This window comes from Tellurirhabdus bombi, from assembly GCF_021484805.1.
In the GTDB taxonomy this organism is placed as follows: Bacteria; Bacteroidota; Bacteroidia; order Cytophagales; family Spirosomataceae; genus Tellurirhabdus; species Tellurirhabdus bombi.
Genome location: NZ_CP090557.1, coordinates 1,402,917 through 1,460,587, shown reverse-complemented (window position 1 = coordinate 1,460,587; position 57,671 = coordinate 1,402,917). Strand labels below are relative to the sequence as shown.

Sequence of the window (57,671 nt, the reverse complement as noted above, 5' to 3'; positions counted from 1 at the left end):
AAACGTAAATAGGTCTCGTCAAAGCGTTTGTATGGCCCAGCGTACGGAATGCTGGCGTGATTCAGCCGATCCATCCAGAAGCTAAGCGACGCCGACGGAATCGAAAAAGCGGTATATGTCAACTGGCCAACTCCTTTACGACCCCGGTGAATACCTTCGTATGGGAAAAACGTCATGATTGTTCCCGGCGAACCAGTTGCATCCCCGTAGTACAGGTGATAGACATCCGGCGCGTCGAAATTGATTGTTTTCTTCACCAACCGTAAGCCAAGGACCCCGGTATAGAAGTCGACGTTGCGTTGAGCGGTACCGGCAAGAGCCGTAATATGATGAAGACCAGTGATGAGCGTTTCCATAGTATTGTGAATAGTTTAAAGGGTGAAAATGTTTACTACAAATTAAATGTAATTACATTTAATGTTTATACATTATTTGAAAAAAAATAGTTCATAGCGTTCAAAAGATCTTTATTCAGCTTACCTTTGTCCATCTAATCTTCTAAGGGGTGCCTTATAACAACGGGCTGAGATTATACCCATTGAACCTGATCCGGGTAATGCTGGCGAAGGGAAGAAGTCTGATTCACAGACACTTGTGAATCGGCGTATTCAACTCAATATACCTTATTCAACCAAACGGTAGGTTTGGCCCCTTTGCCTATGCGTCTCTTTTCATAATCATGAAAAAAGTTACGATGAAACGGCATTCTGTTTATCGTTTATGCATGACGGCTCTAACGGGCTTGTTGTATCTGCCCGCCTGGGCACAGTTTACGCTATCAGGCACCATAAAAGATGCCGAAGGAGGCGTTTTGCCCGGCACTGCCGTGCTGATTGAAGGAACGTACAAAGGCACATCGGCTGATACCCGGGGCTCCTATCGCCTTACCAATCTCCAGGCTGGGACGTATCGCATTCGGGTTTCGCTATTAGGATTTGAACCAGTGGTAAAAGAAGTTACCGTAAACAGGAACGAAACCGAATCGTTTGAACTGCAAAAAAGTGTAATTGTCGTTGACGAAGTAATTGTAAGTGCCACGCGGGTAGACCAGAAATCAGGCGTCGCTTACACGAACGTAACGCGAAAGGAACTGGAAAAACAAAACCTGGGACAGGATATACCACTTCTGCTCAACTTTACGCCCTCGCTGGTAACCACGTCGGATGCGGGTGCAGGCGTTGGCTACACAGGTTTCCGGATTCGTGGCTCCGATGCCACGCGGGTGAACGTAACCGTAAATGGTATTCCGTATAATGATGCGGAGTCGCAAGGGACTTTCTGGGTTAACATGCCCGATATTGCTTCGTCGGTCAGCAGCATCCAGATTCAGCGGGGCGTCGGTACATCAACCAACGGTGCGGGCGCTTTTGGAGCGTCGGTCAACGTGCAGACCAACAGCTTTGAAAAAGATGCCTACGGCGAAGTAGACGCGTCGGCGGGTTCATTCAACACGCTGAAAACGACCGTAAAGGCGGGTTCAGGTTTGCTCAATAATCATTTTGTGGTTGATGCGCGGCTGTCCCGAATCGTTTCAGACGGGTATATTGATCGCGCTTCTTCCAACCTAAAATCGTTTTACGTGTCGGGAGGCTGGTACGGTAAAAAGAGCTTTGTCCGGCTCAATGTGTTTTCGGGTGCCGAACGAACCTACCAGGCATGGGATGGCGTACCAGAGAAGCTATTGAAAACGAACCGCACTTATAACGCGTATACCTACGAAAATGAGGTTGATAACTACCAGCAGGACCACTACCAACTTATTTCTTCGCACGAACTAAGTCGGAACTGGCGATTAAATGCGTCCCTGCATTACACCAAAGGGCGGGGTTATTACGAGCAATTCCGGGAAGGCGAAGATTTTGAAACCTATAATCTGAAGCCTATTGTTATTGGCGATTCGGTGATCAACACAACGGATTTAATCCGGCGGCGCTGGCTGGACAATGACTTTTACGGCGGTGTTTTCTCGCTGGATTATAACAGTTTCGGCAAGCTAACGGCAAACATTGGCGGCGGCTGGAACCGGTACGAAGGCAAGCACTTTGGGGAGATTATCTGGTCGCGTTTTGCCAGTACGAGCAACATTCGGGATCGCTACTACGATAACGACGCGGCTAAAACGGATTTCAACCTCTACGGAAAAGCTTTTTATCAGTTTACGCCCAAGTTCAACGCTTACGTTGATTTACAGATTCGTACTGTTGGTTACTCATTCTTGGGTCGAGCAGTGGGGCTAAATGGCCAAATTCGCGATGTGCAGCAAGATGCTTCGCTCTCGTTTTTTAACCCGAAAGCGGGACTGACCTATACCTTGAACGACCAAAGCTCAGTTTACGCTTCCTACGGCGTTGGTAACCGGGAGCCGAATCGGGACGATTACACGCAATCGTCGGCAAATAGTCGTCCTAAAGCTGAAACACTGCACGATTGGGAAGCTGGTTACCGCTTGCAAACGCAGAAACTGGCCTTCAACGCCAATTTATACTACATGAAATACCGGAACCAACTGGTATTAACAGGCCAAATCAACGACGTTGGTGCGCAAAACCGCGTGAACGTGCCTAATAGCTACCGCTTGGGAATCGAGTTGGAAGCGGGTGCTTTACTGGTTAAAAATCTCCGCTGGCTGGTCAATACGACTCTGAGTCAGAACAAGATTATGAATTTCACCGAGTACGTTGATAACTACGATACGGGTGAGCAGCAGGTGACGAACTTCAGCAAAACGGATATCAGCTTCTCCCCCAACGTCATTGTGGGTTCACAACTGCTTTACACGCCTGTGAAAGGTCTTGAATTGGGCTTTCTGTCAAAATTTGTAGGCAAGCAATACCTGGATAATACCTCGAATGAAAATCGGACAATAGATCCTTACTTCGTAAACGACATTCGGATTATTTACACGCTAAAGCCCAAATTCATGAATGAAGTGGCGTTCACGTTGTTAGTAAACAACGTTTTCGGTGAGCTTTATGAGTCCAATGGCTATACCTACAGTTTTATTTCGGAGAGCCAGCGAACGACGGAAAACGTCTATTACCCGCAGGCAACCGCGAATTTCCTGGCAGGAATCCGAATAAAATTCTAAAATGATAAAGAATAAAAAGCGCTCTGGAATTCATAGGTTGAGTTCCAGAGCGCTTTTTTGTGCATTAATCTAGGCTTCGATGGCCTGCCGCAAGTCTTCAATCAAGTCGTCAACGTCTTCGATGCCAACGCTCAGGCGAATCAGCGTGTCTTTCAGGCCATTTTTTTCGCGATCTTCTTTCGGAATGCTGGCGTGCGTCATGGAAGCCGGGTGCGTGCAGAGCGATTCAACGCCGCCCAGCGATTCGCCTAGCGAAAAGACGTTGAAGTTCTCCATCACTTTTATGGCTTCGGGCAGCGAGTCGCCGAGTAATTCAAAGGAAACCATCCCCCCGAAGTCGCGCATCTGGCGTTTGGCTAACTCGTGCTGCGGGTGGGTTTCCAATCCTGGATAGTTGACCTGGCTCACTTTAGGGTGATCGGCTAGAAAACGGGCCACTTTCAGGGCATTTTCGCAGTGGCGCTGCATCCGGATGTGCAGGGTTTTGACGCCCCGGAGAACCAGAAAACAATCCTGCGGACCCGGTACCGCCCCGCAGGCATTCTGAATAAACGTCAATCGTTTAGCCGTATCTTCGTCATTGGTGATAATGGCTCCCATTACCGTATCGGAGTGGCCGCCGAGGTATTTGGTTACGGAATGCAACACCACGTCAGCGCCCAGATCCAGTGGGTTTTGCAAGTAGGGCGAGGCAAACGTATTGTCGACAACCAGCATAATCTGCTTCTGCTGCGTGATGGCTGCAATAGCCGTGATATCAACAAGGCGCAGGAGTGGGTTGGTCGGCGTTTCGATCCAGACCATTTTGGTATTTGCCGTAATGGCTGCTTCCAACGCTGCCGGATCGTCCAGGCTAACAAACTTGAATTTCAGTCCAAATTCCTGAAACACGCGAACCATAATCCGGTAGGTTCCACCGTAGAGATCACTGCTGGCAATGATTTCATCCCCGGGTTTAAACAGCTTCAGGATGGCATCGGTCGCACCCAGACCGGAAGCGTAGCAAATGCCAAACCGACCGTTTTCGAGGGCGGCCAGATTCGCTTGCAGGGCGTCACGGGTGGGGTTTTGGGTGCGGGCATATTCATACCCTTTGTGCTTGCCCGGCGACTCCTGAACGTAGGTAGAAGTCTGGTATATTGGCGTCATAATAGCGCCCGTCGTTGGGTCCGGATGTACCCCGGCGTGGATGGCTTTTGTTCCGAATTTCATGGTATTTGTGCTGTTGGATTTTACGTGTCTAAACTTGATTCTTACAAAAGAACTAACTTGCCGGGAATTGTTAAGTAGTATTTGTGAAAAGTTCGATACTCCAAAGATTATCTGGCCCGGCTCTGGCAGGCGTACTCATGACCGTAGCGCCGCTGCTTTTCAGTTCCGCGTTGACGTATTATACCGTAGTTAACGAAACACGCATAAGTGGTTTCAACGTATGGGAATGGGTGGCCATAACGGTTTGCTGCTGCCTAACCTCAGCGATTGCGTTAACACCGCCAACTTTCCTTGCTTTGGTTTTTGGTTACTTCCTGAGCTGGAATGCTTTGGCCCCTCTTTTTGCGCTTAATATGGGGGCTATATTATTAGTTAATTTGTTGATAATCAAGATCGATGGGCGACGGGTGTTGGATGTTATTACAACCAATAAGTCGGTAACAACAGTGTTAGAAAATATCAGACAACGGGAGCTGGCGGTTATCTTTTTTACGAAGCTTTCGCCGGTTTTACCCTTTGCCGTGACCAACCTGGTTTTTGCCCTTTCTGGAGCCAAATTGAGGAATATTTTACTAGGCGGAACCTTGGGAATGATTCCCCGAACAGTGTTAGCCGTCTGGACAGGCAGTCAGGCGCGCGAAATCAAGACCTTATTGGAGAACCCCAACGAAGGAAGCTGGGCGCAGATTACCATTATTGGCTTGATTCTGGTGTCGGTGGTGGGGCTATGGCTGGTGCTGAAACGGGCGCTCAGCCGTTAAAGGAGTTTGGCCACTTTTTCGATCAATCGGTTATGACCAGTTTTCAGAACGGTAAGTTCATAGGCATGTAAATGCCGGGTCAATGGAAAGAGAAAAGAGACCGGTAGAATTTGGTCGAAGTAACCCGCATAAAACCGTAAGCGCATTGAACGCTGGTTGAAGGTCGTGCTTAATTTTCGATGATTAAATTGCATCTCCCGGAAATACACCCAGGAATTATAAACCAGTTCGCGCTGCTCGGTAGTGGCCAACGTATTTTCTGCAAATTTTAGAGCACTGCGATTAATCACTCCAAGGGATAAAAAAAATTGTCCGACCCGGTGCAGCAGCGGCATATGATTCAGAAAATAACGAAAAACCCGTCTGCCCGAAAGAGTACTTGTCGCCAGCGTGTACCACGGACTGATGGTAATGCCATCGGGTGCCAGTAAAATCAGCTCATTCGTTTGGTCGGGAAACGCTTCGGCAGTGGCCAGAGCAAACCGCCCCCCCATACTAAAGCCAATTACCGAAAACTGCTCAATCTGATAGTCTTGTAAAAAAGACTGGATAATCTGGCGATAGGCTTGCTTTGTCAGTACGCCATCGGCAATTTTAGACGTTTGGGCACCGTGAAAAAATAGGTCGAAAGCATAGATAGCGTATCGTCCTGCCAATTCCTGAGCTAGCGGTTTAAAAGCACGATGATCCTGACCAATGCCGTGAAAGGCTAACAAAGGAACGGGACCATCTGACAATTTGAAAACCGGAAGCATAGTGAATCGTTATTTTCCCAAGATAGGCCATCTAAAAAAACAACGGACTTAAAGCAGGCTATTAAAGTCCGCTTCAAGTCCGTTGTTAACGCAAAAATCAATCCTGCATGAGCAGGTAAGATTTGATAAAAGCATCCAGGTCGCCGTTCAACACAGCTTCCGTGTTGGAAGTTTGATACCCCGTGCGGTGATCTTTTACCCGGCGGTCGTCGAGGACGTAGCTCCGTATTTGAGAACCCCACTCGATTTTTTTCTTTCCGGCTTCGATTTCGGCCCGGGCGGCGTTGCGCTTCTCCACCTCAATCTGGTAGAGTTTTGATTTTAACAGGCGCATGGCTACCTCTTTGTTTTGCAACTGGCTCCGCTCCTGCTGACACTCGATAATGAGGCCAGAAGGTCGGTGCCGCAGCCGTACAGCCGTTTCTACCTTGTTTACGTTCTGTCCACCTGCTCCGCCTGATCGAAACGTATCCCAATCAATATCCGCCGGATTGACTTCAATCTCAATGGAATCATCAATTAACGGATAGGCATAAACTGACGAAAACGAAGTATGCCGACGGGCATTAGCGTCAAACGGCGAAACCCGCACCAGCCGGTGAACCCCATTTTCTGATTTCAGGTAGCCGTAGGCCAATGGACCTTCCACTTCCAGCGTTGCCGATTTAATTCCGGCACCGTCACCCGGTTGGTAATCCACCTGTTTGACTTTGTAGCCGTGTTTTTCGCTCCACATCAAATACATGCGGTAGAGCATTTCGGCCCAGTCCTGGCTTTCGGTACCACCCGCACCGGAGTTGATTTCGAGAATGGCGCTAAGCTGGTCTTCTTCGTTGCTGAGCATTTTTTTCAACTCAACTTCTTCCAGCGTGGCCAGCATATTTTGGTATTCGGCTTCGATCTCGCCTTCAGACCCTTCGCCCATTTCCAGAAATTCCTGGAGTGTTTCCAGGTCTTCCAGTTGCTTTTCCGTGCGCTCAAAATCACCCGTCCAGCCTTTGAGTGAGCGAATTTGCTTCATGGTTTTTTCGGCTCCTTCGGCATCGCCCCAAAATTCGGGTTGGGCTGTACGTTGTTCCAGATCAGCTAGCTGTTCTTTCTTGTTATCGTAGTCAAAGATACCCCCTCAAGGCCTCTACTCTGGCCCTCACGTCCTTTAATTGGTCGGTCGTCATAATGGTGAATGAGTGAATTGTGAATGAGCGAATAACTCATTAGAACTGCAAAGATAGTGAACTTATAGCTCACGGTATGATAATCAACTTTTCAGTCTAACTTTGTGTTTTCTGAATGAGTCCTGTTTGGTATGCAAACGATTCATTTTCATTTTTCATTCTTCACTACTAAACAATGGCATCACAATACGATGTAATCGTTATCGGTAGCGGGCCGGGAGGCTACGTAGCCGCTATTCGTGCGTCGCAACTCGGTCTGAAAACGGCCGTGGTAGAACGCGAAAGTGTCGGAGGTATTTGCCTGAACTGGGGATGTATCCCGACGAAAGCTCTTTTAAAAAGTGCACAGGTTTTTGAATATATCAAACATTCGAAAGATTACGGCATAGAAATATCGGGTGAAGCAAAGCCTGATTTTACAGCCGTTATCAAGCGGAGTCGGGGTGTTGCCGATAGCATGAGCAAAGGCGTAAACTTCCTGATGCGGAAAAATAAAATCGATGTTTTGGCGGGTAACGGAAAAGTGAAACCCGGTAAGAAAGTTGAAGTAACCGATAAAGACGGTAAAGCAACTACTTACGAAGCCAAGCACATCATTATTGCCACTGGTGGCCGTGCCCGCGAACTGCCAGCCGTCCCCATCGATGGCGAAAAAGTGATTGAGTACCGCAAAGCCATGTCGTTGGCTACCCAGCCAAAAACAATGCTGGTAATTGGTTCAGGCGCTATCGGCGTTGAATTCGCGTACGTTTACGCCAGCATGGGTACGAAAGTAACCATCGTTGAATTCCTGCCGAATGTGGTGCCGGTTGAAGACGAGGAAATCTCGAAAGAACTGGCGAAGCAATACAAAAAAATCGGCATTGATATCTTCACAAAATCCGAAGTAACGAAAGTAGATACCAGCGGCACAGGCTGCAAGGTTTTCGTGAAAACGCCGGATGGAGAAAAGACGTTTGATGTAGATGTAGTATTGTCGGCGGCGGGTGTTGTCGCTAACATCGAAAACGTCGGTCTGGAAGAAGTTGGTATCAAACTTGACCGAGGCAAAGTTGTAACTGACGATTATTACCGCACAAACGTAGAGGGTTACTACGCCATTGGTGACGTAACCAAAGGACAGGCATTGGCGCACGTGGCGTCGGCAGAGGCTATTATCTGCGTGGAAAAAATTGCCGGTCAGCCGCACGTTGAGCCGCTTAATTACAACAACATTCCGGGTTGTACCTACTGTCAGCCAGAAATTGCATCGGTAGGCTTTACCGAAAAAGCAGCCCGCGAAGCAGGCTACGATATTTTGGTGGGTAAATTTCCGTTCTCAGCTTCGGGTAAAGCCAAAGCGGCTGGTGCACCGGAAGGTTTTGTCAAAGTTATTTTTGATAAAAAATACGGCGAATGGTTAGGCGCTCACTTCATCGGTACAAACGTGACCGAAATGATTGCCGAGGTTGTTGCGGCTCGCCGCCTGGAAACAACAGGACACGAAATCCTGACAACCGTTCACCCCCACCCAACCATGTCAGAAGCCATTAAGGATGCTACTGAAGTGGCCTACGGTGAAGCAATTCACTTGTAATCAGGCTTGAAGTATATAGAAAACCCGCAAGGTCGAAAGGCTTTGCGGGTTTTCTATGTTATATCGGTTGATTTTGCCGTTGTGCATGGGCCAGGCTATAGAAAAAAACCAGACCGAATCCGACCGTCAGCAGGATATGGAAAAACAACATTCCATACTGACCAAAATAAAGACCCATGGCAATGCCAGTTAGAAAATAAAGAACCATAAGACCTTCCGTAATTGTCAGCCAGTTTAAAGAAGGGCTGAGGTCAAGCGTCAGGTATTTATTTCCCTGCCACAGATCTCCAACGGCTTTTACGTTAAACTTCGGCGTACGAACAAACGGCGTCTTCCGCCCCATAAAGCCTTCCAGAACGGCAATGGTGTTGTGCAAGGACAGACCCATCATCAGGGCCGAATACATGGGGAAATAAAAACCAAGCTTACTCATTTTCTGGCGGTGCTCGAGCCAGAAAGGAATACCGTAAAATAAGAAGAGAATCAGCAAGTTAATTTGAAAAAAGCTCATCCACTGGAACACGGATTTATATTCCGGGTGCATGATTTGCAGGTATAATATCGGAACACTCAGAACAGCCATGGCGAACACCAGAATAAACGTGGAGCTACTCAGCAAGTGAAAAAAGGCGTGTAGTTTAATGCGAAAAGGCACATGGGCAGCGGTCATTACGCGACCAATCAATTTTCTGGCGCATTCGGCGGCACCTTTCATCCAGCGGTATTGCTGCGATTTCAGGGCGTTCATGGCGACTGGCAACTCAGCGGGTGAGCCAATGTCTTCGCGGTAAACAAACTGCCAGCCTTTCAACTGGGCGCGGTAACTCAGGTCCAAATCTTCCGTCAACGTATCGCTGCTCCAGCCGCCTGCGTCTTGGATGGTGCTTTTGCGCCAGACGCCCGCCGTTCCGTTAAAATTCATGAAATAACCTTCCGAATTACGCCCGCCCTGCTCAATAAAGAAATGCGCGTTTAAGCCAAAAGCCTGAAGCTGCGTCAGGATGGAATAGTTTTCATTTAGGTGGGTCCAGCGCGTTTGAACGATACCAACTTTGGTATCTTCAAAATGAGGAATAGTTTTTAGCAAAAAGTCTGGATCCGGCATAAAATCGGCATCAAAAATAGCCATGAACTGCCCTTTGGCGCGTTCCATTCCGTATGCCAGTGCACCGGCTTTAAACCCTTTTCGGTCTGGTCGGCGAATGTGCGCAATGTCAATGCCACGCGCTTTATATTCAGCTACTTTTCGCGTAATGATTTCTACCGTCTCGTCAGTTGAGTCATCCAGAACCTGAATTTCCAGCTTCTGATGCGGATAACTTAGGGCGCAAACCGCATCGATCAGTCGCTCGGCTACGTAAAGCTCGTTGTAAATAGGGAGTTGGACCGTTACTACCGGAAGCTGCTCGGCTGACTTAGCCATAAATCCTTTAAAATGCGATTCACGGCGCTTTTTGTGGAGTATGTAGCTAACAATCAGACTTAATTGGCCAAGCGTATAAATAAATAACAAAGTCAGCGCTAAACTGTAAGCGACCAAAATAATGATTTCCATAGCCTTTATTTTACCGACAACTCTTGCTTAACATGAACAGGTCCTAAACAAGTGGGCATCGGAAGAACAACAACATCGGGCTTTTGTTGAACTTTATGAGCATAAGGTTTATGTAAAGTCGTTGAGCGCGAACAGGAACAGGGCTAAACTTTTTCGCTAAAAACTGGGAGGGTACAGGTAATTTATGGTTTATAGGCAATAATAAGCCTGTTTTATCAGACTGATTATAAATTGCTTACCTTGGGCGTAAATAGAACAATTTATTTTTGGCGTACTAATTGGTCATTTTGAATTCAAGCTTACCTACATAGTATGAAGATAGCCTTTATCGGAGCTGGGAATGTTGCCTTGCATATGGCAGTCGCGGTCGAAACTGCCGGACATCACGTTGCAGAAGTATACAGTCGTGATCCGCAGCACGCGCGTCGGCTGGTGTCAATGCTTTATGATGCCCGTCTGAATCCTGATCTGAATTTTGACGAAAGCGTAGCGGATTTATTTGTTCTGGCCGTTCCTGATGACGCCATCGAGGAGGTTGTCAAACAGCTTGTACTCCCCGAAAGTGCCATTCTGGTGCATACGTCTGGGGGTATAAGTCTGGATAGTCTGCAAAAATGGGCTGAAATTTATAGTGATGTGACCCTACGGACGGGTGTTTTTTACCCCTTGCAAACCTTCAGTAAAAGTACCGATCCGATCAGTTTTGAGGAGTTGCCCCTCTGCCTTGAAGCCAGCGACAAAGAGACGGAAGAAATCCTGGTAGCCTTAGGGCAAACAATGAGCAAAATTGTCTATCTAGTTAATTCACAGGAGCGTAGGGTGTTGCACGTAGCCGCCGTTTTTGCCTGTAATTTTACCAATTACCTGCTGGGCGTTGCCAAGGACATTACGGATACCGAGACTCTTGATTTTGACCTGCTGAAACCACTTATTCGCGAAACTGTCCGTAAAGCCTTATCGGTGCAGCATCCCGCCCTGGTGCAGACAGGTCCGGCGCGGCGCGGCGATTTAAGTGTGCTGGATATGCATCTGGAGTATTTGGCCAACAAACCGGAATGGCTGGAATTATACGAAGTGATGACCGACAGCATTCAGAAACGGTACGCAATTGAATTACTAAGAAGTTAGCTTTTCCTTCTCCAAACGATATAAATCGTATTTTTGAGTAAACGATTATTGGGCTAAGAAAAACTCGGCATGACAGCAATTCAGGAGCGATTTAAACAGATTACAACCTTTATTTTTGATGTTGATGGCGTAATGACCGACGGATCTGTCAACGCGCTGGAATCGGGTGAGCAATACCGGACTTTCAACATTAAAGATGGGTATGCCATCGAGCGGGCCATTTTTTCGGGTTATCGGGTGGCCATTCTTTCGGCTGGCAGTCAGGTGGGTGTTCGGAAGCGGCTGGAGTTCCTGAAAATCAAGGATGTGATGATGGGAGGCCCAACCGACCAGAAAATTCATGCTTATCTGGGTTATCTGAACCAGCACAAAATCAGTGAGGAAGAAGTGCTGTACATGGGCGACGATATTCCAGATTTCCCTGTATTGAGACGCCCCAATCTACTAAGCACCTGCCCTGCTGATGCCGTTGATGAAATTCAGGCGGTTTGTAATTACATCTCACCAAAAGGGGGCGGCCAGGGTGCCGTGCGCGATGTCATCGAACAAGTCATGAAAGCGCAGAACAAGTGGCTATCCTGGGTATCCAACGACCAGCCATTTGCGCTGCATAATGAAAAATAGGGCTGTTTTTGCCTGTTATTCCCTATTCATCAACAAACAATCCATGAAGAAATTGGTCTTAATTCTGGTGGGTCTTAGCTTATCATTTATGCTCAACGCTCAGGATTACAAGAACAAAATTACCCTCGTCATTCACGGCGGAGCGGGGACTATTACCCGCAAAAACATGACGCCTGAAAAAGAAAAAGGCTATCGAGCAGCTCTAACGCAGGCACTTGAGGCAGGGTATGCCGTGCTAAAAAAAGGCGGTACCAGTCTGGATGCCGTCGAAGCAGCGATTCACGTTATGGAAGACTCGCCTTTGTTCAATGCAGGAAAGGGCGCCGTTTTTACACACGAAGGTAAAAATGAGTTGGATGCCTCGATCATGGACGGAAAAACAGGCATGGCCGGAGCAATTGCGGGGGTAACAAACATCAAAAACCCGATTACGGCGGCTCGTAAAGTGATGGAGAAATCCGAACACGTCATGCTGATCGGAAAAGGAGCTGAGGAATTTGCGCAGAAACAAGGCGTAGAGCTAGTAGAACCGGCTTATTTTTATACCGAAGCTCGCTGGAACGCCTTGCAGGAAGCCATCAAGGAAGAACGGGTGGAGCTGGATCATTCAGCCAGGGATACAACCGGCGCAGTGGTAGATGATGAAATTTTTGTAGAAGGGAAAAAATACGGGACGGTGGGTTGCGTGGCGCTAGATCAATATGGCAACCTGGCAGCGGGAACCTCAACGGGCGGCATGACCAACAAGCGGTATGGTCGTGTGGGCGATGCACCCATCATTGGCGCTGGCACCTACGCCAGCAATGAAACCTGTGCAGTTTCGGCAACGGGTCACGGGGAGTATTTTATCCGCTCGGTGGTGGGCTACGATATCTCCGCTTTAATGGAGTATAAAGGGTATAACGTGCAGAAGGCCGCCAACGAAGTTGTGATGAAAAAACTCGTTGATCGGAAAGGCGAAGGCGGCGTGATTGCACTCGACCGAAAAGGAAACGTGGCCATGCCCTTCAACTCGGAAGGCATGTACCGGGGTTTTATTAAGGCAGACGGCGTATCAGAAGTGAAGATATACAAAGACTAAAGCCAGCACAGGAAACAAGCTTTATAACCTGTTTCCTGTTGCTTTTCGCTTCACCAATTATTAACGAGTTCTTCAAACTGCTCCAACAAGTATTTAGTCCGTTCGCCGGGTTTACCATCTGCAATGGTGAAATCGCCAATTTGGGTGATGGGCAACACTTTCTTGGTTGTGCTGGTCGTAAAAGCCTCATCGGCATCGTAAAGCTCCGAGAGTAAAACTGGGCGCTCTTCAACCTCAAAATCAGCTTCGGCCAAGTGCAAGACCGTCCGGCGGGTGATGCCGTGGAGGATATTGCGATTAGGCGTAATAAGTCGGTTTCCTTTTAAGATAAAAAAGTTACTTCGGCTTAATTCACTGATTTCACCATCTTTATGGTACAGAATATCCACGGCCCGGGCCGCCCGAATGGCTTGAGCTAGTAAGATAACCCGCTTGTAATCCGTAGTTTTTACCTCCGCCATCTCCCGTACATATTCATCCAGAATAACTTTAATGCCGGTTTCGTACTGATTCGGGTTATGAGGGGGAAGCTCTTCAGCCATAAAAAGCAGGTTCGGCTGGCTTACTGTGATACTGTCCAGGCTGTAGCCACCCGTCAGAATAAACCGGAAACTCATGTCTATACCACCGCTTTTCTCGAGCAGTTCCATGACAACCTGATAGGCTTCATCCTTTTCGATGGGTAAAGACATGTGGAGTTTTGCCGCCGAGTTGGTAAAGCGTTCCCAATACCAATCCCACTGAAAAGGGCGGCCGTTGTAGGTCCGGAAATAGTCGAACAAACCGTAACCGCGTAACAAACTAAGGTCTGTGACACCCACTGCCATTTGCTCGACAGGGAGAATGGTACCGTTGAAGTAGCCGTACATACGTTTATGTTAAGGTTGCGGTTTAAGAAGAATCATGGCCTTAAACCACAACCGTTTCCGTTAAACCAGTTTTTTATATTTGATCCGCTTCGGAGTAGCATCACTTCCCAGGCGTTTCTTCCGGTTCTCTTCGTATTCGGAGAAGTTACCTTCAAACCAGTAGACCTGTGAATCTCCTTCAAAAGCCAGAATGTGCGTAGCCACACGATCTAGGAACCAACGGTCGTGAGAGATAACAACCGCGCATCCGGCAAAGTTTTCCAAACCTTCTTCCAGCGCCCGGAGCGTGTTGACATCCAGGTCGTTGGTTGGTTCATCAAGCAGCAGCAGGTTTGCCCCTTCTTTCAGGGTCATGGCCAGGTGTACGCGGTTGCGTTCACCACCCGAAAGAGTGCCGATTTTCTTCTCCTGATCCGAGCCCGTAAAGTTAAAGCGGCTCACGTAGGCACGGGCATTGGCTTGTTTACCTCCTAAGATCACCCATTCGCTACCACCGGAAATGGTTTCAAAAACCGTTTTATTCGGATCGAGGTTGTCGTGGCCCTGATCGACGTAAGCCCACTTAACGGTTTCTCCCACCTCAAAAGTACCCGCATCAGGTTGTTCGTTACCCGTAATGAGTTTAAATAAGGTTGTTTTACCCGCTCCGTTTGGCCCGATAATACCGACAATCCCCGCTTGAGGCAACTGAAATTCCAGATTTTCGAAAAGTAGCCGATCGCCGAACGCCTTGGAAACACCGTGGCCCTCGATTACCTTGGCCCCCAGACGGGGTCCTGCCGGAATGAAGATTTCCAGTTTGTCTTCCTTCTGCTTCATGTCTTCGCTCAGCAGTTTCTCGTAGGCACCCAAACGGGCTTTGGACTTGGCCTGCCGGGCTTTCGGAGCCATTTTTACCCATTCCAACTCGCGCTGTAGGGTTTTCTGCCGCTTCGATTCCTGCTTTTCTTCTTTGGCCAAACGATTTTGTTTCTGCTCTAGCCAGGATGAATAATTGCCTTTCCAGGGGATACCTTCACCGCGATCCAGTTCCAGAATCCAGCCAGCAACATTATCTAAGAAATACCGGTCGTGCGTAACAGCGATGACCGTTCCCGTGTACTGGCGCAGGTGTTCTTCCAGCCATAATACAGATTCAGCATCCAGGTGGTTGGTTGGTTCATCAAGCAGCAAGACATCGGGTTGTTGCAAGAGCAGGCGGCACAGGGCCACGCGGCGTTTTTCACCTCCGGAGAGGTTGGCAACCAGCGCATCGGAGGGCGGGCAACGCAAGGCATCCATAGCCTTTTCGAGGCGGTTGTCCAGCTCCCAGGCGTTTAGGTTGTCGAGTTTTTCCTGCACCTCTCCTTGTCTGGCAATTAGTTTGTCGAAGTCGGCGTCGGGATCACCAAAGGCTTCGTTGATCTGGTCAAATTCCTTCAGCAGATCGACAATTTCCTGAACGCCCTCTTCAACGACTTCCTTTACCGTCTTGTTCGGATCAAGTTGTGGCTCCTGTTCCAGCATACCCACGGAGTATCCAGGCGAGAAAACAACCTCTCCCTGGTAACTCTTATCGATGCCCGCAATGATGCGCAACAGGGTAGATTTACCGGAACCGTTCAAGCCTAAAACGCCGATTTTGGCACCGTAAAAGAAGGAAAGGTAAATATTCTTTAGGATTTGTCGATTCGGCGGGATAATTTTACTGACACCCGCCATGGAGAATATAATCGTTTCTTGGCTCATTATTTTGCATACATTTGTATGGGACAAATATCACAATTTTAACCCATAGCTTAGCCTTAACGCAGAGTAAAAAATGGAACAGGCTCAATTGGTAGACGAATACGGTTACGTCAAAGACGGAAAGGTATTCTTATCGGGCTACCTCGGCTATCCGGATCGGCAAATCGGAGAAGTAAAACGTACGGAGCAGGAAGCACTGGATTATTTCAAAAACAGGTTCGCTATTGCAGAGAATAAAGCGCACCAGCTAGAGCAGGAAATAGAAGAAGCCCAGAACAAAGGCTCCTACCTGACCAAGCTGGTACAGCTGCGGAAAAAACTGCTTAGTTTCGACGCGATTGGCAATTTCGTGCCCCTGCTAGAACGTCTTGACGCACTCGAAAAGGTTCTTGTCGAGCTGATTCATAACAATCAGTTAAAGAATCTGGAGATAAAACGCGCGCTGCTGGCCGAAGCAGAAGCGATAGCTGATAGCACGGAATGGAAAGAGACCGCCGATTTGCTTCAGGAGGTTAAAACCAAATGGATAAAGACCGGCCCGGTTGATCGTGAGCAGGACGCAACCATTGAAGAGCGCTTTCAGGCTACTCTCGATGGTTTTTTTCAGCGCCGTCGTGATTTCTTCAATGAACAAAATAAGATCATTCAGGAGCGTATTGATAAGTACGATAAGATCATCGAACAGGTTGAAAAAGCGGTTCGAACTATTATCTACGCCGAACGTAGCCGTCCGATTAATGTGGCTAATGGAACTTCTGAACGGTCTGCTTATAACCGGGAAGGTGGCTATACGCCGCGCCCGCATCCTGTTAGCCCGGAAGAGCGTTACACAAGAGCGCTTAACGAAGGCTATCAGCTGGTTCGCACCTTAAATAACGAATGGCGTGAAGTTGGCGAGATTCCGCTCAAACGTTCCGGCAAGTTGCTGAAGCGTTTCCGGAAGGCAACTAAAACCATTTTCGATAAATACAATCTGGCCCGCGGCATTGAACCGAAAGTTCGGATCGATCCGCGCGTTGAGCAGCAGATGAAAATGGCTGACGAAGCCGAAAAGCTCGCAAAAGCAGAGGACATTACAGTAGCTGCTGAACGAGCCAAAACACTGCTGAATCAGTGGAAAGAAATCAAGATTCCGTTCAAACTGGTCGATAAAGCAGTCTCCGAGCGTTTCCGGTCGGCCTGTGATAAGATTTTTGAGTTGAACTATCTGGCCCGCGTAATTTCACGCAAGTATCCCGCCTTTGAACTGAAAAGCAAAAGTGAGCAACTGCGGACAAAGATTCGGGAGATGGAATACCTTGTTCGGCGTGAGAAAAGCGACCTATCGCTGGCCATGAGTAATATGGAACCAACGGGTTATAACGAAGAGGCTGATAAAATGGCAATGAACAAAATCAACACGCAAAAGCGGAAGATTGCCATGAAAGAAGTCATCTTAACGGAATTCCAGAAAGAACTATCAACGCTTGATTGACAAAATTTATACTGTTAAAAGGTCCACCAAGTACGCTTGGTGGACCTTTTTGTTTTTATGGAATCAAAAGGCAGTCTATTGTCGTTTTATGAGTGAATATAACCGACGAAAGCCATGAATCAGTCTGCTCCCTCCTACCAGCCTATAGATCGCGTTTTTTTTGATTACATCAGCGCGGTAGCGCAGCAAAAGAAATTCGTACGCATTGAGTTTCTGACAGACCTGCAAGAATACTATAAGAAGGATGCCGTTATTCGTGAAGTAACCACCGAAGACGGCGAAGAGTACATAAGTCTGGCAAGCGGAGAAAAGCTTCGACTGGATCGGGTCATTAGCGTGGGCGGCACCACATCGCCTGGGTTTCCTGGCTATGAAAGCACCTATGCTTGTAGCTTGTAAACCAAAACCAAAAGGCGATGAATGCGTGTCTGATAAGAGGAGCATTCATCGCCTTTTGGCTGGTATTTTAAGGTTTCTTCCGTTTTAGAGCCAGGTCGTGCGCGGTGTCGTAGTAAGAGCGCAGGTTGGTCCAGTCGAAAACGTCAGATATATTTTCAACGCGGTTGCGCTGGGCAATCCGATCCCGTTGGGAAAGACGCACAAAGCGGAACAGAATATTCGCTAGTTGATCAGCAGCCTCGTTGAAACTTTGCGATTTACGGTTAACCACATAAATTCCCCGGTTCTCATAATCACGCATGATCTGCATGATAAAGTCACCAAAGCCGGAAAGGTCGCTGGTTACCGTCGGGATTCCGCGTACTACACATTCCAGCGGTGTGTAACCCCAAGGCTCGTAGTAGCTAGGGAAAATGCCCAGGTGACAGCCGCGAACAAACTGGCCGTAGTCGAGTCCGAAAAGTGGATTGGTTGACGAAATGAAATCCGGGTGGTAAACGATTTTTACCCGGTCATCGGCATTATTAACCAGGTTAAGCTCCCGAATATACCGTACCATGTCGTCTTCCTGCACTAAATCATGCGTGACAAACGGGGGTAGTTTGTGTGTCTTCCAGCTTTGAACCGTCCGGCGGAGGCGCAATCGCCAGTATTCATCCACAAAATCGTTAAGGTCGGGCAACTTGATATCGTCGTTCGATGCGGCTTCGTGAAAGAGTCGGTTGCCAACCTGCTGCTCAATGGCCTTGCAGGTTTCCTGAATCTCATCCAGCAAAGCGCGACTGTGCAAAACCTCCGGATCAATGGAATGAAAGGGCTGTTTCGTCACCATGAACATAATAACCGTCATGTCCATGTTTGCTTCCTGCATCTTGGCGTTCAGCAGGGATAAGGCTTTAAGCGTTAGATCATAGCCCTTGTTACTGAACTCATACCGACCCGACGTAAAGAAGTAGAGCGTTTTCTCCAGATCAAAAGAATGACTCTGGAAGAAGTGGCCCATCACGAACTCATGAATCCGGGCTTTGTGCTTGACGTGCAGGTTCTGGAACTCGTGAACCGCTGTAAAGCGCATGACGTTAAGGCCATTCGGAAGAATAAGATCGGGAACGCGACCTAGAAAAACTTCGCATTCCTGCGCCGTAACATCGCTGACCGTTGTAAAAACGTGGGACTGCTGGGCAGCCAACCGCTCGATAGTAGCCTGCGCCTCGACATTAAAATGTTTTGCTTCGCGCTCCCAGTCAAAAAAGGGAAGCTTTCCGTAAAACCCGCCGACATTCATGGCCAGATAGCGACCAAGCATGGTGGCGTGCGTTGTGAAAATTGTAGCGACCTTTACATTGTCCCGTCGAAGCTCTGGTAGGCCACTGCTGGCCATCCATTCGTGGAAATGCGCGGCAATATCCAGCTTCCGGGCGTATTCGTTGGCCAGGTCTGTCAGGAAGATGCGGATCATTTCACCAAATGTTACCACCTGGTTAACCAGATCTTCAACGTTCAGTGTTGAAATGCGATGATGTTCCCAAAGCAGGTATTTAACCCGATTAAGCTGCTCCTGACTAATACTTTGTAAATCAAACAGTACAACGCGTGGTTTACCGGTAACTAGCCAATATCCGTATTGTACCTCAAAGCCTTTACTACGCATCAACTGAACGATGTGGCCAATTTCGGTACCGTCATCGTGCGTGATAGGATCTAGCTCAATCGTTGCTTTTTGCGGAAAATAAGGCCCTAACAACACGTAATCGTCGCCCCATTTCTCGACCATCGAAGGTACTTTGGACCGAATAACGGTATAAATACCCCCTACCTGGTTACAAACTTCCCAAGCAATTTCAATTAATAATTTTGGTTTGGCTCTAGTGAGAATAGGTTCCAAAGCTGTACAATTGATTCAAGAGTGACTAAACTTAAGTACTTTTCATTTATTCAACCATTAGTAAAGCATAATTTCCTGACAAATGATTAAAATTCTTTTCTGGCGGCTGAATTGACTGCCAGTTAAGCAGACAGTCTGAAGCATGGTTTTACTACATTTACCGCTAGTTTTTAAATAAACCTTTTACATGGTAACCGCGACCCGGCATATTTTGCTTATGGATGGCCCCGATAGTACGGGTCTGATTCACCTTGTTACTGGCATTCTTTACAAACATAATCTGAATATCATCCGAAACGATGAATATGTTAGTAATGACCAACAATTCTTCATGCGAACTGAATTTGAAGGCGAGTTAAACGCCATTGGTTTGCTGCAAGAATTACAGGAAACACTGCCTGCGGGCATTAACCTACGGATAAATCCAAAAAAGAAAAAGAATATTGTAGTTTTTGCAACGAAAGAGCACCATTGCCTGGCTGAATTGCTCATTCGCTACGCTTTCGACGAGCTGGATGCAGATATTTTAGCGGTAGTAAGCAACTATAACACCCTGCAACCGTTGGTTAGCAAATTTGGCATTCCGTTCCACTACATTTCGCATGAGCACAAAAGCCGCGAAGAGCACGAAGAGGCCATTTTGCGTACACTCGCCATCTACCAGCCGGAATACCTCGTACTGGCCAAATACATGCGGGTACTTACACCGGATTTTGTAGGCCATTACCTGAATCGCATCATCAATATTCACCACTCGTTCCTGCCGGCCTTTATTGGAGCCAATCCGTACCGGCAGGCGTATGAGCGAGGCGTAAAGATTATCGGCGCTACGGCACACTTTGTGAACAACAGCCTTGATGAAGGACCGATCATTGCGCAGGACGTCAAAGAAGTACACCACCGCCAAACAGCCGGCGATATGGCTACTGAAGGCCGTGACGTCGAAAAGCTGGTTTTATCAAAAGCGCTGAAACTCGTGCTGAATGATAGAGTCTTTATTCATCACAACCGCACTATTATTTTGTAAGCCTGCATTTATACCTCATTAATCTATCTGTAAATTGTTATCTTTCGGGTCAAAATAATACTGCTACACTTACTCACCGCTGTTGAGGTCATGCAAAAACTACAAACCCTGGATTACGTTGTTTTCTTTATTTATTTCATCATTGTAGCCTCGTATGGTTACTGGATTTACCGACAAAAAAAGACAAAAGAAACATCCTCTACTGACTTTTTCCTGGCAGAAGGCTCTTTAACGTGGTGGGCCATCGGCGCTTCGCTAATTGCATCCAATATCTCGGCTGAACAATTTATTGGAGCATCCGGAAACGGATTTTCAATGGGCTTGGCAATTGCTACGTATGAATGGATGGCTGCGGCCACGCTGATTGTTGTGGCTGTTTTCTTCATGCCGATTTATCTAAAGAATCACATCTTCACGATGCCTCAGTTTCTGATGCAGCGTTACAACAGCACCGTTAGTATGATCATGGCTATTTTCTGGCTGTTTTTGTACATCGTCGTCAACCTGACGTCCATTTTGTACCTCGGGGCGCTGGCGGTTAGTACTATCTCGGATCTGGACTTTACGTTTTGCATGATCGCACTGGCTGTATTTGCCGTTATCATTACGCTGGGCGGTATGAAGGTAATCGGTTACACAGACGTTATTCAGGTATTCTTCCTGGTTTTGGGCGGTCTGGCGACTACGTATCTGGCCTTAGGCATGGTTTCGGAGCAGTTCAACTCAGAAGGAGTTGGTAAAGGCTTTGAGCTGATGCTGAAAAATGTACCGGACCACTTTCACATGATTTTCCCGAAAGACCATCCGCACTATGCCTCGCTGCCTGGATTATCCGTGCTTATTGGCGGGATGTGGATTGTGAACCTGAACTACTGGGGCTGTAACCAGTACATTACCCAACGTGCCCTTGGTGCCGATTTGAAGACTGCGCGTGAAGGCTTGCTGTTCGCCGCTTTCCTGAAACTGCTGATGCCGGTAATCGTTATTTTGCCGGGGATTGCTGCTTATACGTTATACCAACAAGGCTTGTTCCAGACGGAAATGATGAAGGGTGGCGAACTGAATCCTGATAACGCCTATCCCGTACTGCTGAACCTGCTACCAGCGGGCTTAAAAGGGCTGTCGTTTGCCGCTCTGACAGCAGCCGTAGTCGCTTCACTCGCCGGAAAAGCCAACAGTATCTCGACCATCTTTACGCTGGATATCTACAAAAAATACATCAATGCAAATGCGGACGAAAAAACGCAAGTTCGCATCGGACGGTACGTAGTAATTGTATCCATGATTCTGGCCATTGTTATTTCTCCGTTCCTGGGAATTGATAAAAAAGGTGGTTTCCAGTTTATTCAGGAAATGACTGGTCTGGTATCACCGGGTATTTTTGCTGCTTTCGCACTGGGTTTCTTCTGGAAGAAAACAAACTCAACGGCAGCCATGATTGCCATTGTTGGCGGCTTCCTGCTGGCGGTTACGCTGCATTTTACGGTGCCGGGTATTCCGTTCCTGGATCGGATGGGAATTGTTTTTCTGGTGTGTGTAGCCGCTATGATCGTGGTGAGCCTGATGCAACCAAGCTCGAAAGGCCTTGCCATTGACGGAAGCATGTTCCGCACATCGTCCAGCTTTGCAGTTGGCTCTGTCGTGATTGTACTTATTCTTATATTCCTCTACGCTTATTTCTGGTAAGCGAGCAAATGTTATTTGCAGCCCCGTCCGCCAGGACGGGGCTTTTTTATGCTACTACTTGCATAACAGCTTTAATTACGTCCTCACTAGCCTCAACGAGTTCATATTCGTTAACGGCAACAGATGCCATTGTAACGGCTGGTTGGCGGTAAGTCATCCGGCTAGGACGTACGGCTTTCCCGGTCAGGTGTAAGGCATCTACGCCCGTGGCGGCGAGCTGGGCCGCATTTCCGGCGCTAACGCCCGCTCCGGCCATGATTTCAATCCGGCTAGCTGCCTGTTTGACCAAAGCGGCCAGTAAATCGACACCTTTATCGGCTGACGGTTGCTGCCCAGATGTAAGAATGCGTTTGGCTCCTGTACGAATGATAGCTTCCAGTGCTTCAAATGGGTCGCGTGTTACATCAAAGGCCCGGTGAAACGTAACGGCCAGTGGACTTGCCAGGCGTATAAGCTCACTGGTGCGCGTTTCATCAACCGTCCCATCGGGATTTAGAATACCCAAAACCACCCCATTTGCACCTAGCTTTTTAGCGTTTTCGATATCCTGCTTCATCACCTCAAATTCGGTATCTGAATACAGAAAATCGCCACCGCGTGGACGAATCATAACATACAGATCGATTTGCGTTCGATTCCGGGCTAATTCGATAAGGCCAGAGCTGGGCGTTGTACCCCCTTCTGCTGCGCCACCACAAAGCTCAATTCGTTTTGCCCCGCTGGTCTGCGCTGTCAGGCAAGATTCCAACGAAAAGGCACATATTTCAATAGTCATTGATCGATTTTAGAAAGATTAAGCCTCCTTAAAAGCCCATTTTTGACGGATATTTTTTTTCATAGATAGTTTTGCAAGTAAACTAAACACAAAAACGCAAAATAGGGTTAATAAGAGCGTCTAAGGACTTTTGTAAAGAATTTTCACGAAAACTTCTTGGATATTTATATTTTTTTACTTTTGCACTCCTAACGACAATAAGTTGTCATACGTAAAGAAGAACGCCTATGTATTGGACACTCGAATTGGCATCGTATCTCGAAGATGCCCCCTGGCCGGCTACCAAGGATGAGTTAATTGATTATTCCATTCGTTCGGGAGCGCCTCTCGAAGTGGTAGAAAATCTTCAAGAATTGGAAGATGATGGTCAGCCCTACGAAAGTATTGAAGAAATTTGGCCCGATTATCCGACCAAAGATGATTTCTTCTTTAACGAAGACGAATATTAAGTCAATTAACCCCAGAGCAAAGCTATTTTGAAGGCGTATTCCACGAAGGATGCGCCTTTTCTTTTTGAAGAATGGAATTGCCTGCTCTGTACTTTTTGTCCGCGTAGAGAAAGCCAAAGGCTTCGGCACCGCTTTTTTCGTGAACCTTATGATGAACGTGGTGCGCCCGAATGATGCGTTTCAGGTAAGGATGCTGCGCCTTGAAGCCTACCTTAATCCGTCGGTGAACAATGACATCGTGAAAGATAAAGTAAAAGACCCCGTAGAGCGTTACACCAATACCGATGGGCGCTAAGAACCAGAGCGAGGCTACTTCCATACCTATAACCACGGTAGCAGTTGCAAGCAGACTAAACAAGACGCTAAACAAATCGTTTTTCTCCAACACACCGTGGTGATGATTGTGGTGTGAGTGGTGCCAGCGCCACATAAAACCGTGCATAATGTATTTATGTGTGAACCACGCAATACCCTCCATCAAACCAAAAGTGATGAGCACAATGACAACGTTTATGAGCATTTTTGTGTTATTAGTATAGAGATCGGAGAAGCAAAAAGACAACCGCTTGACTAAGCAACTGGTTATGAATATAGCCTAAAATTCAGGAAAAATCAGACGGGTCCGCTTCTACTAGTAAAAAAATTGTACATTTAATCGATGCTCACCCGTAGTGGGCAAGAGACTTATATACCCGCAAGACGGATGGAGTACAGGGCACTCAAAGAACTGGTGAAACAGGGGGAGGGGACCTATCTGGAGTTCAAATTGAAGTCCAATCATCCCGAACGAATTATCCGCGAGATCGTTGCGTTTGCAAATACCGAAGGCGGCAAGCTGCTGATCGGCATTGGGGACGACAAAAGCATCCAGGGCCTGAAACACATTGATGAAGATGAGTTTCTGATTGTTCGGGCTATCGAAAAATATTGCACACCCGCCATCGAATACCGCCTCGAACGGATTCCCATTCCAGGCGAGCGGGATGTCTTGCTGATTGATGTGCCGGAAAGTCCATTAAAGCCTCATTACGTGGTCGTTGACCCGGTCAATGACATAAAACGAGCCTACGTGCGTGTATTGGATAAATCGCTTCAAGCCAGCAAAGAAGTTCGCGAAATTCTGAAAGGCGAGCGAATTTCACGTAACATTCGGTTTAGCTACGGCGACAAAGAACGCACGCTGATGCACCATTTGGATCAGCATGAACGAATAACGGTGGATGGCTTTGCGTCCATTGCTGGCATACCCCGCAAAATGGCTTCCCGCACCCTGGTGCTGCTCGTATTAGCAAACGTATTAGAAATTCACCCCAACGAAATGGTTGATCATTTCACTGCCCGACCAGTGGTGTAATAATACTTTTAGTAATCAGCTATTTTCAGCTATTTTTGTCTAATTGAAAATACAACTAGGAATAAGACAAATGTTGCAATAGACTCACCAGCAACGACGTTTGAAAATAGACGCCCATTGGAACGTAAGCAAAATTGATGAGAGGCAGTAAGCTATATGGCAGCATGAAATCCCCGGTGAAATATCTACAATACGGCTGGTTATTGATGGCAATTTATTGCCTTTTAGGTTGGGGAAGTTCGCCTCTACAGGCTCAGTCGCGAAAAGCGAAAAGTAAGGTGGAGAAAGATACGCTGACTCGCGGCGTTGAAGAGTCTGTTTTCACGGAAGGCATGAAGTTCATGATGATGGACGAGCCGTCCAAAGCAATACCACAATTCGAAAAAGTCATTCAGCTACACCCCGAAAATTCGGCGGCTCAGTTCGCGCTGGCAACGGCGTACATGAAGCAGGGCAAAGCCGACAAAGCCCTCCCCTATGCTACCAAAGCGGTTCAAATGGACGGTGGCTCCAATAAATACTACGTGTTGCAGCTGGCAGAGCTGTACGTTAAGCAAAAACGCTATACGGATGCTGAAAAACTATACGAAGAGCTGATCCGAAAAAGCCCCGACAATATTGAATATGGCGTTGAACTAGCGGCAATCTACCTCTTTAACGATAAGCCCGACAAAGCGCTGGAAGCGTATGATCAGGTGGAAAAGTCGCTGGGTCGAAATGACGAGATTGTGCGGCAAAAGCAGCGCATCTACCTGAAACAAAACAAGGTAGAAAAAGCCATCGAAGAAGCCGAAAAACTGGTTGCTTCGGAACCCGGCGAAACGGATTACCTACTAGAAGGCGCCGAGTTGCTTCTTGCGAATGAACGCACAGATCAGGCAATTAACTGGCTGCAAAGGGCGCTGAAAATTAACGCGGAGCTGCCCCAGGCGCACGTTATGCTGGCTGATATTTATCGTCGGAAAGGCGATTTACAAAAGAGTAAGCAGGAACTTGATATCGTTCTCTCGAACCCTAACCTGGAATCGGATCTGAAAGCACGCATTCTTTCCAGCTACATCAGAATGACGGAGGGTAAGGAAGGGGATAAACAAAGCGGTCTGAAAATGGCGCAGGATCTGGTGAAGGCCAATCCTAAAGACGCCAAATCCCAGATTATTTACGCCGATCTGCTCATGCAGCAGGGCGATAAAGCCGGGGCTAGGAACCACTATGTGCAGGCTGCTAAGCTTGATAAGTCGGTTTATGAGGTTTGGGGGGCAATTTTGCAACTGGACGGGGAACTGAATCAGTTCGATAGTTTGCTGGTCCATTCTGAGCAGGCGCTGGAAGTATTTCCCAATCAGGGCTTATTCTGGCTGTCAAATGGCTTTGCTCACTACGCGAAAAAGAACTTTCAGGAATCCGTTTCGTCCCTGGAAGAAGCCAAACGTCTGCTCTCATCCGCTTCAAATCCAGACATGGCAAAATACCTCAACGGGATCAATGCACAACTGGGCGATGCTTATAACGGCCTGGGTGATCACAAAAAATCAGACGAGGCGTATGAGCTGGCGCTGAAAGAAGATCCCAACAATGAGCATGTGCTAAATAACTACAGTTACTTTCTCTCTTTACGGAAAGAAAAATTACCGTTGGCACTCCAGATGTCTGAACGACTGGTGGAACGAAATCAGAGCAATGCCACTTATCTGGATACGCACGCCTGGGTTTTGTACATCATGAAAGATTATACCAAAGCCCGGCAATTCCTCGAAAAGGCACTTCAGGACGAGAAAAACGCCAGCGGCACGGTAATTGAACATTATGGCGACGTGTTGTTTCAGTTGGGAGAACGCGAGAAGGCCGTCGAACAGTGGAAAAAAGCAAAACAGAAAGGCGAAACCAGTGACCGGCTGGACAAGAAGATTGCAACCGGACGAATCTATGAATAACTATTGGCTAGGGCTATTATGCAGTATCGTATTATTAACCTCAGAAGGTTGCCGGAAACAGAAAATGTTCCGCAATGCCCCGCCCCCGCCCCAGCAGGATACGGTAGCAATTCAGCCACCGCTCAAAAAAGATAGCCTGGCTGTTCCGCTGCCAGCCAGTTCAGTAGATCCTAAATTGAATGTCGATCAGATTGATTTTACGTATCTGGTTGCCAAATCGAAAGTATCGTTCAAGAGCAAGGACCAGGACATCAACAACGCCAACGTTAATCTGCGGATCAATAAGGACAGCTTGATTTGGCTTTCTGTATCGGGTGTTGGAATTGAAGTGGCCCGGGCCATCATCACGCGTGATTCAATCGTAGTGCTGGATAAAATTCACCGGGAATATTCGGTATATAGCTACCCCCAACTAAGCCAACGTTTCAATTTTGCGCTGAATTACGACCTGGTTCAGTCACTCGTCATCGGAAATTTACCATTGCCTCAGAATCCCGCGCAGAAAATTAAAAATGAACGCGATTATTTGTTGCTTCGCCAACGGGAAGGAAAGGTAATGGTCGAGAATTACATTGGTGAGGAAAACAGAAAGCTAAAAAAATTGCTCGTAGTAGAACAGCCAACTAAAAATACCTTAAAGCTGGATTACGAGGACTTTACGACGCTCAATAACTTCCTGTTTCCATACACTAGTCTAATCACCTTGGATTATCAATCGGGCAGTGATGGCCATTATTACCAGACTTTATTGCAAATTCGCCATAACAAAGTAGAACTTACGGAGAAAAATCCGGGCTTCCCATTTAATGTTCCGGCAAAATATCGAAGGAGATAGGGCGGTTGAATCGTGTTTTTGAGTAGTGAAAAGCGTAATATTCTCGTGCAGGTAGCTTGTATACAGTCAGGTAGTCAGAACGTAAACTTACTTCGTGTTACACTCAGTAGCCTGCTTGCGCTGTTGGTCTGGCTATGCATGGCATCGGAAGTACAGGCCCAACAGCGAAATCGCCAGCAACTCGAAAAAGAAAAAAAGCAGAACCTGCAAAAGATGTCGCAAATTCGGAATATCCTACAGCAGACATCCAAGCAGAAGCAGGCAACGCTCGGCCAGTTAAAAGCACTTAATCAGGAAATTACGACCCAAACCAAGCAAATCAATCTCTTGTCGGAAGACGTGAAGCTCATGAATTCGGAGCTTCGGGAGCTTCGGCAGGCAAGCGAAAAACTTCAGAGTGATTTGCAGAAGCTGAAGAAAGAATACGCCGGAATGGTCTATAACGCCGATAAACGTCGGCGGCAAATAAATCCACTGGGTTTTCTGTTTTCATCAGATAATTTTAATCAGCTGGTTGCGCGGTACAAATACCTGCAACAATATTCAGAAGCCCGGCATGGGCAAGTCCGGCAAATTGAGAAAGTGCAGGGCGATCTTCTAGGAAAAAAACAAGCAACAGAGCGTAAGAAGCGGCAGCAGCAAACCACGTTGGAAACCAGCATTGACGAGTCGAAGCGGCTGGAAACCCTCAAAGAAGAAAAGAACCGGGTTGCGCAGGAGCTGGTCGCAAAAGAGTCGGACTTGCGGACTGAGCTAGCCGAAGGACGGCGGGCGGTGAACCAGTTGGAATCGGCCATTACGGACATGATTCGGCGGGAAATCCGTGAGCGTGCCGAGCGGGAACGTTTGGCAAGGTTAGCGCGTGAGCGTGCCGAACGAGAGCGTATCGCCCGCGAAAAAGCCGCTGCGGCAGCGGCGGCGGCCAAAGCCCGCGAAGAAGGAAAAGCAGAAGACATTGCTGAAAACAAGCCTGCGGAAACCAAACCCGCAGAGGCCGTCCCCGATGCTCCTGCCCCAACCCGCAAGCCAGACACCCGAAGCAGCACCCTACTGAATGACGAAGAGGTTGCCTTGGCTACTTCGTTTGCCGCCTCGAAAAGTCGGTTGCCCTGGCCGGTATCGCGCGGATTTATCTCCGACCGCTTCGGGCGTAAACCACACCCCGTCCTGAAAGGCGTTATGCTGGAAAATCAGGGCGTGGATATCCAGACCAGCGCGGGCGAGGCTGTACGTACCGTTTATGACGGCACGGTGCAGTACACAACTTATGTAACCGGGATGGGAAATATTGTTGCCATCCAGCACGGCGATTATTATACGGTTTACGCCAAGCTTAAAAGTGTCTCCGTGGGCGTCGGACAACGCGTTAAAGCGCGCGAATCAATTGGCGTCGTCGCAACCGATAAAGATGGTGTTTCGGAGGTTCAGTTTCAGGTCTGGAAAAATACCAGCCGCATGAATCCCGAAAGCTGGTTAATTGCCCGGTAAAAACAAATCAAAAACAACAGGGAGTAAGTTGGCCATAAGCAGAATCTTTTTGCTTAGGTTATAGTTGTTTATTGCATAGTATTATTTGTAACTGCACACGAGTAAATGTCCGTTCATAACCCAGACATCAAGCGCATTACGACGCACGTCATTCAGGAACTGAAGAATAAAGGCGAGAAAATTTCGGCATTAACAGCTTACGATTATTCCATGGCTCGGATTGTTGATGGAGCCGGAGTAGAAATTATTCTGGTGGGCGATTCGGCCTCCAACGTTATGGCGGGGCACGAAACAACCCTGCCCATTACGCTGGACCAGATGATCTATCACGCTGCTTCGGTAGTGAGAGCTGTAAAACGAGCGTTGGTGGTGGTTGATTTGCCGTTTGGATCTTACCAGGGGAATTCCTCCGAAGCCCTGCGTTCGGCCATCCGGATTATGAAAGAAGCTGGAGCACACGCAGTAAAAATGGAAGGTGGACTGGAGATTCGGGAATCGATTATTCGGGTTTTGAGCGCTGGGGTTCCCGTTATGGGCCACCTTGGTTTAACGCCGCAATCCATTTATAAATTTGGTACCTACGCCGTTCGGGCCAAAGAAGAATCGGAAGCCCAGAAGCTAATCGATGATGCTAAAATGCTCGAAGAAATTGGCTGTTTTAGCGTCGTACTGGAAAAAATTCCGGCTGCGTTGACCAAAAAAGTATCCGAAAGCATCACCATTCCGACCATTGGGATCGGGGCGGGCCCTGACGCCGACGGGCAAATTCTGGTATTACATGATTTACTGGGCATAACAAAAGAGTTTAAGCCTCGTTTTTTACGCAGATACGCTGATTTACACGATATTATGTCGGATGCTATAGGGAATTACGTGAACGATGTAAAGGCACAGGAATTTCCGAACGAGAATGAAGCTTACTAAAAAGCTACAGCAAACTTGAGCGGTACGAAGACAGAATAAAAGATTGCCTAATAGTCATGAAGAAGAAAAAGAAAGGATTTGTCCCGGTATATGAGGACAATCACCTGATCATTGTCAATAAAGACCCGGGCCTGTTGGTTCAGGGCGACCGGACTGGCGACGAAACGTTGCTGGAGAAGGTAAAAACCTACGTGAAAAGAGAATACAACAAGCCTGGAGATGTGTTTCTAGGCACGGTGCATCGGTTGGATCGGCCCGTTAGTGGCTTGGTAGTTTTTGCGCGTACGTCGAAGGCGCTGGAGCGTATGAATGAGGTATTTCGGAAACGCCAGGTGCAGAAGACTTATTGGGCTGTCACGAATAGAAAACCGGAAAAAGAGCGCGGAAAGCTGATTCACTGGCTACTCAAAGATGAGGCAACCAACAAAGTGAAAGAATATGAGTACGAAGTTCCCGGTTCGCAGCGCGCTGAGCTGAATTACCGGCTGTTAGGCAAAATCAACGACCATTATCTACTGGAAGTAGAGCCTGTGACCGGAAGACCGCATCAGATTCGGGTGCAGTTGGCGAGCATGGGTTGTCCGATTCGGGGGGATGTCAAATACGGTTATCCTCGTCCAAACCAGGATGGCAATATCAATTTGCATGCCCGGCGGCTTTATTTTATTCACCCCGTGAAGAAAGAACCGCTGGTTTGTAAAGCCGGCGTTCCAAATGATGCGTTCTGGGAAGAGTTTTTAGAGCTGGACGACGAAGAATACAAAGACAAAAACCTGGATTTTATCCATTAAGTAAGTTCCTGGAAGCCCCTTGCCGAGTAGATTGTTTTTCTGAAGTTAGAGGTCGTTATGGGCGGAAGAGAGTGAATTGTGCGGCGGATGGATGTCCGTCAGAAATTGGTTCATAACTCGTTCTGCCATTTTAACCGCGCCCTGTAGTGCTCCGAAGACCATACAGAGGGGTAGAATAACAGGGAGAAAGAAAATCCATTGCAAGACCATGTAGAGTTTTACCTTTCTCATCGCAATTACCAAGTGAAGTTAAGGTTAGTAAGAAACTTATAGATAGCTAGGTATAATTTCTGAAGTGGCTAGCACACATGGAGCCAGGCCGCTATATGTTAAAGATACATATAGAATAGTAACAGAACAAAAACCGGGTAAAAATGATTGCAAAATTTTGCATATCGGCCCGAATAGGTGGATGAAAAAGGGATTAAAAATGTTACTTTGTTAAAACCAGAATAGCGCGACTCGTATACAGGCAAGGTAACTATGTTAAATATCATTCAACTACTTCCGGATTCAATTGCCAATCAGATCGCTGCGGGAGAGGTGGTGCAACGTCCGGCTTCGGTAGTGAAGGAATTGCTGGAAAATTCAGTAGATGCGCAGGCCCGTTCGGTTCAGGTAATTATTCGGGAAGCCGGAAAAACACTGGTCCAGATTATTGATGATGGTGTAGGGATGTCCGAGACCGACGCGCGGATGAGCTTCGAGCGGCACGCTACGTCGAAAATTCGCACTTCAGACGACTTGTTCCGTATTCGTACTATGGGCTTTCGAGGCGAAGCGATGGCCTCTATTGCGGCGGTTGCTCAAGTGGAGATGCGTACGCGTCGGTCGGGTGATGAGTTGGGGACACTGGTACGGATTGAAGGCTCAGAGCTTAAAACGCAGGAATCCATCTCGTGTCTGCCCGGAACTAATATTCTGGTTAAAAACCTGTTTTTTAACGTTCCTGCCCGACGCAACTTTCTAAAGTCTACGTCCGTGGAAATGCGGCATATTCTGGACGAATTTCAGCGAATCGCGCTGGCCCATCCTGAAGTGGCTTTTTCCATTTATCACAACGATGCCGAAGTCTATAACTTGCCAGCGGGTAAGTTGAGCCGCCGGATCGTTGACCTGTTTGGTAAATCCTACCGGGAGCAGCTTGCTTATTGCGAAGAAGAAACGCCGTACGTAAAAGTGCGTGGTTATATCGGAAAGCCCGAAGCCGCCCGAAAAACGCGTGGTGAGCAGTTCTTTTTTGTTAATTCACGCTTTATCAAGCACAATTACCTGCATCATGCCGTAACGGGTGCCTACGAAGGCACCATTGCCGAAGGGACGCATCCGTTTTATGTCTTGTTCATTGACATTGATCCGTCGCATATTGACATCAATATTCATCCAACAAAAACGGAAATAAAGTTTGATGATGAGCGGTCGGTTTATGCCATTGTAATGGCGGCGGTTCGCAAGGCAGTAGGGGTGTATAATTTGGCTCCTCCGCTAGATTTTGAATCCAACGTTAATTTTCTATCGGGTTTTCCCGGTTCTGATGTACCGCAACGCCCCACTGAAGCGCGTCCGTTAACTACCTCCTGGACCCAATCGGAGCAACCTACAGAACGTCATTCCGAGCGAAAAGAGGAGTATCGGTCCGAGGCTATGCCTCGTCGCCAAAGTACGCAGAACTGGCAGGCTTTGTTTGAGGGAATGGCCCGGCACGAAGATGCGGAGCCTAACCAGGAAGCGTTGAGTTTCGAGCAACCTTCAGAGGCGGAACATCTACCGGTACCGTCGGCTTCGGTTACGGTGGGAAGCCGAGCCAATAAACTGGTCGCTGCGCCCGTTGCTACTGAGGAGCCTGGGCAGGCTATGCTGCAGTTGCACAATCGCTATCTATTGTCGCCCGTCAAATCCGGCCTTATGGTAATTGATCAGCGGGGAGCTTACGAGCGAATCTTGTACGATCAGTTTCATAGCTCGCTTACCCGTCGCGAAGGGGTTTCGCAGCAATTGCTGTTTCCCAAAACCGTAACGGTTTCACCCGCTGATTTTCAGATGGCGCTGGAAATGCAGGAGGAACTGGTTAGTCTGGGCTTTGTCTTTGAAGAGTTTGGGCAAAATGCGTTTATTATCCGGGGTGTACCATCCGTGACGGTTGACGAGAATGAAGAAGAGCTATTTTCCAGTCTGTTGGCGCAGCTTCGGGAAGACACAGGACGTCTCAAGCTGGAAAAGGCTGAGGTAGTTGCCCGCTCCCTAGCCAGACGCTCGGCTGCCCGGCATCTGACTCGTTTGAGCGAGCTGGAAATGAAGGCGCTGGTTGATCAATTATTTGCCTCGTCTAATCCAGGATATACACCTGGAGGCGAATCCATTACCAATGTTTTGACGTTGGATAAGATTGCTGGGCTGTTTTCAGCCTAAACTTAGTTTTTTACGTATAAACGTTACAATTTTATGATGCTTACGCCGGTCGTCAGGACAATGTTGTTGGTCAATGTTGCACTGTTTCTGATAACAGCCTTCGGAATTAATCTGACGTATAACTTTGCTTTATACTCGTTTTTGTCACCGGCGTTTCAACCGTATCAGTTAGTGTCGTATATGTTTTTACACGCTAACTTCAACCACGTTTTTAGTAACATGTTGGGGCTGTTTTTTTTCGGTCCGTTACTTGAGCAGGTATGGGGCAGTAAAAAGTTTACCTTTTTTTACTTTTTTACCGGGATCGGGGCTGGGGCTTTGTTCGCAGCCATTAACTATTATGAGATTTCTCATTTTCGTGATGCAATTGCTGCTTATACCGCCGCTCCTACTCCAGATGGTTTCCTTTACCTGGTAAAAGATCATGCACCCGGTTTGTACGAACAGTTGTTTGATTTCATTAACCAATTTGAAGATAATTCATCAAATCCTACTTATATTCAGAATAGTATTAAAATTGTAAACAGCTATTACCTGCAGCAGGTTAATATACCGATGGTAGGCGCGTCGGGGGCGGTCTTCGGAATTTTGATGGCGTTTGGTTTATTATTTCCCAACACCGAATTATTTTTATTATTTCTGCCCATTCCGATTAAGGCAAAATATCTGGTAGCTTTTTATGGAGCCTATGAGATATATTCTGGCGTTTACAGAGCACAAACTGATGGTGTAGCGCACTTCGCCCACATTGGCGGAATGCTCTTTGCCTATATACTAGTCAGATATTGGGGGACGCAACGTAAAAATTTCTACTAAGTGATGAGTGGCCTGTTCGATGACTTCCGAAGCGAATTCAATAAGCCCAACAATACGTTGGTGCAGTTGATTTTGATCAACACCGTTATTTTTTTACTGCTACTAATTTTAAAAGTAGTTTTTGTCTTTGGGTCTAATTCTGGGGTATACGGAGTAATTGTAGACCAATTTCAACTGCCCGCCTCGATCCACGTGTTTTTAACCAAGCCCTGGACGCTAATCACGTACTTTTTTACCCATGAGGAAGTCTTCCACATCCTTTTCAACATGCTGTTCCTCTATTGGTTTGGTCGGTTGGTTGATGAGTATCTTGGAAGCCGTCGGTTAGTGGCTTTATACATGCTAGGTGGATTAGCGGGTGCAGTGGCTTACATGGCCATTTACAACCTGCTGCCTTATTTCCAGAAAGACCTTGCCGATTCGCGGATGCTGGGTGCTTCGGCAGCGGCCTTTTCGGTTGCGGTTGGTGCTTCTACGCTATTGCCGAATTACACCTTTCATTTGCTATTCTTTGGCCCCGTCCGGATTAAGTACATTGCCTTTTTCTACATTGTCTTGTCGCTGGCACAATCAATAGGGCCAAATGCGGGAGGGAATCTAGCGCATTTGGGCGGCGCCCTGATTGGGTTTGTTTTTATTAAACTACTGCAAAACGGCACGGATATCGGTCAGCCTTTTTACTGGGTTATTGAAGGGTGGCAGAACCTTTTTCGCAAGAAACCACCGGTCAAGGTATCGTATCGCCAGCGAAGTAGCGCCAGTGCTCACGCAACAACGTATTCAAGCTCGGCAGCATCCTCTTCAGTAGCAATGCCTGATCAGGATGAAATTGATGCGATTCTGGATAAGATTTCTCGTTCTGGGTACGAAAGCCTAACGCGGGAAGAAAAACAGAAATTATTCCGGGCTAGTCAGAAAAATTGAATTATTCAAAGCATTCATTGAAAAAGCGGGCAAGCTACTTTGCCCGCTTTTTCAATGAATGCAGGTATTTATAGTTCATTAATATACGACGAGCAATTAAAAAAAGTAGTACTTTTGCTTTCTGTAACTTTCTAAGCGCAAGCTGTCGAAACATTTACGGGAACGGATTGTTTAGAAAGTACCTCATTCAAATCAACCGACTATGTTGATCACACCTGGCAAACTACTCGCCACGATTGACTCACCGGACGACCTACGCAAATTAGATCGCACCAACCTACCGCAAGTTTGTACAGAACTACGTCAATATATTGTTGATAACGTATCAGTCTATGGTGGCCACTTTGGGGCTAGTTTAGGCGTTGTTGAGCTTTCAGTTGCCCTTCATTATGTCTTTAATACGCCCGATGATCAGTTGATTTGGGACGTTGGCCACCAAGCTTACGGCCATAAAATCCTGACCGGACGGCGTGATAATTTCTACACCAATCGTTTTTACAAGGGCCTCTCTGGTTTTCCGAAGCGGAAAGAAAGTCCCTATGATTCGTTTGGGGTAGGACACTCGTCAACATCCATTTCGGCAGCTTTGGGCATGGCAGTAGCTTCCCAACTGCAAAAAGAAGAAAAGCGGCACCACATCGCCGTGATTGGTGATGGTTCGATGACTGCCGGTTTGGCCTTCGAAGCCATGAATCACGCGGGAACGACCGACGCTGACCTGCTGATTATCTTGAACGATAACTGCATGGCCATTGACCCGAATGTGGGTGCGTTGAAAGAATACCTGACGGATATAACGACTTCGCCAACCTACAACAAGGTGAAAGACGAAGTGTGGAATCTGTTAGGAAAGATGAGTTCCTTTGGTAAATCAGCGCAGGAAATTGTCTCGAAAATAGAATCTGGGCTTAAAGCTTCATTATTGAAGCAAAGCAATCTTTTTGAATCACTGCACCTGCGGTATTTTGGCCCAATTGATGGCCATGATATCGATCATCTGGTGAGCGTTCTAAACGACCTGAAAGATATCCCTGGCCCGAAACTGTTGCACTGCCTGACCGTAAAAGGGAAAGGATACGGCCCCGCAGAAAAGGACCAGACCAAATGGCACGCTCCGGGCCTGTTTGACAAAGTAACGGGCGAAATCAAGAAGAAAATTTACGATAGCCCCCAACCGCCTAAATACCAGGATGTGTTCGGAAATACGCTGGTTGAACTGGCGGAGAAAAACGAAAAAATTGTTGGGGTTACGCCAGCCATGCCATCGGGATCATCCATGAATATCATGATGAAAGCGATGCCAGAGCGGGCATTTGATGTTGGTATTGCTGAACAACATGCCGTAACGTTCTCGGCGGGTCTGGCTACTCAAGGTCAAACGGTATTCTGCAATATCTATTCAACCTTTATGCAACGGGCTTACGATCAGGTAATCCATGACGTTTGTATTCAGGAATTGCCCGTCGTTTTCTGCCTCGATCGGGCAGGCTTTGCCGGGGCGGACGGACCAACGCATCACGGGGCTTACGACATCGCTTTTATGCGCTGTATCCCCAATATGATTGTTGCGTCGCCAATGAATGAGCAGGAATTGCGAAACTTGATGTATACGGCACAGTCTGATCAGATACAAAAAGGAAAGCAGGCTTTTACGATTCGGTACCCGCGTGGAGAAGGCGTTATGCCCGCCTGGCGGACTCCTTTAGAAAACGTAGAAATCGGTAAAGGACGGAAAATACGCGATGGCAAAGAAGTTGCTATTTTAACCATTGGGCATATCGGTAACTATGCCGTTACTGCTTGTGAACTGCTTGAAAAGGAAGGACTCTTTCCAGCTCATTACGACATGCGGTTTGTTAAACCACTGGATGAAGCCATGTTGCACGAAATTTTCCAGCGCTATGACAAAGTCGTGACGGTAGAAGACGGGTGCATAATGGGTGGTTTTGGCAGCGCTATTCTGGAGTTCATGTCTAACCACGGCTATTTAGCGCGTATTAAACGGTTAGGAATACCCGATGCCGTTATCGAGCACGGCGAGCAGATTGAGCTTCAAAGAGAGTGCGGGTTCGATCCTGAAGGCATCGCAAGAACAGTAAAGCAAATGATCTATCAGGAAGCCAATTCCGTTGTTATATAAGTATTTAAGCAGTATTATATAGCCGTACGGAAAGCTCCGTACGGCTTTTTCTATCCTATCCATGCAAGTATTTAAATTTGGGGGCGCCTCCGTAAAAGACGCTTCGGGCGTACGCAACATCACTCAAATCATTCTACAGGAAGCCACAAAGCAATTAGTCGTCGTTATCTCAGCAATGGGAAAAGTTACGGATGCACTGGAAGAGTTAACCTGGAGTTATCTAAAACAACAAGCGGACGTTTCGAAGAAATGGCAAGCTATCCGTGCCTACCACGAGCAAATTATGCGGGATTTGGTCGGAGAAGCTAGTTACAAGACGCATTTTGCGTCCGTATTCGAGTCGTTTGCAGCGGTGGAAGCCTTTTTGGCTAATGGGCCTGACAGCAATGCAAATCAGGTTTATGACCAGATCGTTTCGTATGGTGAGCTTATTTCGACCCAACTTGTAAGTGCTTATCTGAATTATCAGGGTTCAGATGCCATTTGGGTGGATGCCCGGCGATTGATTCGAACGGACGATGCTTATCGGGAAGCAGGCGTACGATGGGAAACGACCTGCGAAAACATTACGAATACACTGCTGGATTTGCTATCGACAAATGTCATCATTACGCAAGGCTTTATTGGTGCTACTTCGCACGGCTTTACCACAACTCTGGGCCGGGATGGTTCGGATTATTCGGCGGCTATCTTTGCCTACTGCATAAATGCAAAGCGCGTGACCATCTGGAAAGATGTGCCTGGCGTATTGAATGCCGACCCCAGATGGTTTGACGAAACAGTCAGGATTGACAAAATGACTTATCTGGACGCTATTGAGTTAGCTTACTATGGGGCGAATGTTATCCATCCGAAGACAATCAAACCGCTACAGAACAAAAATATCCAGCTCTATGTCCGCTCCTTTATAAATCCCCAGGAACCAGGCACGGCCATTGGTCCGTTTACGCAGCATTTGCAGGTTCCATCTTTCATCTTCAAAATCAATCAGATCCTTATTTCTCTACACCCAAAGGATTTTTCTTTTATTGCCGAAGAGAATTTAAGCCGCATTTTTGGCGTCTTTGCCGAAACGGGAGTGGCCATCAATCTGATGCAAAACTCAGCGATTAGCTTTTCAATCGTGACGAACAATGAACCCGAAAAAATCAATCGTTTATTGACACGGTTGAGCGAAGATTTTCAACTTACTTACAACGACAACCTGGAGCTAATCACCATACGTTATTACGACCAGAACACAATTGATCGGGTTTTGATAAACAAACGGTTGTTACTGGAACAGAAAAGCCGCTATACAGTTCAGTTAGTAGTGAAAGAGAATTAAATCAGAATTTCGGGCAGGAAAGCTGTTTTTTGTTTCGTGGAGAACGGTTTTTCTGGCGTGGTGGCCAGTTATCGAACGTGTATGAAAGTGAAATTTCGTGCGAACCACCACTGCCTATCCCTAAAGAAGAAATAGTAGCATCGTAACTATAGCCAATAGAGAAATTATCTTGCCGAAAACCAATTAATGCGGCCAGGGCATCGTGGTTATTGATGTTTTGCGCGTATTTTTTGACGGGAATGCCGCGATACCAAACGCCCAGAACCATTGGTGAGTAAGTTAGATAAGCACCTAAATCAAGTTGGTCGTATTTGCCCTGGAAGCGGTAATTAATGGCGGGTGAGAAAGATTTCTCTTTTTCCCATTCGTCGCCTAAGCCCGTAAATCCAAGGATAGGGATGCGTAAGCCAGCGTGAAAGCTTCCTTTGAGGGGTAGGCGTGTATTGTCACTTGCTGTAAACGACTGGCTTGGCCGGTTAATGTGGTGCGCGGCAAACCCGACCCAATACCAGTCGGAAAAGAGCAAACCACCCGTCGAAAAATCAACGTACTGAAGTTTAGGTAATCCGTTAGTAACGACTGGATCTTGCGTAGGAGAGCCTGTGTACCCCTGATCCGTGTATTGATCGCCAAATGTTAACCCAAAATAATTTACAGTACGATTGACGTAAGATCCTTGCAAGCCCAACCGCAAAAACGATTGCTCACCAACCTGAATCTGGTAAGCATACTGTAAGCCAATATCTGTAGAGCGAATCCGACCTTGTCCCTGGTTGTCATTAACCAGTAAAAGTCCAATTCCACTGTTGTATTTTTCGACGTAATGATCAATGCCCACCATAGAAGTTACATAGTTGGTAACAGCAGGCCATTGGTTGCGATAATTAACGGTAATGCGGGGTGCCAGTGCTGATCCGGCAAAGGCTGGATTTAGATAAAGAGGAGCTGCATAAAATTGAGAAAATTGTGGATCTTGTGCTTGTACTGCCCCCAGCATTAGCAACCCTAACAGAATTAAAACGTAACGTTTTAGCATAGCACAGCGATTTAATAACATATTGCCTGCAACCTATTTGCCAAAGAAAGAGTCGTGTGAACAAGTAGTATATAATCAGACAATACAACCATTAAAGGTAACAGGAGCGGATGCAGATTGCAATTGTTACCAGTAAAATTTTGTAGTGGTGATATTCGTTTACAATAACGTAAGGGTTGGCGTTTCTGGTATGCATAGGCAAGCGCAAAACCTTTAGGTTTCATCAGTATTATTTTGCGGCGAATGATAACTTATACATTAGTAGTGAAGCAAATCAGGTGGCTCATTGTTCTTTGCCTGGGGTTGGTGTTCAACCTCGCGCAGGCTCAGGTGCCAACGCAGTCGGGTATCGTGGTATCCGGGCGGCTGTGTGCTCCTGATCCAACTTGTAAAACTGATTCAACGGCCTTTTCGGACACGTTGAAGACGGCTACTGCCTGGTCCTGGGACTTTGGCGACGCGTCCAGCGGGGAGGCCAATACATCCACCAAGGCAAATCCAAAACACCTGTACTTACAGCCGGGACAGTATACGGTGACGCTGACGCGGACGGTAAATGGCGTACAGGAAGCGCCCGTAACGAAAATCATTTCTATCGACGTGCCGCCACCACCTTTTCCGCAGTGGCGCACCGATACCATGATTTGCCAGGGGCAAACAATCGAATTAGATCCTTATCCGGGGGGGCAGGGCGCTCCTGCTGGTGCCAAATACTTGTGGTATCCCAAAGGCGATACGACACGGGCGCTCTCCATCGATAGCTCGGGATGTTACTCGGTTCAGGTCATTATGCCGAATGGCTGTACGTATGAAGACCGGATTAACGTAAAAGTCTGTGGCGAGCGTCCGCAGCAGCAAGGCGCAAAATGGTTTTTTGGTGGCAATGCCGGCTTGGACTTTTCCGGTGGTGGCAGTCCAAAACCTATTGACGATTCCAGCATTAACACCGCAGAAGGAACTTCTTCCATTTCAAACAGTAAAGGCCAGCTCCTTTTTTATACGGATGGGGTAACAATCTACGACAAAGATGGGGGAGTGATGAAGCCCGTCAATCCGGCGGATACGGCTAAATTGGGCGGAAATGCTAACTCAACCCAATCAGCGTTGATTGTTCCGCAGCCGACCTGCCGCGGTTGCGAATACCTGTATCACGTTTATACCACGTCCGAAATCAACGGTTCAAAAGTACTGACATACACCGTTGTAGATATGCGCCTGAATCAGGGCAAGGGCGGTATTGTTAACAAGAACATTCCCTTAGCAGGCTCAGCAGAAAGCACAGAACGCCTGGCTTCGGTTCGTAATGACCGGGATACAACCTATTGGGTCATCTCACGCGATTTCGGTAACAACACGTTTAACGTCTACCACATGACGCCTGCTGGCCTCTCAGATCCGGTGAAGTACCAACTCGGAGAGACGCAGGACACACCCACGCAGGGAGAAGGTTACCTGAAAATTGGACCGGCTGATACAAGTGGAACCGGCGACCGCCCAATGGCGATGATTGTTCCGGGGCCACCGCGCAACTACGTGGAGCTTTATACCTTTAATGACTCAACAGGGGTTTTAACTGCCGGGCCAAGGGTTGATTTGGGACCGGCACCGCCCACGGCCTACGGGGTCGAGTTTTCTCCGAATGGGCAGAAAATGTACGTGAGTTTTCAGGGAAATGATTCGACGGCGGCACAAATCGTTATTTATGACATTAGCTCCGACGATGCAACCGTCATTGCGGATACCCGATCTGTGCTCGACAGTACGTCAAATCGACAATACGGAGCCTTACAAATTGGTTCGGATGGTCGCATTTATGTGGCCGTAGAAGGAAGCAAGGCATTAGGAGTAATCGAAAATCCAAATGATGATTTGCTGGCGGGGGCTACCTTTGATCCCAATGGTGCTGATTTAGGAGGTAAAACCAGCCAGTTGGGATTACCCAGTTTTGTAGCCAACTTCAACGAGCCGTCCAATAGTCCGGCGTTTTCCTACGCGGATACCTGCGCCGGGGAGCCGACGAATTTTCAGACATCTCCCAATTGCGATCCGTTGAAAGACCGGTATACCTGGACGTATGGCGATGGGTCGCCACCTTTCTCGACAACGGCTACAACGGCGCACCATACTTACCAGAACCCAGGCGCCTATCAGGCAAGCTTGCACATCGTTACTCTGCGTTCCGACGGCAGCGTTTGTAAAGACACAACCATCACGCAGACAATTAATATTGTGAGAAAACCAGATGAGATAGATCTGGGGCCAGACATCGATAGTTGTAGAAATAGCGTGACGCTGGATGCCAAGATTGAAGCAGATAATTACATCTGGATCAGGAATGGACGAATACTTAGGTTTGAAACCGGGCGAAGGTTAACGCTCCGTTTTCCCACCGGAGCGCTGACTTCAACCAATAATCCATCGGGAACGTACATCGTCATCGCGCACAATGGAGGCTGTTTCCAGGTAGATACCATCAATGTTACCTTGCGTCAACCACCTAGATTCTCCTTAGGGCCAGATACGACCTATTGCGAAGGTAGCTCTGTGCAGCTGGTTGCGCCAGGCGCTTCTTGGAGTGAGTATAAATGGAGCACCGGAGCGGGAAGCCGGGAAATTACGGTTAGCCAGCCGGGTGTTTATTCGGTAGTGGTTCGCAATCCGCAGGGATGTGAAAATGCCGATACCATTCGGGTAACGTCTAATCCTCGACCAATCGTAACCGCTACTTTAACGGCACCGTCTGGCTGTACCATTGCTGATGGCAGTATTCGACTAAACGTAAGCCGGGCTCAGGCCCGCCGCTTTGACTGGACGCGGGAGGATGGTTCGTCGGTGGGCGATACAACCGCCTTACTACAGAATGTACCTGATGGCCTTTATAAAGTGCGTATAACCAGCACGAATGCCTGTGTAACGGACACTTCGTTCCGGTTGACATCAGCCAACAGCATTGACGTCAGTCTGGAAGGGCTTACGGCCAAGTGTAGTGTGCCGTTGAGTGGTGGCGTGCGTGTCACGATAAATCGAGGGCGGCCTACCCAGTTTGTCTGGAGAGATCGAAACGGCAATGAAGTAGGAACGAGCTCGGCGCTGAGCCAGGTGAATGCTGGATTGTATTTCTACGAGGCGCGGGACAATGGCGGTTGCGTATTCCGCGATAGCGTGCTGGTGCCTGTCGATACAACTGGCTTCGTAAATCTAGGCCCAGACCGGGGCAAATGCGAGGGAGATACCATTCGTCTACAATCTCTGGTTCCCGTTACCCAAGGAGATACCTACCAATGGAGCAATGGGCAAAATAGTAGTTCAATCACAGTCAATTCCAACGGAACTTACCGGCTAACGGTTCGTAACGATTTAACCGGCTGCCGGGGCTCCGACGAAATAGAAGTTTCGTTCAATCCGAAACCAACTGTTGAGGCGGGCCCGCCGTTGATTATCTGTACCAATCAGCAACCCGTTCGGATTGCAGACGCCACTCCTGTTAACGGAGCCTGGAGCGGTCGAGGTGTTAATGCCATTGGGGTATTCACTCCGGCAGATAGTTTGATTGGCACAAACCCCAACGCACCTCTCGTACTGACTTACACGGTTACGGTAAGAGGATGCGCGAACACGGATACAAAAGCTGTTTTCCTGCAACGTCCGCCGGTTGTCGAGTTAGGTCCAGACACAACCTTGTGTCCAACACCGTCTTTCCGCCTACAGGCTTCGTCTTCATCAGCGGCCACGTTTCAATGGTCAACTGGAGAGACAACAGCCAGTATCCGGCCTACAACTTCAGGAACCTACAGTGTAACGGCTATCGTCGGCGCGTGTCAGGCCAGGGATGATCTGCGGATTACGTTCAGACCTCTGCCAACTTATGAACTGACAAAAGAGGTACCGCTTTGCGTAGGGGATCGTGGGACTGCCATAGTTCGCGTGAACAGCCGCAGTCCGTTGACGTATTTGTGGCCACATTCGCAGGAAACAACGCCTACAGTAACCGTTGATCGGATTGGTACTTACGTGGTGCAGATCACCAATGAGGCTGGCTGTACGGCGGAAGACACCGCGCTGGTGGTGGATAAGTGTGAGCCCCGCGTTCAGATTCCGGATGCCTTCACGCCGAACGCCGACGGAGCCAATGATTTTCTGGATATTTTCACGGCTTACACCACGGATTTTGAGCTAAAGATTTTCAACCGCTGGGGAGAAGTAATCTTTATGTCGCAGCAACCGGAGCTGAAATGGGATGGCACCTACAAAGGGACTCCTTACCCGGCGATGGTCTATCCGTACACGATTACCTATAAAAGTCAGTATTATCCAGAGCGTCCAAAAATGACCAAAAGAGGCTCGATTTTGCTCATTCGCTGATAGCTTTTTTGGGGTATTTTTCGTATATTTGACTAGATCAGTAGCCGAGTTCTAAGGCAGTTAGGGGCGTTGTTTTTAGGTGCGCTACTCGCTTATTTTAACGCTCGGCTACTTTGTCAATTATTCAAAAATATGCGCAAAGATTATCTGAGTGGTACATCGGACAGCATGACGCCAACCGAAAAAGAAATTGAACGGGCGCTAAGACCGCTGTCGTTCGAAGATTTTACGGGACAGGCAAAAGTGCTTGAGAACCTGAAAATTTTCGTTCAGGCAACCACGTTGCGGGGCGAAGCTCTTGACCACGTGCTGTTGCACGGCCCTCCGGGTCTTGGTAAGACGACCTTGTCTCATATTATTGCCAATGAGCTGAATGCAAGCATCAAAATGACCTCTGGGCCGGTGTTGGACAAGCCAAGCGATTTAGCGGGCTTGTTGACTAACCTGGGCGAAAATGATGTGTTGTTCATCGACGAAATCCACCGCCTTAACCCCGTCGTGGAAGAGTACCTGTACTCGGCCATGGAAGATTATAAAATCGACATTATGCTCGATTCGGGACCTAACGCCCGGACGGTACAGATTAAGCTGAATCCATTTACTTTGATTGGCGCCACAACGCGGGCAGGCTTGTTAACTTCGCCGCTACGGGCCCGTTTCGGGATTAACGCTCGTCTGGAGTATTATGACGCCGCCTTATTAACCTCCATTGTAAAACGGTCCGCTGCCATTCTGGGAACGCCCATTCATGAAGATGGTGCTTTTGAAATTGCGCGCCGGAGTCGCGGAACACCGCGAATTGCCAATAACCTGCTGCGCCGGACGCGTGACTTTGCGCAGGTGAAAGGAAGCGGGATCATTACGGTAGAAATTGCCGAAATGGCGTTGAAGGCCCTTGATGTCGATCAAAATGGCCTGGACGACATGGACAACCGCATTTTGATGACCATTGTCGATAAATTCAAAGGTGGACCCGTCGGAATTTCAACGATTGCGACGGCCTGTGGAGACGAAGCAGAGACGATTGAAGAAGTTTATGAGCCATTCCTGATTCAGGAGGGGTACTTAAAACGGACTTCCCGAGGCCGGGAGGCTACCGAAAAAGCATACCGGCATTTAGGCATTGTGCCCGCGTATCGGGACGGTGAATTGTTTTCGTAAATTAAAAAGGGAAGCCTAAGTGCTTCCCTTTTTACTAAGCTAATACCTTGCTGCGATAGATGCATTCGATAATCTCTGCAATCGCACCATCAACTAGAAAATAGTAAATATTTTTTCCGCTACGTCGTATCTCTAGTATGCCTTTATCCCGCATATTGATCAAGTGGTGCGAAATAAGGGATTGCTCTGCATTCAGGTTTTTGTAAATCGTAGAAACGTTAAGCTCCTTGTTCTCATTCAGCATCTGAATGATCTTGATACGCAATGGATGCGCAACTGCTTTCAGCACATACGCCGCTCGTTCAATCTTTTTCTCGTCCTCGAAAATCGTCTCTTGACTCATGACTTTAGATGTAGATTTTTAGGTGTGTTTATGGAAAGATATAACAAAATTCTTACATACAAGATTATTAAGGCTTTGAATGTGAGCTTTTATTTATCTAAAGGCCATCTTTTTATCCTATATAAGAATGAAAACGTATTGAAGCTGTCCGATAATATAAAACCAAATAAAAATAACGTCATTTTTTCAATTGTTGCGCAATTATAGCGCTGAAAACTACTTTTTGCCCTTCCAGCCAATTAGAAAAACGCCCACCAAAACCAGCAAAGTACCGACCAATTGATGCATAGAAATAGACTCGTTCAACAGACTGGTGGCAAGAACGATTGTGAAAATTGGTCCAATACTGGCTATAATAGAAGCATTGCCAGAGCCAACCCGTTTGATCCCTTCCGTCATCATGAAAGTAGGGATAACCGTAACGACAATGGCCATCAGGAAGCTTAGCCAGTAGACGGGAGCAGGGTAACGAAACAGGGACAGGCCATTCGCTAAAGCGCAGTGTAGGAGAACAAAGAAGGTGGCTGCTATCATGGCATAGCAGGTATAGCGCTGGGTACCGACTTTGGCAATCATGGTATCACTCCCAACCAGATAAATGGCGTAAGCCAAGCCACTCAGAATAATTAGACCTGCACCCAGAAAAACGCCCCGTTGCTCCGTGGCATCCAGATAAGGAACAAAGGCCTGAAAGATGCCAGAATAGGTAAGAAAAACCGCGATTGCCTGTAACCAGCTCACCCGGCGACGGAAGAAAATGACGCCTAACAGCAAGACAAACGTTGGGTAAACGAAAAGAAGAATGCGCTCCAGGCTGGCCGTAATGTATTCCAGTCCCCAAAAATTAAGAAAGCTGGCGATGTAATAACCCGCAACACCCAATAGAGCTATCCAAATCCAGGAACGCATCGAAAGCTGAACGGGCGGCAGTTTGGTAGAAAGCCTGAAAACAATGCCAATGTAAAAAGGAAGCGCAAAGAGCATGCGCAGCGTGAGCAGCGAAATCGAATCAATGTGGTATTGGTAAGCGATCTTAATTAAAACGCCCTTCAATGCAAAACAAAACGCTGCCAGAAAAACCAGCAGCGCTCCCGTCCAATAGCGGACTTGTGTTTGTTTTGTGGAATCCGTGACAATCACTTTTGCCGGAAAAATAAAGTAATCGGAACGCCATCGAATCCAAAGTGAAGCCGAAGCTTATTCTCCAGGTAACGCTCGTACGGTTCTTTGATGTACTGAGGCAGGTTCGCAAAGAAAACAAAAGTCGGCGACGGTGTTGGCAACTGAATCATGTACTTGATCTTGATGTACTTACCTTTCGTTGCCGGTGGCGGATACGCCTCAATTTCCGGCTGCATGGCTTCGTTCAGCTTCGACGTCGGAATTTTCTTATGCTTGTTCTCGTAAACCTCAATGGCTTTTTCCATTACCTGGAAAACCCGCTGCTTTTCAGTCACAGAAGCGAATACAATCGGCAAATAGTCAATCGGTGCGAGACGTTGCCGAATTTCCTTTTTCCAGATGTCCGCCGTTTTAGAGTCTTTCTCCACCGTATCCCATTTGTTCACCATCAGTACAACGCCTTTCTTGGCACGGATGGCTTGGCCGATGATGTTCATATCCTGACCTTCCAGGCCGCGTGAAGCATCGAGCATCATGATACAAACGTCCGATTCTTCCAGCGCCTTCAGCGAGCGCATGACCGAATAGAACTCAATGTTGTCCGTAACTTTCGACTTGCGGCGCAGTCCGGCCGTATCGGTTAGAATAAAATCTTTACCAAAAGCTTTGTAGCGTGTATCAATCGAGTCACGCGTTGTTCCAGCAATATCGGTAACAATCGTCCGATCTTGACCCAATAGCAGGTTTACAAAGGATGATTTTCCCGCGTTAGGGCGACCGATAATCGCTACGCGTGGAACACCTGCATTCGGATCTTCAATGCCTTCAGTAGAAAATTCTTTGATAACATCATCCAGAAGCTCACCTGTTCCGGTACCAGTCATGGACGAAATCGGGTAGATTTCTCCCATGCCCAGCTCGTAAAACTCGGCCAGGGCGGCTTGCTGCCGGGGAATCGTTTCTGCTTTGTTAGCAACTAAAAATACCGGTTTTTTGGTCCGGCGCAGAATATTTGCGAAATCCTTATCCAGACCCGTCAACCCAGTATCGGCATCGACCATAAACAAAAGCACACTGGCTTCATCGATGGCAATTTCGACCTGTTCCCGAATGGATTCTTCAAACACATCATCCGATCCTACGACGTAACCACCCGTATCAATGACCGTAAAATACTTATTCGTCCACTCGGCATATCCGTAGTGACGATCACGGGTTACCCCCGGCTGGTTATCCATAATGGCCTGACGTTGTTCCACCAGACGGTTGAAAAACGTTGATTTACCCACGTTTGGGCGGCCTACAATAGCGACAATATTTGCCATAACTTTAGGTGATCAGCAATCCGAAAAGACCGGTTGCTATTCGTCATATCCGAACCGGCGAAGCATTTGCTCTTTGTTGCGCCAGTCGGGTTCTACTTTTACAAATTGTTCAAGAAACACTTTCTTACCGAAGAACCGTTCCAGTTCTTCGCGGGCCATGATGCCCGTTTTTTTAATCATCTTACCACCATCGCCGATAATGATGGCGCGTTGCGTAGCTCTTTCAACCAGAATTTCTGCCGAGACAACAATCATATCGTCCCGTTCTTTGAAACCCGTAACAATTACTTCGCAGCTATAGGGAATTTCCTTTTTATAGTTCAGGAAGATTTTTTCACGAATAATCTCCGACGCAAAAAAGCGTTCTGGGCGGTCAGTTAATTCATCTTTCGGGAAATAGGGCGGATGCTCCGGCAAACGGTTGACGATGCCGTCAAAGACACGGTTGATATTTTCGCCATTCAGAGCAGAAATCGGAATAATATCTTCCGCCTTAAACGCCTCCTGCCAGTACTGAATTTTTTCTTCGAGCTGCTCCGGACTTGCCTGGTCGATTTTATTGACCAGCAGTAAAATGGGCACGTTCGTTTTTTGCAAGCGTTCAATTACGTCGTTTTCATCGTGCTTCTCGAAAATATCCGTTACAAACAGAATAATGTCTGCATCTTCCAGCGAGCCACGCACAAAACTCATCATTGATTCGTGCAACTTATAAAGCGGCTTAATAATGCCTGGCGTATCCGAATAAACTAATTGAAACTCCTGCCCATTATGAACGCCGTTCAGAATACCCATAATGCGGTGGCGGGTTGTCTGTGCTTTTGACGTAATAATTGACAGCCGTTCGCCAACCAATTGATTCATCAACGTCGACTTGCCCACATTCGGTTTCCCAACAATGCTTACAAATCCGGCTTTATGGGTTGGGCTATATGTCTCGTTCGTAGTATTCATTCAATTGATAACCAGTAGCTACAGAAAAAAACTCCCCTCCGAACAAGAAATTTGTAGAGAGGGGTAATAATTTTTTTTACAAAGATAGTTTGTTTTTTCGAAAAAGACCACTACTTTTGCATTCACAAACATCGCGGGATGGAGCAGTTGGTAGCTCGTTGGGCTCATAACCCAAAGGTCGCTGGTTCGAGTCCAGCTCCCGCTACGAAGAAAAGCCACTCAACTGAGTGGCTTTTTCATTTTAGACGTTTGCCACGACGAGCCGCGCTTTCGCATAAGACAAAAAGGACGGCAAACTTGCCGTCCTTTTTGTCTTGAGAGAGATTACCAGCCCGGATTTTGGTTTAGAGATGGGTTCAGCGCAATTTCGTTAACGGGTAATGGCCAGATGTAATCTTTTGCCGGGTCGAACTTGCGGAAACTAGCCGCCTGCACCAGAATATAATTGTCTGGAGTTAAGTTGACCGTTGTCGAAGCATATTCCGACTTAAAGAAAAAATTCCCCAGCACTGGCTTAGGTAGTTCGATTTCGGCGGTTTTCCAACGAATCAAATCCCAGTAGCGGAAGCTCTCCTGCGCCAATTCTACCCGCCGTTCCCGACGAATCTCCTCGCGCATGTCCAGGCCATTGGCTTTTGCAAAAGTATTGGTCAGCTTGGCCACCCCGCCCCGGGCACGGAGCCGGTTAACAGTTAGGTCCAGATCAGCATCGCTAATGGTTTCGGTTAGCTCATAAGTTGCTTCGGCATAAGTAACCAGCACCTCGGCGTAACGCAGCAGAACCCGGTCAACGGTTGAAGCCTGCGTATTCCAGTCGTCGATATTGGCGTATTTACGAAACGTAAAACCAGTCTTGTTAAATACCAAGTTAGCAATATCGAAAACGGGTTTGGTGGTCATGTAGGGATCTCCCGCTTTCAGGAAGGTATCACTCATGCGGGTGTCGCGGTTGGCAAAAACGTCAACGGATTTAACCGGGGCTTTGTAAAGCGGGGATTTTGTAATCGGCAAGCCGTCCTTCATCAGATACGAGTCGGCCAAACTTTTAGTCGGGTTTAGGTTCCCAGTTTCCAGGCTACCCCGGTAGTAACTGTGCGTTGAAACCCGATCTGTATTGGACACACCATACTGCCGTACAATGATGTTTTCCCGGTTTTGGCGCCCTTCTCCCGCTAACTGAAAAAGGTTAAAGTAACTGGCGAACAAATCGTGCTCTTTGCTGTCAATCACCGCTTTAGAGGCTGTTACGGCCAGTTGCAAGTGTTTTGCAGGCTCGCCATACTTGTGGAATTTAGCCCGTGTTCCTTCAAAGAGTGCTACGCGGGCTTTGAAGGCCAATGCCGCCGTATTGGAGATGCGGCCATAATCGGCGGCACCCAGCGCCGTTGGCGTAGGCAGTTTCTGGGCGGCAAAATCAAGATCCTGGTAAATCTGGTCTATAATCTGGTCACGGCTGGCAGCGGGTGCAGTTAATTCCGGTGAGTCTTCCGTTAACGTTTTCAGAATCAGTGGTACGCTACCGTACTTTTGCATCAGCGAAAAATACGCCCATGCCCGAAAAAAGCGGGCTTCGGCCAGATAGCGATCCATGATAGCAGGACTCACCGCAGCCGATGCGCGAGGCGCTTTTTCCAGCACATTGTTCGCGGCCCGAATCAGGTTATAAGGCGTATTGTAATCTCCCGATGCCGTAGCAGGCGCCAGACGCGAACCATCGCTGATGTTGTTGGACGCTAATCCAAAGGCATCATCAGACCAGTTATCTTCTATATTAAAAGCAGGCAAAAAGGTGTATAAATAATTATTAGCCACCTTGATGTCGGATTCTGACTGCCAGAAGGTTTCGTCGCTAATATTGGTTTCGGGCAATCGGTCTACCTCGCAGGCGCTTAGGCTAAAAAGAAGCGCGAGTGTGAAGACGGTATGTTTTATAGTCACTTTCATTGAGAGTTCTGTTTAAAGCTCGTAAAATCGGCTTGGTTAAAACGACACATTCAAACCAATAGACGCCGTGGCGAAGAATGGATAATCATTCTCAACACCATCACGGGTTTCGGGATCAAAATAGCCCTGGAATGGCCCTAGACCGGAAAAGGTGAGGATATCCTGACCAGAGAAGAAGAACCGCGCTCGCGAAACGTTAATTTTCTGCGTCAGCGTTGCCGGTAGGGTATAGCCGATCTGGAGGTTCTTCAACCGGATGTAGCTGGCATCAAGCGTCCACTTATCAGAAGCAATGTAGTTATGCGTAGCACCGGTGAAGGGGCGGGGGAACAAGGCATCCTGGTTTTCCGGCGTCCAGTAATCGCGGTGAATGGCCAGCGCCTGTTTCCAGGTTACCAGCAAAGGCGCAACAGACTCGGCAGTTGACCGATAGCTTCGCTTGCCAACGCCCTGGAAGAAAGCCGTAAAGTCAAAACCTTTCCATTGTGCTCCCAGCGTAACGCCAAATAAGTAGCGTGGATTGGTGGTTCCCAATAGGATCAGGTCACCGTGATCGGCCACCGTACCTTTACCAACGCTAAGCCGTTTGTCACCGTTCTGATCGACGTATTTTACGTCACCGGCGTCGGTCCGGTTATCCTGGAAAGCCCAGCCTTTTACTTCGTCTGCTGAGGTAAAATAACCGGCTGTCTGATAACCCCAGATCGTATTTAGCGGATAACCTTCGATGAGTGCGTTCGTACCGGCTCCTACCACATTACGGTTTGAGAAGTTAATCAGGCGGTTGTTGTTGTCGGATAAATTAACAGCAAACGAATACGTAAAGTCTTTACCAATTCGGTCGCGGTAGCGCAGCTCTGTTTCCCAGCCCCATGATTTTAGCTCGCCCGTATTTTTGCGCGGCGTACCGATACCGATGGTGCCCGGCAACTGCTGGGCTGTCAGCATGTTCCGGTTAAATTTAATGTAGTAGTCACCGCTAAATTGCAGGCGGTTTTCTAGAAAGCCTAAATCCAGACCTCCGTTGGTGGTTTCGATGGTTTCCCAAGATAGATTGGCCGAAGGAATTGAACCCTGGTAGATGAACGAAGTCCGGGAATCGCCCAGAACCAGCGTATTACCCCGCGTTAATTGGCTCAGGTAATCATAGTTACCAATGGCATCGCCCAAGGCACCGCCCAGACGACCCCAGGATCCCCGCAGTTTAAATTCAGAAACAAAGGAAACCCGCTCGCCGAACCAAGGCTCCCGGTGCACATTCCAGCCTACTGAAGCTGCCGGGAAGAATTGCTGCCGCAGCCCGGGGGCTAACTTGGAGCTTTCATCCAGACGCACGGTGGCTTCTAAGAGATACTTGTCGTCGTAGTTGTAGTTGAAGCGACCAAAGACCGACTGAAACGCATACGTCCGAATGGTCTGGCCGTTGCTTTTCGTTCTATCATCTCCGAGGTTTAGCGTTGGCAAATCATTGCTTACCAGGTTGGTCGCTCTTGAGAAAAGATTGTCTTCGCGGTAGTTTTCCCACTGGTAACCCGCAAAAAGACCAAAATTATGCTTGCCGCCAACTTTAAAATCGTAGTTCGCCAGAAATTGCAAATTGGTGTTTTTGGTTAACTCATTCTGAATTTCGTAGGAGTTAATCTGATTCACATAACTGGCAATTTTCGATTTTGCCCACAGCGGCACCGTGCGAAAAAAGATATTCCGATCACCTAGCCGGTATTGCGTACCCGCCACGGCCCGAAGCTGCAAGCCTTTCACGAAGTTGGCAACCGTCATGGTAAAGACACCATCGAAGAAATTCTTGTTATACTTATTGTAACCGCCTTCGGCTAAGGAAGCATACGTTCCATTGGAGGTGTTGTAGCGTCCCTCGGGCGTAAACATCGGGTTGCGCGTCCGGAAGCGATAAACCTGGTACAACAAGCCACTGCTGTTCGCGTCTGCCGAAGGGCTTTGCGTGCGCTCATTGGAGTAAGACAGGCGGCTGTCTAGCGAAACGTGTTTCGTCAGCTGAGAACCCAAATTGATCCGCAGGTTATACCGCGTGTAGCTATCCGGCCCAACTTTAAATACGCCTTGTTTATTATAGTAACCCCCTGAAATCAGGAAGTTTAGCTTATCCGTACCACCCCGAGCCGTGATGTTGTGCGTAGACATGGAAGTGTATTTCCGCAAGACGCTATTGGCAATCGGGTCCTGATTGTAATACAGATAACTGCTCGTATCCGCTGGGTTAATGCTATAAGGAACATTATTCCGAATGTTCTCCATCTCAAAATCGGTGTACTCGGGCGCACTACCTGAGTTTTTCCGGGCCAGGTTCGAGAACTCGGCTTCTTCGAGTAACGTCATCCGACCCGGGATGTTGATTCCCCAGTCAATTCCCTGTTGAGCCAGATAGTCAAACGTAACTTTACCGGATTTCCCTTTTTTCGTGGTAATCAGGATGACCCCACCCGCCGCCTGGGCGCCATAGATGGCCGCCGCCGCTGCATCTTTCAAAACGCTGATGTTCTCAACATCATTGGGGTTCATGGTTTGCATGGTACTGATCGGAACGCTTACCCCGTCGAGTAACACCAGCGGATTGACGTTTCCGTTGGCTGACGTAGCGCCCCGAATCTGAATGCCGATGCTTTCGCGACCCGGCTGGCCGTTTTGCCGGGTAATAATCAGCCCCGGCGTTACGCCCTGAAGGCCCGAAGCCAGGTTGGTAGAAGGCCGGTTTTCCAGCACCTTGGAGTCAACGGTGGAAACGGCACCGGTCAGGTTCACTTTTTTCTGCACGCCATACCCAACCACGACTACTTCCTCCAGGCTTTTATTGTCGGCTTGGAGCTGGATGTCGAGAACAGTCCGGTTGTTGACCGTTACTTCCTGACTCGTATAGCCAACGAAGCTGACAACCAGCACACTTTTCTCGTCGGGAACGACCAGTTTGTATTGGCCATTGTTGTCCGTTGTTGTGCCTCGGCTGGTGCCTTTTATCAGAATGCTCACACCCGGCAGGGCTTCACCTTTGTCGTCGGTTATTTTACCCGATATAGAGATGTCGGCGGGGGCCACGTTGAGGCCCGCCCGAATCGAGGCAGGGCGATTCGCACTAGTTGGTAGATTCGTAGCGTAAGCCAGATTTGGGCCCGCTGTTGCCAGTAACAACTGGACGCAGGAAAGCCCGCCAAGCGTCAACCGCCATACAGGAAGAGATTTCTTCATGGGTTCTTATAGGAAAGGTAAGTTTGATTGGTTGTATAAATCGGTAAAGGATTATTTGATCAAGCGCAAGTAGGAGTAAATGCTTGATTACGGTGTTCTGTCATGCCAAGGCGCCTCAATCTTCACGTTACATTCGTCGGTGGTATTTCCTTAATTCAAAAGGAAATGGAATCTGTTATATACTCAACTTCCTATGAGTAGATTCATTAATTTTTTTAGGAAAAGTAAATGTTCCAGACTTGAGCAGAATTTTTAGAAGATAGGAAGGAAAAAGGGCGACTCAGGGCTACTAAAAGCAGGATTTAGACCTAAGAAAACACCTGAAATTAATTTTGCCATCTGGCCCGCTAAATCAATTGCGAATCACTTTTATCGGGAATTAGTAAAAAATTAGCCAAAAATCTCCGTTTTTCGCCGGATTGCTCACTGGGAAAGTATAAAGGGTACTGCATGAATTAGTCACTTCTTTCCCTAAGTTTGCTATTTCGTTCACACCTGAATTATGGAGAAACAGTTATTTAATCAGCGAGATCTTATTGCCTATTTTATCGTAGCAGCCACGGGGGCGTTGTTGCAACTTTTGGTGGGTACGCTTCTACAGGATTGGTTCCGAGTTACTTACGAGCAAGCCCTGCTGGCGGGCTATGTCTTTTCCTTTTTTGTTGGCTTTGTCCTGACCAAGTTATTTGCCTTCAATTCGAAAAACTCGGCTACCACTCGCCGGGAGATCGTTAAATTTACGCTAGTTTCTATATTGTCCTGTATTATAACCGTTTACGGATCGTCGGGCTTATATGACTACTCGGAAGCCAACATCGGTATCAGCATGTTTGTCATTCCGTTTTCTGTAAAATCGGTTAACCTCAACAAACTGGTTTCGCATACGATTGGGATGGGGCTTAGTTTTATGAGTAACTACATTCTGCATAAGACATTTACCTTCCGGGATACGGGTTTTTACGAAAAGCTGAAAAGATTGCTGAATTTGTAAATTGGCTGGGCAATTCTCGTTTTCTCTACTACCTTTGCGCCATGACCTCCGCGAACACGATCCGTTACCATCATCATTCTGTTTGTTAATCAGGCAGAACGGATTGCTTTTGGAGTTACAGTAGATTCAGACGAAAACTCGATATAACACAAGCCCGGTTCTGCCAAGGAACCGGGCTTTTCTTGTATGAAAACGGTTATTATCAAATACAACGCGGGTAATGTGCAGTCGGTGATGTACGCGCTGGAGCGTATTGGCGCCAGTTACCACCTCACCGACGATGAGGCAGAGATTCGCTCCGCCGACAAGGTAATTTTCCCGGGCGTAGGCGAAGCCAGTACGGCCATGGCTTACCTGCGGCAAAAAGGGCTGGACAAGGTAATTCCCTCGCTGAAGCAGCCGGTGCTGGGAACCTGTGTCGGGATGCAGCTGCTTTGTCGCTACTCCGAAGAAGGCAACACGGATTGCATGGGCGTGTTCGACGTAGATGTACGCCGCTTTCCGGCACAGCCCGGTTTCAAAGTGCCGCACATGGGTTGGAACAGCCTTCATTCGCTGCAAGGCCCGCTAACCGCCGGACTTCCCGAAAATGCTTACGTGTATTTTGTGCACAGCTTTTGCGCGGATATCTGCCCCGAAACGACGGCCGTTTGCGATTACGTCCGGCCTTTCAGCGCCATGCTGCAAAAAGATAATTTCTACGCCGCCCAATTCCACGCCGAGATTAGCGGCAACGTAGGACAACGCATTTTAGAGAATTTTTTGAGCTTATAAGTAGACTGCAAAACGCTTTCTGAATCAAGTATGTACATCATTCCCGCCATAGACCTCATCGAAGGCAAGGCCGTCCGGCTAACGCAGGGCGACTACAATCAGAAAAAGGAGTACAACGCCCGCCCGCTCGAAGTGGCGCAACAATTTGAAGATGCTGGATTGACGCGCTTGCATCTGGTGGATCTGGATGGAGCGAAGCAAAAGCGGGTAATTAACTGGAAAGTGTTGGAACTGATCGCTGCGAAAACAGGGCTACACATTGATTTCGGCGGTGGCGTACAATCTGAGGAGGATCTTCGAATTGTGTTTGAATCCGGAGCAAAACAGGTGACCGGAGGCAGTATTGCCGTCAAGAACCCGGAGTTATTCGAAGAGTGGCTGAAGCAGTACGGCCCGGAGGCTATTATTCTGGGTGCCGACGCAAAAGACGAAAAAATTGCGGTTAGCGGCTGGGAAGAGTCAACGGAGATGTGGGTCTATGATTTTGTGGAGAAGTACGTGGAAAAAGGAATCCAATACGTCATCAGCACGGATGTAGCAAAAGACGGTCTGTTACAAGGGCCTTCGTTTGAGCTGTATCGTAACTTGCAGGATCAGTTTCCGAAGCTCAACATCATTGCTAGCGGTGGTGTCAGTACACTGGCTGATCTGGAAACCCTGGCAGACATGCAGCTCTACGGAACCATCGTCGGCAAGGCAATCTACGAAGGGCGCATCAAATTGGAAGAACTGCGGCAATTCGTTTAGGCAAACCAATTTTTAGAATTTTAACGGAGGAAGCGATGCTAACCAAGCGAATAATTCCCTGTCTGGACATAAAAGATGGCCGCACGGTGAAAGGCACTAATTTTGTTAACCTGCGCGATGCTGGCGATCCGGTAGAACTAGGCGCGATTTATGCCGCTCAGGGTGCTGACGAACTGGTTTTTCTGGATATAACGGCCACCGTCGACGAACGAAAAACATTAGTTGAACTGGTTCGGCGGGTAGCGCACGTAGTTAATATTCCTTTTACGGTTGGCGGTGGAATTTCGTCGAAGGCTGACGTTTCGGCTTTGTTGAATGCCGGAGCCGATAAAGTGTCGATTAATTCTTCCGCCGTTCGGAATCCCGATTTGATTGATGAACTAGCGCAGGAGTTTGGTAGTCAGTGTATTGTAGTAGCTATTGATACGCGGTATATTAGCCAGGAGCATATTGTGCATACTCATGGCGGTCGCCGCCCAACAACTTTGCGTACTATTCCTTGGGCGAAGGAGATCGAAGACCGGGGCGCGGGCGAGATTTTACTGACCTCGATGGATACAGACGGCACCAAAGCCGGTTTTGCCCTGGAACTGACGGCCCAGATTTCGGGAGCGGCCAACATTCCCGTTATTGCCTCGGGCGGCGCGGGCAGCATGGCGCATTTCGTCGATGTCTTTACCGAAGGGAAAGCGGACGCCGGACTGGCAGCCAGCATTTTTCACTTCAAAGAAATTGAAATTCCGGCTTTGAAAACTTACCTACGCCAGCAAGGCATCGAAATGCGGTTGACGGATTAATTCTAAGCCTTAATACACCCCAAAATGGACACACAATTAAACTTTGATAAATCGCCCGATGGCCTTTTGCCGGCTGTTATTCAGGACGCTGAAACGGGAAAGGTGCTGATGCTGGGTTACATGAACCGCGAAGCCTACGACAAAACAAAGGCGGAGGGAATCGTAACGTTTTTCAGCCGAAGTAAACAGCGGCTATGGACGAAAGGCGAAACTTCCAGCAATTTTCTACACGTTCGGCAGATGCTGGTAGACTGCGATGGCGACACGCTGCTGATCAAGGCTAAACCCGACGGGCCGACCTGCCATACGGGTGACGATACCTGCTTTCAGGAAGTAAATGGCGGAAAAGGCCAGTTTCTGAATTACCTGCAAGGCATCATCCATGATCGGAAACAGAATCCGACCGAAAACTCGTATACGAACTCCCTATTCAAGCGCGGCGTTAACAAAATCGCCCAGAAGGTAGGCGAGGAGGCGGTGGAGCTGGTGATTGAGGCAAAAGACGATAACGATGATCTCTTCAGGGGCGAAGCAGCCGACTTATTATTCCATTTTTTGGTCTTGCTGGAGCAGAAAAATATGGATTTAGACGACATTATTGCGGTATTGCAGCAACGACACGCCAAACAATAGTTTTCGGTTCGGAGTTTTTCGTTTAGAAGTAATTCTTCATATTTACTCTGCTTGATTTATAACGCTAAACTGAA

General features: G+C 47.8%; 46 protein-coding genes, 1 tRNA gene and 1 riboswitch (1 of these 48 only partly in view). Of the genes, 30 read left to right on the top strand and 17 right to left on the bottom strand.

Translation table 11 applies throughout. The features are described 5' to 3' along the window. Positions 1–356: the 5' end (the start) of a ring-cleaving dioxygenase gene (locus tag L0Y31_RS06200; protein ID WP_234736260.1), read on the bottom strand. It extends 583 nt beyond the left edge of the window; 356 of the gene's 939 nt are visible here — the first part of the coding sequence; its start codon is at positions 354–356; its stop codon lies beyond the left edge, outside the window. A gap of 135 nt (positions 357–491) precedes the next feature. Then, a riboswitch (TPP riboswitch) is annotated at positions 492–587 on the top strand. 107 nt (positions 588–694) lie between these two features. On the opposite strand from L0Y31_RS06200, the gene L0Y31_RS06195 reads away from it, so the two are divergent. Further along, positions 695–3,088: a TonB-dependent receptor gene (locus L0Y31_RS06195; protein WP_234737135.1), complete on the top strand. Its 2,394-nt coding sequence runs from the start codon at positions 695–697 to the stop codon at positions 3,086–3,088. Between the two features lie 69 nt (positions 3,089–3,157). On the opposite strand, the gene L0Y31_RS06190 is transcribed toward L0Y31_RS06195, so the two are convergent. Continuing rightward, positions 3,158–4,339 carry a cystathionine gamma-synthase gene (locus L0Y31_RS06190; protein WP_255773028.1) on the bottom strand — a complete coding sequence of 394 codons (1,182 nt, stop codon included), beginning with the start codon at positions 4,337–4,339 and terminating at the stop codon, positions 3,158–3,160. A 44-nt stretch (positions 4,340–4,383) separates the two neighbouring features. Between L0Y31_RS06190 and L0Y31_RS06185 the strand changes: the two genes are divergently transcribed. Beyond that, the gene (locus L0Y31_RS06185; protein WP_234736258.1) at positions 4,384–5,061 is read left to right on the top strand and encodes a TVP38/TMEM64 family protein; all 678 of its coding nucleotides are present in this window, start codon (positions 4,384–4,386) and stop codon (positions 5,059–5,061) included. Here the strand turns inward: L0Y31_RS06185 and L0Y31_RS06180 are convergent. Then, entirely contained in the window at positions 5,058–5,816 is a 759-nt protein-coding gene (locus L0Y31_RS06180) for an alpha/beta hydrolase (RefSeq protein ID WP_234736257.1), read from the bottom strand. The genes L0Y31_RS06185 and L0Y31_RS06180 overlap by 4 nt on opposite strands. A gap of 97 nt (positions 5,817–5,913) precedes the next feature. Further along, positions 5,914–6,991 (bottom strand): peptide chain release factor 2 gene (gene prfB, locus L0Y31_RS06175; RefSeq protein WP_234736256.1). Its coding sequence is split into 2 segments (ribosomal slippage): positions 5,914–6,930 and positions 6,932–6,991, totalling 1,077 coding nucleotides; the frame shifts between segments, so codons are not numbered across the junction. A gap of 175 nt (positions 6,992–7,166) precedes the next feature. Here prfB and lpdA point away from each other — a divergent pair. Beyond that, on the top strand, positions 7,167–8,567 hold the full coding sequence (gene lpdA, locus L0Y31_RS06170; RefSeq protein ID WP_234736255.1) for a dihydrolipoyl dehydrogenase: 1,401 nt from the start codon (positions 7,167–7,169) through the stop codon (positions 8,565–8,567). A 58-nt stretch (positions 8,568–8,625) separates the two neighbouring features. Here the strand turns inward: lpdA and L0Y31_RS06165 are convergent, their stop codons facing one another. Next, entirely contained in the window at positions 8,626–10,122 is a 1,497-nt protein-coding gene (locus tag L0Y31_RS06165) for a cellulose synthase family protein (RefSeq protein WP_234736254.1), read from the bottom strand. A 312-nt stretch (positions 10,123–10,434) separates the two neighbouring features. On the opposite strand from L0Y31_RS06165, the gene L0Y31_RS06160 reads away from it, so the two are divergent. The 3 genes from L0Y31_RS06160 (at position 10,435) to L0Y31_RS06150 (ending at position 12,955) form a co-directional block, all read left to right on the top strand. Further along, complete coding sequence (locus L0Y31_RS06160) at positions 10,435–11,250, top strand: Rossmann-like and DUF2520 domain-containing protein (RefSeq protein ID WP_234736253.1); 816 nt, start codon at positions 10,435–10,437, stop codon at positions 11,248–11,250. A 69-nt stretch (positions 11,251–11,319) separates the two neighbouring features. Continuing rightward, positions 11,320–11,874, top strand: a complete 555-nt coding sequence (locus L0Y31_RS06155) for a KdsC family phosphatase (protein WP_234736252.1) — start codon at positions 11,320–11,322, stop codon at positions 11,872–11,874. Between the two features lie 43 nt (positions 11,875–11,917). After that, positions 11,918–12,955, top strand: a complete 1,038-nt coding sequence (locus L0Y31_RS06150) for an isoaspartyl peptidase/L-asparaginase family protein (protein WP_234736251.1) — start codon at positions 11,918–11,920, stop codon at positions 12,953–12,955. A 50-nt stretch (positions 12,956–13,005) separates the two neighbouring features. On the opposite strand, the gene L0Y31_RS06145 is transcribed toward L0Y31_RS06150, so the two are convergent. Then, complete coding sequence (locus tag L0Y31_RS06145; protein WP_234736250.1) at positions 13,006–13,824, bottom strand: aminotransferase class IV; 819 nt, start codon at positions 13,822–13,824, stop codon at positions 13,006–13,008. Positions 13,825–13,884: 60 nt separating this feature from the next. Beyond that, complete coding sequence (gene ettA / locus L0Y31_RS06140; protein ID WP_234736249.1) at positions 13,885–15,552, bottom strand: energy-dependent translational throttle protein EttA; 1,668 nt, start codon at positions 15,550–15,552, stop codon at positions 13,885–13,887. A 73-nt stretch (positions 15,553–15,625) separates the two neighbouring features. On the opposite strand from ettA, the gene L0Y31_RS06135 reads away from it, so the two are divergent. Further along, positions 15,626–17,026, top strand: coding sequence for a DUF349 domain-containing protein (locus tag L0Y31_RS06135; RefSeq protein ID WP_234736248.1), 1,401 nt, complete (start codon positions 15,626–15,628; stop codon positions 17,024–17,026). Positions 17,027–17,140: 114 nt separating this feature from the next. Next, complete coding sequence (locus tag L0Y31_RS06130) at positions 17,141–17,425, top strand: hypothetical protein (RefSeq protein WP_234736247.1); 285 nt, start codon at positions 17,141–17,143, stop codon at positions 17,423–17,425. Positions 17,426–17,492: 67 nt separating this feature from the next. On the opposite strand, the gene L0Y31_RS06125 is transcribed toward L0Y31_RS06130, so the two are convergent. Further along, a complete protein-coding gene (locus tag L0Y31_RS06125; RefSeq protein WP_234736246.1) occupies positions 17,493–19,310 on the bottom strand; it encodes a glycosyltransferase in 1,818 nt (605 codons plus the stop codon). A gap of 187 nt (positions 19,311–19,497) precedes the next feature. On the opposite strand from L0Y31_RS06125, the gene purU reads away from it, so the two are divergent. Together purU and L0Y31_RS06115 are read left to right on the top strand one after the other, a co-directional pair. Next, positions 19,498–20,337, top strand: a complete 840-nt coding sequence (purU, locus tag L0Y31_RS06120) for a formyltetrahydrofolate deformylase (RefSeq protein WP_255772964.1) — start codon at positions 19,498–19,500, stop codon at positions 20,335–20,337. Between the two features lie 90 nt (positions 20,338–20,427). Further along, complete coding sequence (locus tag L0Y31_RS06115; protein WP_234736245.1) at positions 20,428–22,023, top strand: sodium/sugar symporter; 1,596 nt, start codon at positions 20,428–20,430, stop codon at positions 22,021–22,023. 46 nt (positions 22,024–22,069) lie between these two features. Here the strand turns inward: L0Y31_RS06115 and L0Y31_RS06110 are convergent, their stop codons facing one another. Then, positions 22,070–22,798 carry a copper homeostasis protein CutC gene (locus tag L0Y31_RS06110; protein ID WP_234736244.1) on the bottom strand — a complete coding sequence of 243 codons (729 nt, stop codon included), beginning with the start codon at positions 22,796–22,798 and terminating at the stop codon, positions 22,070–22,072. 227 nt (positions 22,799–23,025) lie between these two features. Between L0Y31_RS06110 and L0Y31_RS06105 the strand changes: the two genes are divergently transcribed. Then, complete coding sequence (locus L0Y31_RS06105) at positions 23,026–23,247, top strand: DUF2795 domain-containing protein (protein WP_009284883.1); 222 nt, start codon at positions 23,026–23,028, stop codon at positions 23,245–23,247. A 22-nt stretch (positions 23,248–23,269) separates the two neighbouring features. Here L0Y31_RS06105 and L0Y31_RS06100 read toward each other — a convergent pair whose 3' ends face one another. Then, positions 23,270–23,767 (bottom strand): sterol desaturase family protein, encoded by a 498-nt coding sequence (locus L0Y31_RS06100; protein ID WP_234736243.1) that lies wholly within the window; start codon positions 23,765–23,767, stop codon positions 23,270–23,272. Positions 23,768–23,950: 183 nt separating this feature from the next. Between L0Y31_RS06100 and L0Y31_RS06095 the strand changes: the two genes are divergently transcribed. The 11 genes from L0Y31_RS06095 to L0Y31_RS06045 all read left to right on the top strand — a co-directional run bounded on the left by L0Y31_RS06095 (position 23,951) and on the right by L0Y31_RS06045 (position 38,189). Further along, positions 23,951–24,601, top strand: a complete 651-nt coding sequence (locus tag L0Y31_RS06095; protein ID WP_234736242.1) for an AlbA family DNA-binding domain-containing protein — start codon at positions 23,951–23,953, stop codon at positions 24,599–24,601. Between the two features lie 164 nt (positions 24,602–24,765). Then, positions 24,766–26,535 carry a tetratricopeptide repeat protein gene (locus tag L0Y31_RS06090; protein WP_234736241.1) on the top strand — a complete coding sequence of 590 codons (1,770 nt, stop codon included), beginning with the start codon at positions 24,766–24,768 and terminating at the stop codon, positions 26,533–26,535. A 64-nt stretch (positions 26,536–26,599) separates the two neighbouring features. Beyond that, on the top strand, positions 26,600–27,370 hold the full coding sequence (locus L0Y31_RS06085) for a lipoprotein insertase outer membrane protein LolB1 (RefSeq protein WP_310587137.1): 771 nt from the start codon (positions 26,600–26,602) through the stop codon (positions 27,368–27,370). A gap of 138 nt (positions 27,371–27,508) precedes the next feature. Continuing rightward, complete coding sequence (locus L0Y31_RS06080) at positions 27,509–28,858, top strand: murein hydrolase activator EnvC family protein (protein WP_234736239.1); 1,350 nt, start codon at positions 27,509–27,511, stop codon at positions 28,856–28,858. A 105-nt stretch (positions 28,859–28,963) separates the two neighbouring features. Further along, positions 28,964–29,782, top strand: coding sequence for a 3-methyl-2-oxobutanoate hydroxymethyltransferase (panB, locus tag L0Y31_RS06075; RefSeq protein ID WP_234736238.1), 819 nt, complete (start codon positions 28,964–28,966; stop codon positions 29,780–29,782). Positions 29,783–29,838: 56 nt separating this feature from the next. Continuing rightward, complete coding sequence (locus L0Y31_RS06070; protein WP_234736237.1) at positions 29,839–30,573, top strand: RluA family pseudouridine synthase; 735 nt, start codon at positions 29,839–29,841, stop codon at positions 30,571–30,573. A gap of 483 nt (positions 30,574–31,056) precedes the next feature. Then, positions 31,057–32,982 (top strand): DNA mismatch repair endonuclease MutL, encoded by a 1,926-nt coding sequence (gene mutL, locus L0Y31_RS06065; RefSeq protein WP_234736236.1) that lies wholly within the window; start codon positions 31,057–31,059, stop codon positions 32,980–32,982. 33 nt (positions 32,983–33,015) lie between these two features. After that, positions 33,016–33,798: a rhomboid family intramembrane serine protease gene (locus L0Y31_RS06060; RefSeq protein ID WP_310587136.1), complete on the top strand. Its 783-nt coding sequence runs from the start codon at positions 33,016–33,018 to the stop codon at positions 33,796–33,798. 3 nt (positions 33,799–33,801) lie between these two features. Further along, entirely contained in the window at positions 33,802–34,722 is a 921-nt protein-coding gene (locus tag L0Y31_RS06055) for a rhomboid family intramembrane serine protease (protein ID WP_234736235.1), read from the top strand. 202 nt (positions 34,723–34,924) lie between these two features. Further along, on the top strand, positions 34,925–36,862 hold the full coding sequence (gene dxs, locus L0Y31_RS06050; RefSeq protein WP_234736234.1) for a 1-deoxy-D-xylulose-5-phosphate synthase: 1,938 nt from the start codon (positions 34,925–34,927) through the stop codon (positions 36,860–36,862). Between the two features lie 61 nt (positions 36,863–36,923). Beyond that, entirely contained in the window at positions 36,924–38,189 is a 1,266-nt protein-coding gene (locus L0Y31_RS06045) for an aspartate kinase (RefSeq protein ID WP_234736233.1), read from the top strand. A gap of 1 nt (position 38,190) precedes the next feature. Here the strand turns inward: L0Y31_RS06045 and L0Y31_RS06040 are convergent, their stop codons facing one another. Then, complete coding sequence (locus tag L0Y31_RS06040) at positions 38,191–39,225, bottom strand: PorP/SprF family type IX secretion system membrane protein (RefSeq protein ID WP_234736232.1); 1,035 nt, start codon at positions 39,223–39,225, stop codon at positions 38,191–38,193. A 264-nt stretch (positions 39,226–39,489) separates the two neighbouring features. Here L0Y31_RS06040 and L0Y31_RS06035 point away from each other — a divergent pair, with 264 nt between their 5' ends. Both L0Y31_RS06035 and ruvB read left to right on the top strand, forming a co-directional pair. Beyond that, entirely contained in the window at positions 39,490–43,587 is a 4,098-nt protein-coding gene (locus L0Y31_RS06035) for a PKD domain-containing protein (RefSeq protein ID WP_234736231.1), read from the top strand. Positions 43,588–43,719: 132 nt separating this feature from the next. Next, on the top strand, positions 43,720–44,748 hold the full coding sequence (gene ruvB / locus L0Y31_RS06030; RefSeq protein ID WP_234736230.1) for a Holliday junction branch migration DNA helicase RuvB: 1,029 nt from the start codon (positions 43,720–43,722) through the stop codon (positions 44,746–44,748). 34 nt (positions 44,749–44,782) lie between these two features. On the opposite strand, the gene L0Y31_RS06025 is transcribed toward ruvB, so the two are convergent. From L0Y31_RS06025 to era, 4 genes are all read right to left on the bottom strand, one after another. Continuing rightward, entirely contained in the window at positions 44,783–45,091 is a 309-nt protein-coding gene (locus L0Y31_RS06025; RefSeq protein ID WP_234736229.1) for an ArsR/SmtB family transcription factor, read from the bottom strand. 216 nt (positions 45,092–45,307) lie between these two features. Continuing rightward, positions 45,308–46,231: a DMT family transporter gene (locus L0Y31_RS06020; RefSeq protein WP_234736228.1), complete on the bottom strand. Its 924-nt coding sequence runs from the start codon at positions 46,229–46,231 to the stop codon at positions 45,308–45,310. Then, positions 46,228–47,538, bottom strand: a complete 1,311-nt coding sequence (gene der, locus L0Y31_RS06015; protein ID WP_234736227.1) for a ribosome biogenesis GTPase Der — start codon at positions 47,536–47,538, stop codon at positions 46,228–46,230. The genes L0Y31_RS06020 and der overlap by 4 nt, the downstream gene beginning before the upstream one ends. Positions 47,539–47,574: 36 nt before the next feature. Then, positions 47,575–48,492, bottom strand: a complete 918-nt coding sequence (era, locus tag L0Y31_RS06010) for a GTPase Era (RefSeq protein ID WP_234736226.1) — start codon at positions 48,490–48,492, stop codon at positions 47,575–47,577. 132 nt (positions 48,493–48,624) lie between these two features. Between era and L0Y31_RS06005 the strand changes: the two genes are divergently transcribed. Further along, positions 48,625–48,697: transfer RNA gene (locus L0Y31_RS06005), tRNA-Met, on the top strand. 119 nt (positions 48,698–48,816) lie between these two features. Here the strand turns inward: L0Y31_RS06005 and L0Y31_RS06000 are convergent. Beyond that, on the bottom strand, positions 48,817–50,436 hold the full coding sequence (locus L0Y31_RS06000; protein WP_234736225.1) for a RagB/SusD family nutrient uptake outer membrane protein: 1,620 nt from the start codon (positions 50,434–50,436) through the stop codon (positions 48,817–48,819). A gap of 36 nt (positions 50,437–50,472) precedes the next feature. After that, entirely contained in the window at positions 50,473–53,655 is a 3,183-nt protein-coding gene (locus tag L0Y31_RS05995; RefSeq protein ID WP_234736224.1) for a SusC/RagA family TonB-linked outer membrane protein, read from the bottom strand. Positions 53,656–54,157: 502 nt separating this feature from the next. Between L0Y31_RS05995 and L0Y31_RS05990 the strand changes: the two genes are divergently transcribed. The 5 genes from L0Y31_RS05990 (at position 54,158) to hisIE (ending at position 57,597) form a co-directional block, all read left to right on the top strand. Then, positions 54,158–54,646 (top strand): GtrA family protein, encoded by a 489-nt coding sequence (locus L0Y31_RS05990; protein ID WP_234736223.1) that lies wholly within the window; start codon positions 54,158–54,160, stop codon positions 54,644–54,646. Positions 54,647–54,832: 186 nt separating this feature from the next. Next, positions 54,833–55,420: an imidazole glycerol phosphate synthase subunit HisH gene (gene hisH / locus L0Y31_RS05985; RefSeq protein WP_234736222.1), complete on the top strand. Its 588-nt coding sequence runs from the start codon at positions 54,833–54,835 to the stop codon at positions 55,418–55,420. A gap of 30 nt (positions 55,421–55,450) precedes the next feature. Beyond that, positions 55,451–56,167, top strand: a complete 717-nt coding sequence (hisA, locus tag L0Y31_RS05980; protein WP_234736221.1) for a 1-(5-phosphoribosyl)-5-[(5-phosphoribosylamino)methylideneamino]imidazole-4-carboxamide isomerase — start codon at positions 55,451–55,453, stop codon at positions 56,165–56,167. Positions 56,168–56,202: 35 nt separating this feature from the next. After that, the gene (gene hisF / locus L0Y31_RS05975) at positions 56,203–56,964 is read left to right on the top strand and encodes an imidazole glycerol phosphate synthase subunit HisF (protein ID WP_234736220.1); all 762 of its coding nucleotides are present in this window, start codon (positions 56,203–56,205) and stop codon (positions 56,962–56,964) included. Positions 56,965–56,988: 24 nt separating this feature from the next. Continuing rightward, positions 56,989–57,597, top strand: coding sequence for a bifunctional phosphoribosyl-AMP cyclohydrolase/phosphoribosyl-ATP diphosphatase HisIE (gene hisIE, locus L0Y31_RS05970; protein ID WP_234736219.1), 609 nt, complete (start codon positions 56,989–56,991; stop codon positions 57,595–57,597). The last annotated feature ends 74 nt before the right edge of the window (positions 57,598–57,671 follow it).

Bases quoted from the DNA above. Each gene is read 5' to 3' on its own strand.
- L0Y31_RS06045 (WP_234736233.1), top strand. From the start codon at position 36,924: ATGCAAGTATTTAAATTTGGGGGCGCCTCCGTAAAAGACGCTTCGGGC.
- L0Y31_RS06055 (WP_234736235.1), top strand. From the start codon at position 33,802: ATGAGTGGCCTGTTCGATGACTTCCGAAGCGAATTCAATAAGCCCAAC.
- lpdA (WP_234736255.1), top strand. From the start codon at position 7,167: ATGGCATCACAATACGATGTAATCGTTATCGGTAGCGGGCCGGGAGGC.
- L0Y31_RS06000 (WP_234736225.1), bottom strand. From the start codon at position 50,436: ATGAAAGTGACTATAAAACATACCGTCTTCACACTCGCGCTTCTTTTT.
- hisA (WP_234736221.1), top strand. From the start codon at position 55,451: ATGTACATCATTCCCGCCATAGACCTCATCGAAGGCAAGGCCGTCCGG.
- era (WP_234736226.1), bottom strand. From the start codon at position 48,492: ATGAATACTACGAACGAGACATATAGCCCAACCCATAAAGCCGGATTT.
- L0Y31_RS06130 (WP_234736247.1), top strand. From the start codon at position 17,141: ATGAATCAGTCTGCTCCCTCCTACCAGCCTATAGATCGCGTTTTTTTT.
- L0Y31_RS06155 (WP_234736252.1), top strand. From the start codon at position 11,320: ATGACAGCAATTCAGGAGCGATTTAAACAGATTACAACCTTTATTTTT.
- L0Y31_RS06080 (WP_234736239.1), top strand. From the start codon at position 27,509: ATGGCATCGGAAGTACAGGCCCAACAGCGAAATCGCCAGCAACTCGAA.
- L0Y31_RS06195 (WP_234737135.1), top strand. From the start codon at position 695: ATGAAACGGCATTCTGTTTATCGTTTATGCATGACGGCTCTAACGGGC.
- L0Y31_RS06110 (WP_234736244.1), bottom strand. From the start codon at position 22,798: ATGACTATTGAAATATGTGCCTTTTCGTTGGAATCTTGCCTGACAGCG.
- mutL (WP_234736236.1), top strand. From the start codon at position 31,057: ATGTTAAATATCATTCAACTACTTCCGGATTCAATTGCCAATCAGATC.
- hisH (WP_234736222.1), top strand. From the start codon at position 54,833: ATGAAAACGGTTATTATCAAATACAACGCGGGTAATGTGCAGTCGGTG.
- L0Y31_RS06040 (WP_234736232.1), bottom strand. From the start codon at position 39,225: ATGCTAAAACGTTACGTTTTAATTCTGTTAGGGTTGCTAATGCTGGGG.
- L0Y31_RS06105 (WP_009284883.1), top strand. From the start codon at position 23,026: ATGTATTGGACACTCGAATTGGCATCGTATCTCGAAGATGCCCCCTGG.
- L0Y31_RS05990 (WP_234736223.1), top strand. From the start codon at position 54,158: ATGGAGAAACAGTTATTTAATCAGCGAGATCTTATTGCCTATTTTATC.
- L0Y31_RS06145 (WP_234736250.1), bottom strand. From the start codon at position 13,824: ATGTACGGCTACTTCAACGGTACCATTCTCCCTGTCGAGCAAATGGCA.
- L0Y31_RS06115 (WP_234736245.1), top strand. From the start codon at position 20,428: ATGCAAAAACTACAAACCCTGGATTACGTTGTTTTCTTTATTTATTTC.
- L0Y31_RS06085 (WP_310587137.1), top strand. From the start codon at position 26,600: ATGTTCCGCAATGCCCCGCCCCCGCCCCAGCAGGATACGGTAGCAATT.
- L0Y31_RS06150 (WP_234736251.1), top strand. From the start codon at position 11,918: ATGAAGAAATTGGTCTTAATTCTGGTGGGTCTTAGCTTATCATTTATG.
- L0Y31_RS05995 (WP_234736224.1), bottom strand. From the start codon at position 53,655: ATGAAGAAATCTCTTCCTGTATGGCGGTTGACGCTTGGCGGGCTTTCC.
- dxs (WP_234736234.1), top strand. From the start codon at position 34,925: ATGTTGATCACACCTGGCAAACTACTCGCCACGATTGACTCACCGGAC.
- panB (WP_234736238.1), top strand. From the start codon at position 28,964: ATGTCCGTTCATAACCCAGACATCAAGCGCATTACGACGCACGTCATT.
- hisIE (WP_234736219.1), top strand. From the start codon at position 56,989: ATGGACACACAATTAAACTTTGATAAATCGCCCGATGGCCTTTTGCCG.
- L0Y31_RS06060 (WP_310587136.1), top strand. From the start codon at position 33,016: ATGATGCTTACGCCGGTCGTCAGGACAATGTTGTTGGTCAATGTTGCA.
- L0Y31_RS06135 (WP_234736248.1), top strand. From the start codon at position 15,626: ATGGAACAGGCTCAATTGGTAGACGAATACGGTTACGTCAAAGACGGA.
- L0Y31_RS06090 (WP_234736241.1), top strand. From the start codon at position 24,766: ATGAAATCCCCGGTGAAATATCTACAATACGGCTGGTTATTGATGGCA.
- ruvB (WP_234736230.1), top strand. From the start codon at position 43,720: ATGCGCAAAGATTATCTGAGTGGTACATCGGACAGCATGACGCCAACC.
- der (WP_234736227.1), bottom strand. From the start codon at position 47,538: ATGGCAAATATTGTCGCTATTGTAGGCCGCCCAAACGTGGGTAAATCA.
- ettA (WP_234736249.1), bottom strand. From the start codon at position 15,552: ATGAGCCAAGAAACGATTATATTCTCCATGGCGGGTGTCAGTAAAATT.
- purU (WP_255772964.1), top strand. From the start codon at position 19,498: ATGGTAACCGCGACCCGGCATATTTTGCTTATGGATGGCCCCGATAGT.
- L0Y31_RS06100 (WP_234736243.1), bottom strand. From the start codon at position 23,767: ATGCTCATAAACGTTGTCATTGTGCTCATCACTTTTGGTTTGATGGAG.
- L0Y31_RS06160 (WP_234736253.1), top strand. From the start codon at position 10,435: ATGAAGATAGCCTTTATCGGAGCTGGGAATGTTGCCTTGCATATGGCA.
- L0Y31_RS06180 (WP_234736257.1), bottom strand. From the start codon at position 5,816: ATGCTTCCGGTTTTCAAATTGTCAGATGGTCCCGTTCCTTTGTTAGCC.
- L0Y31_RS06025 (WP_234736229.1), bottom strand. From the start codon at position 45,091: ATGAGTCAAGAGACGATTTTCGAGGACGAGAAAAAGATTGAACGAGCG.
- L0Y31_RS06095 (WP_234736242.1), top strand. From the start codon at position 23,951: ATGGAGTACAGGGCACTCAAAGAACTGGTGAAACAGGGGGAGGGGACC.
- L0Y31_RS06165 (WP_234736254.1), bottom strand. From the start codon at position 10,122: ATGGAAATCATTATTTTGGTCGCTTACAGTTTAGCGCTGACTTTGTTA.
- hisF (WP_234736220.1), top strand. From the start codon at position 56,203: ATGCTAACCAAGCGAATAATTCCCTGTCTGGACATAAAAGATGGCCGC.
- L0Y31_RS06070 (WP_234736237.1), top strand. From the start codon at position 29,839: ATGAAGAAGAAAAAGAAAGGATTTGTCCCGGTATATGAGGACAATCAC.